We start from the raw sequence: 56949 nt of genomic DNA, 5'->3' as shown, positions 1-56949 counted from the left end.
CTAACCAAATGAGCGGGTGCCCGCTCTATGGGGCCGAAAACAGGAAGTTACCTTCGCAAGTCGGTGAGCGCCCATCAGGCCCCGATCTGCGACGATTTGAAACACGATGCCCTCTTCGGCGCCACCCATTCGGCTCAATACCGACTGTGGGCAGGGTCACTGAATCTGTCACGGGCCATGCCCGACCCCGACGGCCGGGAGAGAGTCGAAGCCATGCACGCGGTCCTGCACGCTCTGTCTCTCACGGGGGCGATGGCCTGGGAGATCACCTGGGCACTGATCCTCGGGTTCGCCCTGTCCGCCGTCGTCCAGGCGGTGGTGCGGCGGGCGACGGTCGCCCGGCTGCTCGGCGACGACCGGCCGCGGACGCTCGCGCTCGCCGCGGGGCTCGGGGCGGCGTCCTCGTCCTGCTCGTACGCGGCCGTCGCCCTCGCCCGCTCACTGTTCCGCAGGGGCGCGAGCTTCACGGCGGCGATGGCGTTCGAGATCGCCTCGACGAATCTCGTGGTCGAACTCGGGGTGATCCTCGCCCTGTTGATGGGCTGGCAGTTCACCCTCGCCGAGTTCACCGGCGGGCCGGTCATGATCGTGCTGCTGGCCGTGCTCTTCCGGCTCTTCCTGCGCGAGCGGCTGCTGCGGCAGGCGCGGGAGCAGGCGGAGCGCGGGATCGCCGGGTCCATGGAGGCGCACGCGGCCATGGACATGTCGGTCCAGGGGGAAGGATCGTTCGTACGGCGGCTGCTGTCGGGCGACGGCTTCACCTCGGTCGCGCACGTCTTCGTCATGGAGTGGGCGGCGATCCTGCGCGACCTGGTGATCGGCCTGCTGATCGCCGGCGCGATCGCGGCCTGGGTGCCCGACGCGTTCTGGAGCTCCCTCTTCCTGGACGGGCATCCGCTCGCCGCGAGGCTGGTCGGGCCGCTCATCGGGCCGCTGGTGGCGATCGCCTCGTTCGTCTGCTCCATCGGGAACGTGCCGCTCGCCGTGGTCCTCTGGAAGGGCGGCATCAGCTTCGGCGGCGTGATCGCGTTCCTCTTCGCCGACCTGCTGATCCTGCCGATCCTGAACATCTACCGGAAGTACTACGGGCCACGGATGACCGCCTTCCTCCTGGTCACCTTCTATACGGCCATGGTGCTCGCCGGATACGTCGTGGAGTTCGTCTTCGGCGGTCTGGGACTCATCCCCGACCAGGCCGACGCGAAGATCCCCACGGAAGGCGTCTCCTGGAACTACACGACCTGGCTGAACATCGCTTTCCTGCTGCTCGCGGCCACCCTGGTGTGGCGCTTCGTGCGCACCGGAGGAGCGGCGATGCTGCGGACGATGGACGGGGCACCGGAACCGGCGGACCGGCACGGCCACCACTGAACACGGGTGTGCAGTTCAGTTCCCGTTGGCCGATTCGCAAGGCGGCCATGATCTGCTGACGCCCGGCAACGGCCTTTCTCGCGGGAGGACTGACGCATGGAGCTGCGCAGTGTCGAGGAGCTGATGGATCTGCTGCACGCCTGCCGGGGCGCGTGGGACACCCCGGACCGCGGTGGCGACCCGGTCGATCTGCACGACCACGCGCTGCAGACCGCCGCGCTGCTGCGCCGCGGTCATCCCAGCGACAAGGAACTCCAGGTGGCGGGCCTGGTGCACGACATCGGGCATCTGCTCAGGCCGGGCGACGACTCCGGGCACGCGGACCACGCGGCCGACGCGGTACGGCCGCTGCTCGGCGAACGCGTCTCCCGCCTCGTACGGCTGCACGTGGCGGCGAAGCGCTATCTGGCGACGACGTCGCCGGGCCGCGGGCTGTCCCCGCGGAGCGCGCTGACCCTTACCGTGCAGGGCGGCACGATGACACCGCGGGAGGCGGCCGCGTTCGAGCACGATCCACTCGCCGAGGACGCGGTCACGCTGCGACAGGCGGACGACGCGGGCAAGGTCGCCGGCCTGGGCGCCGGGGTGATGGAGGACTGGCGCACGGTCCTGGAACTGGTGGCGGCGCGGCACTCGCGGCCGGGGGCCGTGGACTCACGGTACTCATGGCCAGGCGCTGTCGACCGAAGGTGAGTACGGCCGGGGGCTGTGGACCGACGACGGCACGCATGCCCGCGACGGCCCCCGCACCTGGAGGCTGTCGGCCGACGGACTTACGCCCGAGGCCTGTTGGCTGACGGACCGTCATGAGACCGTACGCGGATGATGTCGCCGTACGGGCTCCAGGGCAGGGCCGCGATCGTCACCGGGGGCACCCGCGGGATCGGCCTTGCCGTGGCCGAGGCGCTCGTCGACGCCGGGGCACGGGTGTGCGTGTCCGCTCGGGATCCGGACGCGGTGGCCCGGACCGCCGAGCGGATCGGCGGCGTGGGGCTCGCGGGTTCCGTCGCCGACCCCGCGCATCCGCGGGAGCTGACCGAGCTGGCACTCAGCGCGTTCGGGCGGCTCGACATCGTGGTGAACAACGCGGCGACCAATCAGCCGTACGGGCCTCTCATGGAGGCCGACCCGGACCGCTGGCGCGAGGCGTTCACGCTCAACGTCGAGGCGCCGTTGCGGCTCGTGCAGTGCGCGTGGCGGGCGTGGATGGGCGAGCACGGCGGCGCGGTCGTGAACGTCTGCACGGAGGGCGCCACCCACGTCGGGCCCCACGTGGGCGCCTACGGCACCAGCAAGGCCGCCCTGCTGCACCTGACCCGGCAGCTCGCGGGCGAACTGGCCCCGCGCGTGCGGGTCAACTCCGTCTCCCCCGGCCTGGTCCGCACCGAGATGGCCCGCTTCGTGTGGGAGGCGGGCGAGGACGAACTGGGCACCGCATTGCCGCTGGGCCGCATCGGGCGCCCCGAGGACATCGCCCGGGCGGTGACGTGGCTCGCCTCGGACGCGGCCGAGTGGATCACCGGTGCCGATCTGCTGGTCGACGGGGGCACCCGGGTCAGGGCCGCGTACCCGGGCTCCCCCGGCCACGCGGTCCACGAGCGGCTGCGGACACGGACTCCCGAGGCGTAGCGGCCCCCGCGGGCTCGGCAGGACAAAGCCCCCGCCCCCGCGTTCAATGGTGGCCATGGGTGTACGGCGACGAGCGAGGCACCGCGGCAGGACGGCGCTGACGGCAGCCGCGGTGGCCTCCCTGCTCACCGCGGGCTGCGCCGCCTCCCTCTCCGCGGGCTACGCCGCCGCCGGAGCGGCCGGGGCCGCGGCCCCACCGCCCCAGCCGCCACCCCAGCTCACGCAGGCGAAGGTGGACGACGCGGTCGGCAAGCTCGACGGCATCGTCCGGGACGCCATGAAGAAGACGGGCGTTCCCGGCGTCGCGGTGGTCGTCGTCCACAAGGACCGTGTCGTGTATCTGAAGGGCTTCGGCGCGCGGCACGTGGGCCAGTCCGCGGCTGTCGACCCGGACACCGTCTTCGAGCTGGCCTCGCTGTCCAAGCCGCTGGCCTCGACGGTGGTCGCGGGCGTGGTCGGCGGCAAGTCCATCGCCTGGGACGACCCCGTCGCGGGCCATCTGCCCGGCTTCGCGCTCAAGGACCCCTGGGTCACCGCGCACGTGACGTACGCCGACCTCTTCTCGCACCGCAGTGGTCTGCCCGACCACGCCGGTGACCTGCTGGAGGACCTCGGCTACGACCGCACCTACGTACTGGACCATCTGCGGTACGAGCCGCTGACGCCGTTCCGGGCCAGTTACGCGTACACGAACTTCGGGGTCACCGCCGCGGGCCAGGCGGCCGCGAACGTCAAGGACACGACCTGGGAGAAACTCGCCGAGGACACGCTGTACGGCCCGGCCGGCATGAACTCCACCAGCTCCCGCTTCGCCGACTACGACCACGCCAAGGACAAGGCGGCCACCCATGTGAAGGCCGCCGACGGCAGCTGGCAGGCGACGTACGTCCGTGACGCCGACGCCCAGTCACCCGCGGGCGGCGCGAGCTCCACGGCCCGCGACATGGGCACCTGGCTGCGTCTGCAGCTGGCGGACGGAAGGCTCGACGGCAGGCAGCTCATCCCCGCCGCTGCGCTGGAGCGCACCCACCTGCCCGAGATCGTCGCCCAGCCCCCGCGCGCCCCGGCGGGCCGCGCCGGCTTCTACGGCCTGGGCTGGAACGTCGGCTACGACGATCAGGGCCGCCTGCGCCTCAGCCACTCCGGCGCCTTCGAGCTCGGCGCCAACACCAACGTGACGATGCTGCCCGGCGAGCAGCTCGGCATCGCCGTCCTCACCAACGGAGCACCGGTGGGTCTCGCCGACTCGGTGGCGCTGGACTTCTTCGACACCGCTCAGTACGGCAAGCCCACGGCCGACTGGCTCCCGCTGCTCGATCAGGTGTACCGACAGGAGGACCAGCGGGGCCGCTCCCCCACCGACTACACGAAGATTCCGCGGAACGCGGCGGCCGGCCGCTCCACGGACGCGTACACGGGCACGTACGACAACGCCTTCTACGGGCCGCTCACCGTCACGGCCGGCAAGAGCGGCGAACTCACCATGAGTCTGGGGCCGAAGCACATGGCCTTCCGGCTCACGCACTACGACGGCGACACGTTCAGCTTCCGGACGGTCGGCGAGAACGCGACCGGGCTGTCCGGGGTCAGCTTCAAGGCCGCCCCCGGTTCCGCCGGTCCGGGTGGCGCGAAGGCGGCGCAGGTGACCGTCGAGGCCTGGAACCAGGACGGTCTGGGCACCTTCACCCGGCCATGACCGCTGAACCCACGTTCAGAAGATGTCCCCCTCGTCGATCCCCGCCTCCCTCAACTGCGCGCGGAACCGCCGGAATCGCTCGTCGCGGGCCGTGCGCAGCTCCTCCAGCGGCGTCCGGCAGCCCAGTTCCGCCAGCAGATCGAGGAACCGCTCGTCCGAGTCGACTCCGAGCGCCGAGTCCGAGCCGAACCGGATCTCCTTCGCGGCGAACCGCCGCGTCATGTCGAGACTGGTGTGGTAGGCGCGGTAGGGGCGGGTCCGCGACGAGAACTGCAGGTTCTCGGGGTACTCCGTGGCATCGAGGTTGTAGGTGAGGAACATGCCGCCGTCGAACATCTCGCAGCGGAAGAAGGGCAGATCACGGTGCAGATAGACGTGGGTCGGGAGGGAGGTGCGCAGGTCGTGCAGGGCGGCGAGGGAGACGAAGACGCGCTGCCGCAGGGCCTCGATGCCCTGCTCGATGGTCTGCCGGGGCTCGGTGTTGTTCTCCTCACGCTGCCGCATGCTCACATGGGCCCGCAGACACTCCTCGGCGCGCGGGTCGAGGATGCAGAGTCTGATCTGGTCCAGTCGGCGAAAAGCGCGTTTGCGGCTGCCCAGGGCCAGACGAAAGGTGGCGAACTCCGCGGCAGAGCCCTTGCTGTCATACCGGGTGGACGAGACGAGGAGCGTCTCGAACGCCTCGCGAAATGCCAGTTTCGGTACATCCGCCGACTCGAAGACTCCGCTCGGCAGTGACGCCTCGAAACGCTCCTGGAACTGGGAATGAGCGACACCGATCGCATAACCGGCGAGTTCCTGGGCCTGGAGGCGCTGACGCACGGGGTCGAGGAACAGCGAAACCATCACATAGACGAGAACCGAGGCGATGACGGATTCACCGATCGCCGCCAAGGCGGTCGAGAGATCCTTGTCCAGGTCGAAGAAGACACCCCATAAAGTGAGCAGAACCCCCACCACGGTGGACGCCAGCATCACGACGACGGCCCATAAACGCGCGTATTTGGCGAATATTCGGACGCCGTCCGCGGCACCGGAAGCGGAAGTGGTCATGCGACCAGCCTTTCTGCCACCCATTCGAAGAGACGCGCGATGTCGTCGGTGCCGAGCCGGGTGACCGTGGTCGACTCGGCCCGCTCCGCGGCGGGCACGACCGTGGTCGTGCGCGTCAGGTCCCTGCCTTGCAGAACGGCCGTGATGACGGGGTATCCGGCGCTGGGATCGGCGCGGTGCAGGACGCGATGGTCGAGCGTGTACGACTCACCGGCCGCGCGCCGGGTGCGGGAGGTCTCGCGGATCCGGCCCACTCCGTCGGGGGTGTAGCGATACTGGCCGGACGTGTTCTTCGCCAATTCGAAGAGGGGCGTCGAGCCGGCGTCACGGTCGAGAGCGAATTGCGCTTCCAGCAGTTCTCCGGAGACGATGTACGAGGCGAAGTCCCACCGGTGGTCGTGGACATCCGACTGCGGCACGGGGCGGTCCCAGACATGAACGCGCAGGGCCCAGGAATCGACCCCCGGAGAAAGCAGCTTCATCTTGTAGAAACCATTGGGATGCCGATAGCACAGTGTGTCGGAGAGAAGTGCCCTGTCCTTTGCCGCGGTCATCAGGTGGTCGCGCAGCCAGCCGTTTTCGCATACCGCCACTATGATCTTTTCCGGGTCGTGCGAGCGGGACATGGCGTCGCGGATGAACGCGAACAACTCGGTCATGGGTGCCATGCTACTCGGCGGTCCTGAAGCGTCGTCAGGAACCAGAGGATGGCGGGATGACGCGGCGTGCGCAAGGGCGCACGAGGGGAGCACAGAACGCGGGTGCGCTCCGTGCTCCGCTCGCCGGGCCTACCACTTGCCGGGTGCGTAGTCCTTCATGAAGACGCCGTACAGGTCCTCGCCCTGCTCGCCGCGCACGATCGGGTCGTAGACGCGGGCCGCGCCGTCGATGAGGTCGAGCGGGGCGTGGAAGCCTGCGTCGGCCAGGCGCATCTTGTCGGGGTGCGGCCGCTCGTCGGTGATCCAGCCGGTGTCGACGGCGGTCATCAGGATGCGGTCCTTCTCGAACATCTCCTGGGCGCTGGTGCGCGTGAGCATGTTCAGGGCGGCCTTGGCCATGTTGGTGTGCGGATGGCCCGCGCCCTTGTAGCCGCGGTTGAAGACGCCCTCCATCGCGGAGACGTTCACGATGTAGGTGCGCCGGGCGTCGGCGGCGGCCATCGCCGCCCGCAGACGGCTGATCAGGATGAAGGGGGCCGTCGAGTTGCAGAGCTGGACCTCGAGGAGCTCGACCGGCGTGACCTCCTCGACGGACTGGATCCAGCTGTTGGTGTCGTGCAGGTCGGGCACGAGCCCGCCCGCGTCGATGGCCGTGCCGGCCGCGATCCGCTCCAGGGAGGCCGAGCCGGACACCAGGGCCAGGTCGGTCACGTCCTGGGCGGTGAGCGCGCCGCCTCCGGAGACGGGGAGCGCGGCGACGGCGCCGGAGCCGAAGGTGCCGATGACCTCGGCGGGCGGCAGCTCACCGGCGGGCAGCGGGCCCGACTCGGCGGCGAGCAGTTCGCTGTAGGCCCCCGGGGAGCGGCGTACGGTCTGGGCCGCGTTGTTGATCAGGATGTCCAGTGGGCCCTCGGCCGCGACCGAGTCGGCGAGGGCGACGACCTGGGCGGGGTCGCGCAGGTCGATGCCGACGATCTTCAGCCGGCCGATCCACTCGTCGCTGTCGGGCATGGCCTTGAAGCGGCGGATCGCGTCGTTCGGGAAGCGCGTGGTGATCGTGGTGTGCGCGCCGTCGCGCAGCAGGCGCAGCGCGATGTACATGCCGATCTTGGCGCGGCCGCCGGTGAGCAGTGCGCGCTTGCCGGTGAGGTCGGCGCGGGCGTCGCGGCGGGAACGGTTCTCGGCGGCGCAGTTCTGGCAGAGCTGGTGGTAGAAGTAGTCGACCTCGACGTACCGCGTCTTGCAGGTGTAGCAGGAGCGCGGGCGCTGGAGTATCCCGGCGATCTCGCCGGCCTCGGTCACCGACGACGGCAGGATGCCTTCGGTCTCGTCGTCGATGCGCTGCGCGGAGCCGGTCGCCGTGGCCTCCGTGACCGCCTTGTCGTGCGCGGTCTTGGCGGCCCGGCGCTCCTGGCGGCGGCGCTGCTTGACCGAGCGGTAGATGCCCGCGGTGGCGCGGCGCACGGCGATGGCGTCGGGGTGGTCGACGTCGATCTTCTCCAGCTCGTCGAGCACGCCGAGGCAGACGGCGAGCCGCTCGGGGTCGATGCCGGGCCCGTACGAGACCTCCGCCGCGTCGACGGCAGAAGTCGCCCGGTCGTCCTCTGCCGTGTCCACGGCGAGTGCCGCCTGGCCGTCCTCTGTCACCGTCATCGCCGTTGCCGTTCCTCGGGTTGTGCGCCGCGTTCGAACCGCGCTCGCTTTCGAAGGCGGAATTTTACGGAGCAATGGTGCGCGGCACCAAACCCGAGATGATCAATGGCCTCCGGAACCACCGGCAGCGGCCCTCAGGAACCGCAGGCGGCGATCAGCGTCTCCACCTCCTCGGACAGCGCACGTGCCAGCCGATCGAGGTCCGGCACGGCCTTCGCGTCGGCGACGAGCCCGTAGTGGACCCGCCCGCGGTACGTGGAGACGGCCACCGCCAGCGCCTGCCCGCGGGCCAGCGGGGCGAACGGATAGACCTCGGCGAGCGGGCAGCCGCCGAGCTTCAGACCGAGGCTGGGCAGCGGCACGCTGGTGACGAGGATGTCGAACAGCAGCCGGGCCGCCTGGCCGACGACGGGGCCGCCGAGCCGGTGTCCGAGCGGCAGCACGTGGTCGGCGAGCAGCGCCACGGCGCCCGCTCCTCTGTTGGGCCCCGCGTCCTTGTTGCGGTCCATCGCCGTACGCACCGTCCGCAGCCGCCCGAGCGGGTCCGGGTCGTCGACGGGAAGGTGTATCAGGTAGCCGGAGAGCCGGTTGCCCTGTGGGTGCGCGGTGCGCGGGCGGCGCCTGGAGACGGGGATCAGGGCGCGGGGCGCGACCCCCTCGCTGCCGTCGCCGCGTTCGTCGAGCCAGTTCCGCAGGGCGCCGGCGACGACGGCGATCAGGACGTCGTTGACGGTGCCGCCGACGGTCTTGCGGACGCGGTGCACCTCGTCGAGGTCGAGGACGACGCCCGCGGTGCGCCGGGTGCCGGTGGGCTGGGAGGTGAGGGCGGGCGTGGAGCGTACGCCCAGGGTCGCGCGGGCGACGGAGGTGCCGATGTCGAGGGCGCGGCCCATGTCGGAGAGGGTGCCGCGGACCAGGCCCGGCAGCTTGCGGACGTCCGGGAAGCGCCCCTGGGGCGGCTCCGCGGGCCGCGGGCGGGGTTCCGGCATGTCCATCGGGTCCATGATGGCGGCGGCCAGCATCAGCGCCCGCAGCCCGTCGGCCAGTGCGTGGTGGAACTTGAACAGCACGGCGAACGACACACCGTCCTCGCCGGGCAGCACGTGCGCCTCCCATGGCGGGCGGCCCCGTTCCAGCGGGCGTTCCATCAGCCGGCCGGCGACCGCGTGGAAGTCCGCGGTCGGCGCGTGCAGCCGTACGTGGTCGAGCGGCTCGAAGACGGGGGCGGGCTCCCGGGCCGCGCTTCCGAAGGCGAACGGGTCGAGCGGCTGCCACACGTCGCGGATGCGCATACGCAGCCCGGGAACCCCGGCCGCGCGGGCCGCCAGCAGGTCGGCGGCGTGCGCGCCCGCGGTGGGCGAGTGCGCCACGAAGACGCCGAGGGCCCCCAGGTGCATGGGGTGTTGGGCGGACTCGATGTTCCAGAACGCCAGGTCGAGTGGTGCGAGGTGATCAGAGGTCAAAGGATTGCTCTCGCGACGACGGGTGGTGGGGCAAGCAGTCAATCGCCGACAAGCGATTACGGTCAAGTACGATCAAGCTACACACAGTTAACAGCAGATTAAGTCCCGCCCCTCGTGGGAGGGGCGGGACGCAAGGGACTGAAGCGACAGAAGGGCTGTCCGAACTGCGCCTCAGTCCCCCGGTCACTTCAGGACGGGTGGCGCGGCCTCGGCGGACGTCCCCCAGTCGGACGGCTTCGAGCCGACCGTGAACGCGAGCGAGCGCAGACCTCGCAGCGCCTCGGTGGTCACATACGTACGGCCGTACGGCGATCCGTCCACGTGGACCGACCGGATGTACCGGTCACCGTCCGAGGTGCCCGGGGCCGTCACCGTCAGCTCGCCGCGCGGGTAGTAGTGGCGGTCGAGGGTCAGGTCGACCCGCTCGAAGACGGGCGTCGACAGGCCCCAGGTGTCGTAGCCGGGCTGCACCGGGAAGATCCCGATCGACGACAGGACGTTCCAGGCGGACATCGTGCCCAGGTCGTCGTTGCCGGTCATGCCGGTCGGCGCGTCCGTGAACAGCGTCAACGCGGCATGCACCACGTCGGTCGTCTTCCACGGCTGGCCGGTCGAGAGATAGGTGTACGGGGCGATCAGGTCGGGTTCGTTCTGGGGGTTGTACTTGTCCGCGTTGTAGTAGGCGTACGGGCCGTCTACCCACACCTCGCGGGCCGTCTTCGCGGGGTCCTTGAGCAGCTGGTCGTACGCGAAGAACGAGTCGAGCCGGTCGTTGGCGGCCTGCTTGCCGCCGATGAGGTCGACCATGCCCGGCAGGTCCTGCGGCACGAGCCATTGGTACTGCCAGGACGTGCCCTCGTGGAAGCCCTCGCTCTTGGCCGGGTCCGCCGGTCCGGTGAAGGCGCCGGCGGCGTCCCGCGCACGGAAGAATCCGGTCGAACCGTCGTAGAGCGTGCGGTAGTTCCGGGACCGCGCGATATAGCGCGCGGCGTCCGCGTCATGGCCCAGGTCCCGGGCCATCTCGCCGAGCATGGCGTCCGACAGGGCGTACTCCAGCGTCGTGGAGGCGCCTTGGTCGTAGTCCGAGTCGCCCTTCTTCGTGTGCGGACGGCCCTTGATGTAGGGCGCGAAGCCGTTCGCGATGTACTCCCTGTTGGCCTCGCGGCCCACCGCCGGCGAGGCGGCGGGCGGCACCCCGTCCGCGTTCTTCTTCAGCGCGCGGTAGGCCCGCGCCTCGTATCCCTTGAGCAGGCCCTGCTGGTAGGCGTTGGTGAGGAACGGGGTGACCGGGTCGCCGGTCATGATGTTGGTCTCGACCGTGCCGTAGCCCCATTTGGGCAGCCAGCCACCGTCCTCGTCGATCCTGATGACGGAGATCGCCATGTCCCGCGCCTCACGCGGCGCGAGCAGGGACAACAGCTGCGTCTGGGTGCGGTAGGTGTCCCACAGCGACCAGTTCTGGTAGTACGTGAAGCCCTGCGCGCGGTGGATCTTCAGGTCCCAGCCGGTGTAGCGGCCGTCGGCGTCGCTGCCGATGTTGGGCGCGAGGAAGGACCGGTAGAGCGACGAGTAGAAGGTCCGGCGCAGGCTGTCGCTGCCGCCTCGAGCCCGGACGTCGTCGAGCCGGTCCTCCCAGGCACGCCGGGCGTCGCCCCGGACGGCGTCGAAGGAACGGCCACCCTCGGAGCGCAGGTTGCCGGCGGCGCCGCCGGCGTCCACGTACGACAGGGCGGTGGTCGCCTCGACCGTACGGTCCTTGGTGGTGTCGAAGCGGACGAAGGCGCCGTTCCGGCCGGTGCTCACGGACTCCGTGGAGCCCTCGATGACGGTGTCGCCGTTCCAGGTGCCCGAGGTCGTGAACGGCCGGTCGAAGCGGGTGATCGTGTACACGGTGTACGGCTTCGTGGCGCGGCAGAAGCCGCTGCCCGTGATCGCCGTGCGCACGGTCCGGTTGTCGAGGATCTCGACCTTGGTGGAGAGGGTCTTGTGCAGCGACTGGCCGGCGTTCAGCAGCACATTGGCCTTGTCCGTGGCCGGGAACGTGTAGCGCTGCACGCCGGTGCGCGCGGTGGCCGTCAGTTCGGCGTCGATGCCGGTCTTCAGGCCGGCCTTGTAGTAGCCGGGGCTCGCCTGCTCGGAGTCGTGGCTGAACTCGGCCTGGTACTGGGCGTAGTCCGTCCGGGTGACGTCACCGACCGTGGGCAGCACGGGCAGGTCGCCGCCGATGCCGCAGCCGACGCCCGAGAGATGGACGAGGGAGAAGCCCCGGATGTGGTTCTGGGAGTAGTCGTAGCCCGTGTTGTGGCCGGTGTCCGGCGAGAGCTGCACCATGCCGAAGGGCACGGCGGCGCCGGGATAGGTGTTGCCCTCGTTCTCCGTTCCGATGAACGGGTTGACCAGATCGGTGAGTTGACCGGTGCGCGGCTCGGCGGCCTGGGCGGTGGGCAGGGCGAACAGCGCGGAAGCCGTCACCAGCCCGGCCGTGCACAGGCGCAGGCGCCGGGTCCATCTCATGCGGAAGACCTCCGGTGGGTCGACGTCGTTGTCCTCATGGTCGTGGCGGGACGTCAGGTTCCCCGGCAACCCGCCGGTGTCGGCCGGGACGCGTCGCGGATCAGCGCCTCGTGCGCGGCCCTGAGCCGCGACACGTCCGGCTTGACGACCCTGCGGTCATAGGTCATGAGCCCGTTGAGCTCACCCTCGACGTCCGAGATCTGGGTGTAGACGGCACCGTTGCTCCCCCGGCAGGCGAGGGCGCGCACCTCGTCGAGGCGGGCCAGATAGTCGTCGGTGTACGTCGAGGGGTCCACGTCCACATAGGACTGCTGGACGGACCAGGCGTGCCCGGGGACCGCGAGCCCGAGGCCGCCGTACTCGCCGCTGACGAGCGCGCGTTTCCCGTCGGGGTCGGGTGGCAGGGCGGGGCTCGGATAGCCGTGCTCGTCCATGATGTCGCCGGCGCCGCCGTCCGCCCCGAGGTTGAGGCCCGACATGCCGTTGACGAGCCGCGTCGGGTCCCAAGCCTTGGCCTGTTCGGCGATGCGGGCCTCGTCGTACTGGCCCCAGCCCTCGTTGAAGGTCACCCACATGACCACCGAGGGGCTGCTGACGTGCTCGTCGATCATCTGTCTCATCTCGCGCTCGTACTCGGCGCGGGAGGCGGCGTCGGGGTTCACTCCGGCGGTCGTCGCGGGCATGTCCTGCCAGACCAGCAGTCCGAGCCGGTCCGCCCAGTAGAACCAGCGGTCGGGCTCCACCTTGATGTGCTTGCGCACCGCGTTGAAGCCCATCTCCTTGTGCATCCGCAGGTCGTACGCGAGAGCCTCGTCCGTCGGCGCCGTGTAGAGACCGTCCGGCCAGAATCCCTGGTCGAGCGTGGCCATCATGAAGACCGGCTCGCCGTTGAGGACGGTGCGCGGGGTGCCGTCCACGTTCTCCACGGCGATGGAGCGCATCCCGAAGTAGCTGCCGACGCGGTCGGCGCCGACGGTCACCTCGAGGTCGTACAGGAAGGGGTCGTCGGGGGACCACAGGTGCGGCGCCGCGATCTCCAGCGTCAGGGGCTGTCCGGTGCGTCCGGTCGCGGTGGCGACCCGCCGCTTCCCGTCGTACGCCGTCGCCGTGACCGGCAGTCCGTCACGAACGCCCCGGGCTTCTACGGCCAGTTGGCCCGCCGCGACGTCAGGCGTGAGCTTGAGCGAGTCGACGTGGTCGGTGGCGACGGGCTCCATCCACACCGTCTGCCAGATACCGGAGGACGGGGTGTACCAGATGCCGCTGGGGTCGAGACGCTGTTTGCCGACCGGCGGGTTCTCCCCGTTCGCCGCGTCGGTCGGGTCGTACACGCCGACGATCAGTTCCTGGGTGCGGCCGGGCTTCAGCGCGTCGGTGATGTCGGCGCCGAACTTGTCGTAGCCGCCCTGGTGTCGGGTGACCTCGGTCCCGTTGACGTACACCTCGGCCTGCCAGTCGACCGCCCCGAAGTTGAGTCGCAGCCGCTTGCCGGAGCCGATCCGCCAGTCGGCCGGGACGGTGAAGGTACGTCGGTACCACATGCGCTCCTCGTGCCGCTCCAGGCCGGAGAGCTGCGACTCCACGGGGTACGGGACGAGGACGCGCTCTCCGAGCGTCTTCCCGACGGGGGGCCGCTCCCCCGCGGTGGCGGCGGCGAACTGCCAGCGGCCGTTGAGGTTCCGCCAGGCGTCACGGGTGAGCTGGGGTCGCGGGTACTCCGGGTGCGCGTTGCCGGGAGAGACCTCGTCGGCCCACCGGGTACGGAGTTCGTACGTCGACCGGTTGGGCCCACTGCTCCAGAACGCGCCGATCGTGCGCGATCCGTCGCTCAGGCCGCCGGCGCCGTCGTAGCGCACGTCGACCGTGCCGCGCGCGGTCCCGGCCTTGTCGCCGACGACCGGCTCCTCGAGGGCCACGAGCAGGGACCTGGGGTCGGCCGGGTCCAACCGGGCTTCCCCCAACGGCCACTTGGCGCCGCCGATGACCGCCTCGACGTGGTCCGCGAGCCGGGCGGGCGGCGCCGACAGCGGACGGGCGAAGTCGAGCTGGAGGGTACGGCCGTCCGCGCGCACCGTGGCGGTGAGGGCACCGTCGTAGTCGTAACCGTCGGGCAGCCGGAACGCCGACCGCGGGACGGCCGTCTTGGTGCCGCCGGGCTCGGTCCAGCGCAGGTGGAGGTGGGAGCCGCCGTAGTGCTCGAAGTATTCGAGCTTGACGTCGTATGCGTGACCTGCCGTCAGATCAATGGGTTCGGCGGTCTGTTCCCGGTCCCAGTCGTCCACCCAGTGGTCGATGACGAGCCGGCCGTCGATCCAGAGGCGGAAGCCGTTGTCGCCGATGATCGAGAAGGTGGTGGGACCGGTCTTCTCGGGCACGAGCTTGCCGGTCCAGCGGACGCTGACATCGTTGTCCTGGCCCGTGGCGAACCTCAGTCGGGGTTCCAGGTCGTCGAAGTCGAGGTTCGGGTCGACGCCTGTGGCCTTGAGTTCATGGAAGTCGAAGGCACCGGGGGCGGACTGGGTGTAGTACTCGCCCTTCAGGCCGTGGATCTCGGCGGGGTCGTCGGCGAGAGCGGGCGCCGAGGTGAGCCCGGCGACGCCGAGCGCCGCGGCGAGCAGTAACGCGAGTCGGTCTCTGAGTCGTCTGATGCGCACGGATCCTCCTCGTCGAGGACGGGTGTGGCGGCTCTTGCTCAGGCGGAACAACGTTGTCATCAACGGCAGTTGGCATGACAACACGGGTTCCGCTTTCTGTCCAGGTACATGACAAGCCGCATGGCGCGTGGCGTGCCGAACCGGCGGCATGGCGCGTGGCGTGCCGAACCGGCGGCATGGCGCGTGGCGTGCCGAACCGGCGGCATGGCGACGGCCCCGGTGACAGCAGGGCGCACCGGGGCCGCCGTCGCGCGTCTATGACACGAGCTGGCCCTTGCCCAGGGCGATCACTCCGCCCCGGGAGACCGTGTAGAGGTCCGCGTCCCGATCGGGGTTGACGCCGATCGTCGCGCCCGGCGGCACCTCGACGTTCTTGTCGAGGACGGCGCCGCGCACCACCGCACCCCGGCCTATGTGGACGTTGTCGTGCAGGACGGAGCCCTGGACGACGGCCCCCGGGTCGACGACGACTCCGGGCGACAGGACGGACCTCGTGACCTGCCCGCGGATCAGGCAGCCCGCGCTGATGATGGACTCGCTGGCGATGCCACCGGCGTTGAATCTGGCCGGCGACAGCTGACCGGAGTGCGTGTAGACGGGCCAGCTGCGGTTGAAGAGGTTGAAGGCGGGGCGCTCGGCGATCAGGTCCATGTGGGCGTCGTAGTACGCGTCGAGGGTGCCGACATCGCGCCAGTAGCCCTGGTCGCGGGTGGTCTCCCCCGGGACGTGGTTGTCGCTGAAGTCGTACAGCTGCGCCTCGCCGCGCTCGGTGAGCATGGGCAGGATCGAACCGCCCATGTCGTGCACGGAGTGCTCGTCCTCGGCGTCCCGCTGGAGCGCCTCCACCAGGGCCTTGGTGGTGAAGATGTAGTTGCCCATCGAGGCGAAGACGCACTCGGGGTCGTCCGGCAGGCCGGGCGGATCGGCGGGCTTCTCCAGGAAGCCCTGCACGGTCTGGCCGTCGGAGCCGGGGCTGATGACCCCGAAGGACGAGGACTCGGCGCGCGGCACCCGTATCCCGGCCACCGTCACGCCCGCGCCGCCCTCGATGTGCTGCGCGAGCATCTGCCGCGGGTCCATGCGGTAGACGTGGTCGGCGCCGAACACCGCGATGTAGTCGGGCCGTTCGTCGTACACGAGGTTCAGCGACTGCAGGATCGCGTCGGCGCTGCCCAGGTACCAGCGCGGGCCGAGCCGCTGCTGGGCCGGTACCGGGGTGACGTAGTTGCCGAGCAGGCTCGACATCCGCCAGGTCGTGGTCACATGCCGGTCCAGCGAGTGCGACTTGTACTGCGTCAGGACGCAGATGCGCAGGATGTCGGCGTTGACGAGATTGGAGAGTACGAAGTCGACCAGGCGGTAGGTACCGCCGAAGGTGACCGCGGGTTTCGCGCGGTCCGCGGTGAGGGGCATCAGACGTTTGCCCTCTCCACCCGCAAGTACGATTCCCAGTACCGAAGGTCCTGCCCCAAGGTCTCGGCTCCGCTCGACCAGGGGATACCCCATTCGCCCCATGCCGCCGCCCCTCCATGCCCGGTCGAGCCACGCCCCGTTGCCGGGCAGGCCCGGTTGCTGAACTACACCTGTCCGATGGTTACCCCGGTTTGAGGACTTCCTCGTACAGCTGCACGGTCCGCCGTGCCACCGTGTCCCAGCCGAACTCCCGTACCGCGCGCTCCCGTCCGGCCTCGCCCATGCGCCGGGCGGTGCCGGGGTCGGCGAGCACGGAGTCGAGGGCGGTCGCCAGACTCGCCTCGAAGTCCCCCTCGACCGGCACCAGGACGCCCGTCACACCGTCCTCGACCACTTCGGGGATCCCGCCGACGCGGGACGCGACCACCGCCGTTCCGCAGGCCATCGCCTCCAGGTTGACGATGCCGAGCGGCTCGTACACCGAGGGGCAGACGAACACGGCGGCATGCGTGAGGAGTTGGATGACGTCCGGGCGGGGCAGCATCTGCGGGATCCAGTGCACTGCCTCACGTACGCCGCTCAGCTCCTGGAAGAGCTCGCGGAACTCGCGGTCGATCTCGGGGGTGTCGGGGGCGCCCGCACACAGCACCACCTGCACGACCGGGTCGATCTCCCGCACCGCGCGCAGGAGTTGGGGCACGCCCTTCTGGCGGGTGATACGGCCGACGAACAGGACGTACGGGCGAGAGGTGTCGAGGCCGATGCGGTCGAGGACGTCGGTGCCGTGGTCCGGCCGGTAGAGGGAGGTGTCGATGCCGTTGTGCACGACGCGCACCTTGGCCGGTTCCAGGGCCGGGTAGCAGCCGAGGATGTCCTCGCGCATGGCGCCGGAGACGGCGATCACGGCGTCCGCGGCCTCCATGGCGGTCCGTTCCGCCCAGCTGGAGAGGGCGTAGCCGCCGCCGAGCTGCTCGGCCTTCCAGGGGCGCAGCGGCTCCAGCGAGTGGGCGGTCACGACGTGCGGAATGCCGTGCTGGAGTTTGCCGAGGTGTCCGGCGAGGTTGGCGTACCAGGTGTGCGAGTGGACGAGTTCGCGGCCTTCCAGGGCGGCGGCGATGGAGAGGTCCACGGAGAAGGTGCGCAGGGCGTCGTTGGCGCCGTCGAGCAGGGGCCAGGGCCGGTGGCGTACGACGCCGCCCGCGGCGCCCTCGCCCCAGCAGTGCACGTCCAGGTCCGTGAGGCTGCGCAACTCCCGGGCGAGGAACTCGACATGGACGCCCGCGCCGCCGTACACGTCCGGCGGGTACTCCCGGGTCAGCAGTCCCACGCGCACACAGAACCCCCCGTCATAGCGGCTGGTGCCCCTCATGGTCACTCAGATGGGACGGTTGGGGAAGACCACGCGAGGACGCCGGTGTCAGGAACGGCGGGGCGCGGGCCGCGGCGGCCGGTCGAAGCAGCAGTCGCCGCAGAGTCCGCCGCCGGGCAGACGGTAGTAGAGGCAACAGCTGCGGCGACGGAGCGTACGGGGGTCGAGGGTGCCGGAGAGGTCGGGGTGGGCGAAGAGTCGGGAGGCGAGTGCGTGGGCCCGATCGGCCACGTCCGTACGGCCGTTGGCGCGCGCCCAGCGGTCGAGCTGACCGTGGGCGCCGGCCAGGGCCGACCCCGCGTTGCCCCACAACAGGCCTGGTGAGATGCGGTACCGGGCACGCAGAGCGGCCGCGAGCGGGACGAGGTGGCCGGCTCGTACGACCTCGTCGACGGCCGTGGCGGGCAGCGCGCGCACCTCGGTGAGCCACAGGTCGCCCGGAGCACTGCCGTCCGGATCCCATCGCAACAGCTCCGGACCGAGGTCGGGCACCTGCCCGTACAGCGCGGCGGCACCCAGCGCGATGGACCACAGACGGGCCGCGAGGGCCTGGTGCGCGATCGAGACCGCGATCCGCGATTCCGGCGCCCGCACACTCTGCGTCACTTTATGAACACGGAAAGTTATCGGATCCGGGTAAACCTGTTCGCGGATCTCCCCCCGGTCTGTCGTGTACGCCTGCGCGAGGGTGGGCAGCGGGCCGCGCGGCGGTACGCCGGTGCGCAGCACGAAGAAGCCGCCGAGCGCGTCGAGCGCCACGAGTTCGGGGTCGAGGTCCACGAAGAGCAGTAGTACCAAGCCCCCTAGGGGTTTCCACCAGCGGGTCGGCCGTCGGTGTAACCCACCTTGGGGAGGACAGTGGGCGATTCGTACTCCATCGGCAGTAGGACTCATTGCCTGCTCAGGTACGACGACGTGGACGAAATCCCAGGGCATCGTTGTTCGCATGGAAGCCGACCGTTCGTCGCACCGGGCAGACCGCGCCCCTTGTACGCAGAGGAGGGACTCATGAGTGCCCTCGCTTTGTCCGTGCTGCTCTCGTTCGTCTCCGCCGTCGCGTACGCAGGCGGCGCGATCGTGCAGGAACAGGTCGCCCTGACCTCTCCCGGCCAGACCTACGCGCCGCTGCGCAGGCCGAGCTGGTGGGCCGCCGTGGCGCTGAACGGCCTCGGCGGGCTGCTGCACGTGGTGGCCCTCGCCTACGGCCCGCTGAGCCTCGTACAGCCGCTCGGCGCGCTGACCATAGTCTTCGCCCTCCCCATGGCCGCGCTCTTCGTCGGCCGCAGGGCCGGAGCGACCGCCTGGCGCGGCGCCATCATGGCCACGGTGGGCCTGGCGGGCCTGCTGTCGCTGGTCGGCGCCTCCGACGCGCAGTCGCTCGGCGGCACCCAGCGCGCGGCGCTGGCCGTGGTGGCGGGCGGCTCGGTGGCGGCCCTGATGGTCGCGGGCCGCGCCGCGCACCGGCACCCGGCGGTGCGCAGTGTGCTGCTCGCGGTCGCGGCGGGCATCGCCTTCAGCATGTCCTCGGTGTTCACCAAGACGGTCGCGGTGGACTGGTCACGGCAGGTCTCGGTCTCCGACCTGTCCAGCCTCGTCGTGATCGGCGTCTTCGCGACGGCCGGCATGCTGCTGTCGCAGGCCTCCTACCGGGGCGCCGGGCTGGAGGCGCCGCTGGCCACGCTGACGGTCGTGAACCCGGTCGTGGCGGCGGCCGTCGGCATCACGATGTTCGGCGAAACCTTCCGCTACGGCACGACGGGCACCGCCCTCGCGCTGGCGTGCGGCGTCGTCGCGGCGGGCGGTCTGATTCTGCTCACGACGGAGCGGATCGGCGGCAGCACGCGGCCGACGCCCGCGCCCGGCAGGCCGGCGGTCGCGGCCGAGTCCGACGCCGACGATCCGGTCGGCACCTCGGCTTCCGGCGTTTCCGTCACCGGCGCTCTCGAACCGGCTCGCGAACTGGCTCTCGACCCAGCCCTCGACCTGGCTGCTCCGATCACCTTCGCGCGCGAACCGTCGCCCGACGCCGTCGCGTTCGAACCGGCTCCGGTGGCCTTCGCGGTGGAGCCAGGGGAGGTCGAAGGGCAAGGCCAAGTGCAAGTCCCAGGGCAACGCCGAATCCAAGGGGAAGGTCCGGTGTCCGTCGCGGTGGGATCGGTCGCGGTGGGATCAGAGGTGCCCCTGGCCCCGCTCACCCCCGCCGAGGCAGAGGTCGAGGAGCTGCTCGCGGGGCTCCCGGAGCAGGCCGCCGACAGGCAGCCGCCCGTCGTTGCCGGTGAGCACGTCTTCGTACCGGCGCCGGCCCGGGTGCCCGTGGTGGAGGGCGCGTCGCACGACTCGGGGGCGTCGACGTCCTCGGACGCGCTGCCGTACTGCGCCGCCCTGTACGGCGGGCCCTACGCACCGGTGCCCTTCGTCAGCCACCACCGCACGCGGGTCACATCCTGACCCCACCGGCCCTCAGGTAGGCCACCGGGTCGATGTCCGTACCGAAGCCGGGCCCCGTCCGCACCTCGAAGTGCAGATGCGGGCCCGTGCTGTTGCCCGTGGACCCGGAGCGGCCGATGCGCTGACCGCTCACCACGCTCTGCCCTGCCTTCACGGAGATCGCGGACAGGTGGCCGTACTGCGTGTAGCGGCCGTCGGCGTGCCGGATCACCACCTGGTAGCCGAAGGAGCCGCCCCAGCCCGAGCTGACGACCTGACCGGCCGCGACCGCCTTCACGGAGGTTCCGGTCGGCACGGGGAAGTCGACGCCCGTGTGGTAGCCCTTCGACCAGGACGAACCGGCGGCATGGTACGGCGTGCCGGTCGCCGCGTTCACGGGCGCGACGAAGGAAGGGGCCTTCTTCGCCTTGTCCGCGGTGGTCGTGGTCTTTGTCGACGTGGCGGACGTCCCGGACTTGGTGGGCTCGGTGGCCTTGGTGGGCTTGGTGGTCTTGTCGGTCGTGGGTTTCTCCGTCGACCCCGGCGCGGTCCCGTTGTGCACGGGCGCCTGCGCCTTGCCGCGCAGGTTCAGCCGCTGGCCCGGCAGGATCAGGTCCGGGTCGGAGCCCACGGTCGTGCGGTTCGCCGCGTACAGCCGCTGCCAGCCGCCCTGCACGTGCCGGGTGGCGGCGATGCCGGAGAGCGTGTCGCCGTGCACGACGGTGTACATCTCGGCGGTGCCGGCCTGCGACTGGGGCGTGGTCTGCGGCTTCACGTCCCGGACGGAGCGCTCGGTCGTCCGGGAGGAGGTGCCGGACGGGCTGATCTCGGGGGTGTCGCCGCCTCTGGTCAGCCCGGCGCGGACCGAGCACACCGGCCAGGCGCCGGGCCCCTGGCCCTTGAGCACCTTCTCGGCGACCGCGATCTGCTGGTCCTTGGTGGCCTGATCCGCGCGCTGCGCGTAGACCTTGCCGCCGTACGCCTCCCAGGTGGACTGGGTGAACTGGAGCCCGCCGTAGTAGCCGTTGCCCGTGTTGATGCTCCAATCGCCGCTGGACTCGCAGGCGGCGACCTTGTTCCAGGTGCCGACATCGGCCGCGTGGGCGACGCCGCTGGTGACGAGCGGGAGCGCGATGCCCGCGCCGCCGGCCGTGACGGTGAGTGAGGCGCGGTTGAGCCTGTTCGGCTGATACCGGCGGTGCCGACCGCGTACGGCCATGAGCGAGCCCCCCTAGACATGCGTCAGGAGCGGCAAAAGTAGAGGCCGCGAACAGGCCATGACAAGACGGCAATCGGTCGTTCTGTGCCCTCACGCGAGATGGGGGGCGGCAGCCTCGGTTGGCTCCACGGGGGGCTCCTCGCGCAGCTGCTGCGGATGGCTGCCCCGAGTGCCTCATCACGTGGCTGCACGGGTGCCCCGTCACGTGGCCGCCCGAGTGCCCGTCACGTGGCCGCCCCGGGTGGCTGCCTCTCGTGGTTGCGTCGCACGATGAGGCACCCGGGGCTTCTTCTGCGTACACATCCCCGACGCGTCAGGATGGCCAGGGAATACTGGCGAGCAGGACCGACCGGCAGCACGGCAGTACTGACGAGCACGACTGGCATCACCGATACACCGATACACCGATACCAGGTCCTCTTACCGGACCTCTTAGGAGCCAACCGTATGAGCACTTCAGCCCAGATCGGCGTCACGGGTCTCGCGGTCATGGGGCGCAATCTCGCCCGCAACTTCGCACGCAACGGCTATACGGTCGCCGTGCACAACCGCACCGCGGCCCGGACGCACGCGCTGGTGGAGGAGTTCGGCCACGAGGGCGACTTCGTCGCGACGGAGACCGCGAAGGAGTTCGTCGAGGCGCTGGAGCGGCCGCGGCGCCTGATGATCATGGTGAAGGCCGGTGAGCCGACCGACGCCGTGATCCAGGAGTTCGCCCCGCTGCTGGAGCCCGGCGACATGATCATCGACGGGGGCAACGCGCACTTCGCGGACACCCGGCGCCGGGAGCGGGCGCTTCGGGAGCAGGGCATCCACTTCGTCGGCACGGGCGTCTCCGGCGGCGAGGAGGGCGCGCTCAACGGTCCGAGCATCATGCCGGGTGGCTCGAAGGAGTCGTACGAATCGCTCGGCCCGATGCTGGAGAAGATCTCCGCGAAGGCGCCGGACGGCTCTCCCTGCGTGACCCACTGCGGTCCCGACGGCGCCGGGCACTTCGTGAAGATGGTCCACAACGGCATCGAGTACGCCGACATGCAGCTGATCGGCGAGGCGTACCAGCTGCTGCGCGACGTGGCGGGCTACTCCCCCGCGCAGATCGCGGACATCTTCCGCACCTGGAACACCGGGCGGCTGGACTCCTATCTGATCGAGATCACCGCCGAGGTTTTGTCGCATGTGGACGCGGCGACGGGCGAGCCGTTCGTGGACGTGGTCGAGGACCGGGCGGAGCAGAAGGGCACGGGCCGCTGGACCGTGCAGATCGCCCTCGACCTGGGTGTTCCGGTGTCCGGCATCGCGGAGGCGGTGTTCGCGCGCTCCCTGTCGGGGCACGCCGACCTGCGCGCGGCCTCGCGCGGACTCGCGGGGCCGAAGGCGACGCAGCTCGGCGAGTCCGAGGCGGCGGCCTTCGCCGACCGGGTGGAGCAGGCGCTGTACGCGTCGAAGATCGTGTCGTACACGCAGGGCTTCCACGAGATCGCCGCGGGCAGCGACGAGTACGACTGGAAGATCGACCTCGGCTCCATCTCCGCCATCTGGCGCGGCGGCTGCATCATCCGGGCCGCCTTCCTCGACCGCATCCGGGCCGCGTACGACACGCGGCCCGACCTGCCGAGCCTGCTGTCGGACGAGACGTTCGCGCAGGAGATCGCGGCGGCTCAGGACGACTGGCGTGAGGTCCTCGTCGCCGCCACCCGCCAGGGCGTCCCCACGCCCGGCTTCTCGGCGGCCCTCGCCTATTACGACGCCCTGCGCGCCGAGCGCCTGCCCGCCGCCCTCACTCAGGGGCAGCGGGACTTCTTCGGGGCGCACACCTATCGGCGTACGGACCGGGAGGGGTCGTTCCACACGCTGTGGGGCGGGGACCGGTCGGAGGTCGAGGCGTAGAGCTGGGCGCGGGCGTAGGCCTTCGCGCCGCTGAGGCCGTCAGGCCCCCTGGGATCGGGGGCGTGACGGCCTCGGCGCGTTACAGGAGCCGCTCAGGAGATCGGTCCTGGTTTGGGCTCCGGCTCCGGCTCCGGTACCGGGTCGGGGCCCGGCGGCTTCGGGATCGGGGACGGATTCGGGACGGGCTCGGGCGAGGGGTGGGGGCCCGGGTCCGGGGTCGGATCCGGGAAGGGCTGCGGCCGGTCGGGGCCCGGCCCAGGCCCAGGCCCGGGCCCGGGAGTGGGTCCCGGCTTCACCGGATCGGGAAACGGATGCGTCATGGTGTCCTCCAGCCAGTCGGTACGTCGGCCCTGGACTTGTCCCACGCGTACCCGGCCCCCGCGCACCCACTCACCCCGTCGCGCGGGGGATGCAGACCGGGTGGACCTACCCGGAGTGCGGGATGCGGGGCGCGCGCCGCTTCGGAGCCGACGGTCGGCCAGGGACGGGTGCCCGGCGGCTACGGCGCGCGTCTCGCGTCCTCCTGGCGGCCAGCCCGGCGAGGCCCGGTGACTACAACGCGCGCAGCCCGCCCCCGCCGACGGCCGGCCCCCGGCGGGGTCTGGTGGCGGCTACGCCGCGCGCCGCGTCCATCCCGGCAGCCGGCCCCGGGCGCGGGCGCGATGACTAAGACGCGCTCACCACCCCGCCAGCCAGCCCGGGCGAGGCCCGGCGACTACGACGCGCGCACCGCGTCCTCCCGGCGACCAACCCGGGCAGGGTCTGGTGGCGGCTACGCCGCGCGCCGCGTCCAACCGGCAGCCGGACCCGGGCGAGGGCGCGATGACTGAGACGCGCACATCACCCCCGCCGGCCAGCCCTGGGCGCGGGCCCGGTGACTACGACGCGCGCGCCGGCCGACGCTGACGGCTCGGCCCGCACACGGGCCGAATAACTACGACGCGGACACGACGTCATCGCCGGGAGGCAGCCCCGCGGGCGGGGGCTCGGTGACTACGACGCGCACACCACGTCAGCGCCGGGAGGCAGCCCGGGCAGGGCTCGGTGGCTACGGCGCGCACACCATGTCAGCGGCGACGGCCGGCCCCGCACACGGGCCCAGTACCTACGACGCACACACCACGTCAGCACCGGCGGCCAGCCCCGGGCGGGGGCTCGACAGCACTGGCGTCGGTGTCGTGGTGAGGTGCTGGGCCGGGGCCATGGACGCCTGGGCGAGGACGATCGCGTCGGCGTCCGTGACGGCGTCGGCGGCGACCGCCACCGCGCGGGCGTACCCCTCCGTGTCACCGGCCTCGAAGAGGGACCAGGCCCCGTCGACCAGCACGGTGCGTACGTCGACGCGACGCCCGGCCCGCAGGGCCTCCTCCTCGACGAGGGCGACCGTCGGCTCCAGGGTGCTGTGCACCGCCGCGAGCACGACGACGCGCGGGCCCGCGGCCACCGCGGCGGCTGCCATCGGGCGGTCCACCCGGAGCACGGGCACTCCGGCGGCCGCCCGTTCCGCGACAGCGCCGATGGTCGAGCAGGTGCAGAGCACGGCCCGGGCGCCGTCCGCGACGGCCCGGTCGAGCACCGCCCGCACGTCGTCGGCGACCGCGTCCGGGCCCTCGCTCCGGGCCCGGCCCAGCAGCTCCTCGACCACCAAGTGCCGTAGCTCCAGCCCTTGATGGGCTTCGTCGCGCAGGGCGTCGAAGACGGGGACGTGGAGCGGCGAGGTGTGCAGCAGTGCGAGTGGACCGGGCCCGCTCGCCCGTGAGCCCGGCCCGCTCGCCCGTGATCCGGGGCCGCTCCCCCGTGAACCGGGCCCGCCGGCGCGTGAGCCGGGCGCGCTCATCAGAAGCGCCCGGGATGCGTCTTGAGCCACTCCACCGCCGCCTGCAGGAGCTCGGGGTCGGCCGCCGGAGCCTCCTCGGGGTGGCGTGCCGCCCACTTCACGACGTACGGGCAGAGCGGCGCGACCACGATGCCCTCGCGTTCGGCGATGGCGTACAGCTCCCGCGCGAGGGAGCCCGCGATGCCCTTGCCCTCGTGCTCGGGTTCCACGATGGTGTGCACGGGGACGAGGGCCCGCGCGGGCGCTTCGAGCACGAAGTACTCGATATGGCCCACGACTTCGTCCCCGGCGATGGCCTCCAGGCGGCCGCCCGCCCGGTCGTCGCGGATCTCGATATCGCTCATCGGCACTCCTCGGGGCTTCGGGTCCTCGGGTCCACTGCTTGCTCAGCCGGTGCCCGACCTGGGGTTCAGACGGTGACCGCCTGCGGGCTGCGCTCCTGGTCCGAGCCCGGCACCGGCTCGGACGGGTCGGTGCCGAGGGCCACGATCCGATTCTCGTGGTCGACGTGCACGACCCGCGGCCGCAGCGCCCGCGCCTCGGCGTCGGAGACCTGAGCGTAACTGATGATGATCACCAGATCTCCGGGATGCACGAGATGGGCGGCCGCTCCGTTGATGCCGACTACCCCGGAGCCGCGCTCGCCCTCGATGACGTACGTCTCCAGGCGGGCGCCGTTGGTGACGTCGACGATGTGCACGAGCTCACCGGGCAGCAGATCGGCGGCGTCGAGCAGATCCGCGTCGATGGTGACGGTGGCGCGGTGGATCTTGGACTTGAACAGAGTTCGCAGCACTTTGGACTCCTGAAGGACGGCTCCCTGCCCGCTTTCTGCAGGTCAAGGGCGTTCTTCACCCTACACTGGCACGCCTCGGAGTCGATGATTGTGAGGAACATCGCTCTCTGACGAACAGGCTCTCTGACGAGCAGGCTCCCTGCCTGGGCTTCCGCGCGAAGCGGGCTGTTGTGACGTTGCCGGCCAAGTACCTGATCCAACACCCGTTACGGAATGGGCGAGGACTGATGCTGATCAAATGCCGACTCACCTGACGACACATCAGGAACATGAGGAGGCATAGGGCTAGTCACTTCCCGGGGGCACCTAAAAGCGAGCGAGGGAGCGAACACTGGTACCGACGCCACCATGGCCGTCGTCGCCGACGCCGCGGCAAAAGGGGCAGCAGAAACGGTTCCCGCCTTGCGCCCCTCACCGTGGCAGAAGTTCGGCGGCCCCTGGCAACTGGCTGGCGGGGACGCCCTGCGGGACGGTGTGCGCTTCCGCCGGCCACTGCTGGTTGCGGACCAGGTCCTGGTACTGCGGGCAGCGTGCGAGCAGTTCCGGGTGCGTTCCGGCGTCCAGAGCACGGCCGGACTCCATGACGAGTACGTGGTCGGCGTGCTGGACGGTGGAGAGCCGGTGGGCGACGACCACAACGGCTCGGTCCTGGGCGAGTCGGGTGACCAGATCACGCAGCCGCTGCTCGTTGATGCTGTCCAGTTGCGACGTCGGTTCGTCCAGCAGGACCACGTCGGCGTCGGTGAGGAGGGCGCGGGCCAGGGCGAGGCGCTGGCGCTGGCCGCCGGAGAGGTCGGCGGCGCGGCCGAGGACGGTGTCGAGGCCGTTCGGGAGCCGCAGGATCTCGTCGCGCAGGGCCACGGCATCGAGGGCCTCCAGCAGGGCGTCGTCGCCGAGGAGGGTGTCGCTGCCGAGCAGCAGGTTGTCGCGGACGGTGCCTTCGAGCAGGGTGAAGGTCTGGTCGACGTAGGCGACCCGGCGTCGCAGGTCGTCCAGCGGCCAGCCGTCCACGTCGTGGCCCAGGACGCGGATCGTGCCCCGGTCGGCGTGCATGAAGCGCTCGACCAGGGTCAGGACGGTGGACTTGCCGGCGCCGGAGTGCCCGACGAGGGCGGTGAGACCGCGTCGAGGGGCGGAGAAGGTCAGGTCTTCCAGGATGGGTTCGCCGTCGTAGGCGAAGGCCACGTCGGCGAACTCGACGCCGGGGGCGCCCTGAACGGGGACCGGGCTGGTGGTGGCCGTGCCGGCGGCCTCCTGCGGCAGGGAGAGCAGGTCGTCGAAGCGTGAGCGTGCGGCGAGGCCGGCCTGGAGTTGGCTGATGCTGGAGGCGACGACGGCGACCGGGGCGACGAGTTGGAGCAGGAAGAGGAGGAAGGCGATGAAGTCCGGCATGGTCAGGTCGCCGGAGGCCATGCGGGCACCGCCGCCGAGGATGATGCTGACCAGGGCGATCTGCTGCCCCAGGCCCATCACCGGGCCGATGAGGGACTGCAGGCGGGCACTGTGGAGCGTGGAGTCGGTCAGGTCGGAGGCGTCCTGGGCCAGGCCCTGGGTGGTGCGGGCCTCCGCGCGGTAAGCCTTGATCGTGGGCAGGGACGCGAGCGTGGCGGTGAAACGCTGGGCGAGTTCGCCGAGCGCGGTCTGCTGAGCGTTGATGCTGCGGCGCACCCGGACGATGACCAGGCCGATGACGGCGCCCGCCAGCGCGAAGGACCCCACGGTGATCAGCACGAGGACCCAGTCCAGGATGCTCATGACGATCAGGGTGGCGATCACGGTGATGACGGACAGCGGCAGTTGGATCGCCCCGACGTCGATGACGGAGCGGAGCATCATGGCGTCGGAGGTGACGCGTGCAACGAGGTTGCCGGGGCCCTGCGTACGCACTTCGCGCAGCGGAAGGCGCATGGTGTGCTCCATGACGCGGGAGCGCAGGCGGAGGATCATCTTCTCGCCGACCCGGGCGAGCAGGTAGCCCGAGACGGTGGCGGCGAGGGCGCCGGCGAGAGCGACGGCGGTCATCAACGTGACCGGCCGGACGAGCCCGCCGGTGCCGGAAAGGGCTCCGACGAGGTCTCTGACCATCAGAGGCACGACCAGTGTCGCGGCAGCGGATATCAGCGCCAGCAGTGCTGCGACGGCCAATGGGAGGCGGGCGCCGCTGATGAGGTCGGCGCCCAGTCTCAGGCCGGGGGCGGTTTTGTCGCGGGCGACTGACATGCGCTTGTTCCACCTCGTGTGAAAAGGGATCGTGTTCAGCGGTGCGGTGTCCTGGAGTTCGCCGTCCCGGACATATGACGGAGAACCAGAGTCAGCGGGAGGCGCGCTTTCACTGCCATGGCCGAGATACCGGCAATGGCGGCGACCGCGAGTAGGGCACCGTCCTCCCAGGACGGCGCTGTATGCGACCGGAGGCCGTTCTCGTGATGCACGATTCCTCTGCGGTGCCATGACGAGGACCCGCTTCCACCGTCCGCGCTCGAGCCTGAGTCAGTCCACCACACGCTTGCGCGGCAAAGTAACTCCTATCCTTGGCCCGCCGGGGCCAACTGCCGTGCTGCGTTGGCCCTCCAATACTTTGGCTCAGGTGGCGGCGCCGCAAAGTTGGTGCCGAAGAAGGGATTCTTCTGCGCGGCGGAGGGGGCACCCGGGGCAGCCTGTAGCGTGGCCGGGAGTTCATCCGTCCGGCATTTCTCCGGGCGGCGATCGCGGACGGCCGGCGAGAGAGAAGGAACGGGAATGTTCAACAAGAAGGAAGTGCACCTGATTGCGCTCAGCGATCTCGGTGACGCGCGGGACGCGATGCGCCAGGCCCTGTCGGACGCTCCCGCCGACGAGGCTCCCGGGCTGCGGCGGGCCGCGCGGATCCTGGACGAGCTGGCCGAGCGGGGCGGGGAGCCGCGGGTGCGGTGGGCCCGGGCGATCCTGGAGCGCGACGGCGTGGACCCCGTAGCCCACGAGGTGGCGGCGATACGGGCCCTGCGCCAGGAACTGCCGGGGCTGAGCCTGGTGGCCGCCACCGAGCTGGCGCGGGAAGCGAAGCTCGCCCAGCAGGCGTGACGTCCGCCTGTCGTAGGTGACGCGTGCTCAGGGTCGGCGTTCACCTGCCCACTTGCGCTGACGAGAGCCCCGCCGGGATCCGTTCCCGGCGGGGCTCTCGTACGCCCGGACACGCCGAGACGGAAATTACTTGCCAGATTGGAAAGTAGATGCCAGTCTGGCATGAGTAAGCGCACCCCGTCGTACGGAAGCCGGAGAACCCATGAACACCTCAGGAGCGATGCGGCCCAGCGCCGAGTCCGCCGCCGCGGCGCTGCGCGCCGCGCGGGCCGCCGAGAACGCGGCACGGCAGTCGGCGCGGTCGGTGCCGGCCTGGTATCCCGCCGCCCACGGCCTGCTGCTCGCCGCGGCCATGAGCGGCTTCGGCCTGGCGCGGGTATGGCCCCGGTGGGAGGGCTGGATCCTCGCGGCCGCACTGCTCTGCGCGGGCACCTTCCTCGTGGTGACCTGGAGGGTGCAGCACGCCTCCGGAGTCGCGCCGTGGTTCGCCCGGCGCGAGCGCGGGACCGGGTGGGTCCTGCCCTTGATCCCCTTCGCCGCGGGCCTGGTGGGGGCCCTCCTCTTCGGTACGGCCGGAGCGTTCGCCGGATTCGGCGTGGTGGCCGGCGCGGTGTCCTGGCTGCAGGCCGGCCGCGGGCGCGCCGGTGCCCGGGAGGCGTCGTGACCGACGCGGGCCCGCCCGGCCTGGACAAGGAGATCCACCACCCCACCCGGCTGACGGTGGCCGCGTTCCTCTCCAGTTGCGCCGAGGCCGAGTTCAGCACGGTGCGGGATTACTGCGGGGTCACCGATTCCGTACTGAGCAAGACGGTCGCCGCGCTGGAGAAGGCCGGCTACGTGAGTGTCCGCAAGGGCTACTTCGGCAAGCGGCCCCGCACCTGGGTCGCTCTCACCCTGACCGGCCGCAAGGCGCTCGCCGCGCACCTGGCCGCCCTGGAGGCGCTGGCCGGAGCCGCCCGCCGGGCCGGAGCCGAGGCATCGGGCGCCGGTGGTGCCGACGGGGAGCGGACATAGAAATGCCGCTGGGCGCCTGAAGGGGCACAGGCGCCCAGCGGTGGAACACTGCCTGCGAGCAGGCAGATGGTTCAGCAGCCCCAGTGCGCCGTGGCGGAGACGCCGGCACCGGAGATGGCGCTGACAGCCGCGCCGCAGCCGCCGCTGGAGCCACCGATGAAGCTGAGGATGCTCGGGGTGGTGGCGGGGGCGTCGGCCGAGGCGCTGGCGCCGAACTCCTCGGCGTTGGTGTAAGCGGTGTAGCCGGCGAGGAGCTGGTCTGCGGTGTTCATGAAATTCCTTCACTGAATCCAACGAGATGGGCCGGATCTTTCCTGCCCGAGATCCATTCGACCACATTCCCGGTGGCGCGACCATGGAAATCTTATGCATATTTGGCAATGCCGGCTCCGTGACCTGCGCTTTTCGCAGCGGAACCCAACCTCGTTGCGCACATATCGCGGCGGGAAAGTTGGGGCCGCGCCTCCCCGGTGGCAAGCACCCTGTTCCGCATAACGCAGAAGTGGGTGTCCGCCTGTTACGGCGGACACCCACTTGGTCAATCAGTGATGCTGGGTCAGCAGCCCCACGCCTTGGTGCTGGCGATGCTGCCGGCGGACGCACCGAGGGAGAAGTAGACGCACTCGGGGGAGGAAACGGTGACGGTGGGCGTCGTCGCCGGGGCCTGGGCCTCCGCGCTGGCGCCGAACTCCTGAGCGTTGGTGTAGGCGGTGTAGCCGGTCAGGAGCTGGTCTGCGGTGTTCATGACGTTCCTTCGATGAGTGAGATGTGGAGCGGGGACTTTCCCGCTCTGCACCCATTCGACCGCACATTCCGTCGTCCGCGCTACGAGAAAATTATCGGAGACTTTGCCAGGACCCACGCGACCTGCGAAATTCTCGCCCGATCCACAGGAATTGGCTCACACTTCCGCCCCTTCAAAATTGAGGACGACCCGTCCGGGGAAAAAGCACCCCGGGAACGCGAAAACCCCCACCGCGGAGTGGGGGTTTTCGGAACGGGGTGCGGACGGCGGTCATCCGGGCTCCGGATGGCGCCGCGGGTAGGTCCTGAGGGCCTGCCATACGTTCAGTTCGAGGCAGACCTCGCCCAGTGCGCTCTTCAGCTCGGCCGCCTCGGCCTCGAGCAGCCTTTCGCGCGGCGGCGGCCGGTGGGCCGCGCTCCCCTGGAGTTCGCGCAGCCCGCCTTCGATGAACGCCTCACGCCAGTCCAGCAGGGACCGTTCGGAGAGGTGGGCGTGCCGCCCGGCGGCTTCCGCGACGGTCTCGCGGCCGGACAGCACGCTCAGGACGATGCCGGCCTTGTCCTCGGCCGTCAGTGCCGGCGGGACAGGGTGCGGGGTGTGGTTCATCGGCTCACCGACCCGTGGTCATGCCAGGCCGATTCCCGGCAGTACGGGAGAGTCCAGATTCCGGGCGGGCATGAGCGGGTCCACGCCGGCGTTGAGGTACGCCTCGGCGATGAGGGCCTCACGGGAACCGCCGTCGGCTCGCACGGCATGTCTCACCAGTGCCTCGGCCAGTACCTGGCAGCGATGTTCCCCGAAGCTGAGTCTGCCCTTGCCCGAACGCGGGTCGTCCGGCTCCCAGGCTGCGCCCACTCCGTCGGCGATCCGGCGGACGAACGGCGAGGTGGCGTCGCCGAGTCCAGGCAGGCCCCGGACGGACGCGGCGATGTCGGCGGCCGCGTGCCAGGCGTCAGAGCCGAGGTACACCACCAGCGCGTCACGGCGCGGGAAGTGCTTCAGCGACGAGGTGACCTTGGCCCGGTAACGCAGCCCCAGCGCCTCCAGTTGAGACAGCACCGTGCCCCAGGCCTTGGGTGCCGCCTCGGCATGGGTCAGGTGGAAGTACAGGCGCAGCATCGGGGAGCCGCCGACGCGTCCGCGGGAGCCGTCGGTCAGGAAGAACCCGGTCGACAGGGAGGGGCGTTGTGCGGGGATGCGCAGGGTGACCTGCGCGGAAGCGGCGTCCGGCCGGTGGTCGGTGATGCTGTCGCGCGCGACCTGGACGCGCAGGCCGTCGAGTTGGACGATCACGGTGTCCGGCCGGGAGCCGTCGCCGACCACGGTGGCCGGGACGAGGCTCGTGCGGTGCGGCATCGCGGCGAAGAGCTGCTGGTCGAACGCGTCGTCGCGCAGGCTGCGCTGCCGGGCGGTGTCGTCCTGATCCTCCATCCCGGCGTGCAGGTCCTGGTAGAAGAGGTCACCGAGCTGCTTGGCGAGGGCGCCGGGGGTCTTGGCGTCCAGTTCCTTCTCGCCGACGGCGGCGGTCAGGCCGCCTGCGGCGACCTCGGTCCTGGCCAGTGCTGTCGAGATCTCAGGGGCGATGAGGCCCAGGGCGGTCATCATGAGGTGCCTTCCAGACCGAGTACGGAGGTGAAGTTCTGCGGGGCCAGCAGGACGGTCCGTCCGATGCCGGCGGCCGCGCGGTCGCCGGCCGACAGCCGGGTGCCGAACTTGGCGCCGGCGAGCATGCGGTCGATCATGTGCCAGCCGGTGAAGGCGGCGACACGGGTGGTGAAGCCGTCGTCCAGGGTGGGGCGCGTCTCGCGGTACCCGGCCCAGAAGGCTTCGATGCGGGGGCGCAGGCGGTCGATCTCGCGCGCGCCGTGGGCGAGGATGTCCTCGTGCGTCGCTTCGCGGCCGAAGGTGTGGCCGGGGTCCTCGCTGATGGACTTCGGGATGCCCTGGATCACCCGGTAGAGCCACTCGCCGGCGAATCCACCGATGTCGCGGGCGGCGTCGCCGGAGCGCAGTTCCTCCCAGTCGCTCAGGTAGAGGTCGTCGGCGGCCAGGAGGTACTGGTCGAGGCGGATGTCGCCGTGCGTGGGCACCTGGGGCGCGGCGGTTTCGCGGCGGCGCAGCTCGTGCAGGGCGGCGGCCAGCTCGGCGTCCGCCTGGAGCAGGGACCACGATTCGATCTCGGCGAAGGCCGAGTGGATGAAGACGGGCAGCGACAGAGCGTCGAAGTGGTCCATCGACGGGGACGGGTGGGGGTCGTCGTCCAAGGTGCCGGGTTCGAGCGGCAGCGTGTGCAGGATGCCGAGGATGCGGCCGGCGCGGCGGCACAGGGCGTCGTCGAAGGCATCGTCGGTCGAGAGCTCGAAACCCGACTGGGCGTCCTCCAGGCGTGTGAAGGCCACCAGACGGTGTTCCTCGTCGGAGCCGAGGAGTTCAGGACCCCGCAGTTCGCTGCCGCTCAGGCGTGACGCGATCGTTTCGAAGGCCAGGATGCGGTGGTAGCGCCGCAGGACGTCCGCCGGGTCGCCGCCGCCGACTCGCTTGACGAAGACCTTGGCGCCCGTGGTGGTGGTGCCGGCCCAGTTGTCGTTGCGGCCGATGTGGGCGACGACGGTGTCCGCGTCGAAGAAACCCAGTCCGAGCCGGCCGAGAAACGCATCCACTTCGGGAGCCTTGTCCAGGTGGACCGGATCGAAGCGGACGCGGGTCGGGAGGGACTTCGATTCTTGATCTGTAATCACGATCACGGAGCGTAGGAAGCGTCCGCGGGCGCCGACAACAGATGGCTCACTATCGCGTCATTCTTGGGTGGGGGCGGACCGGGGCGCCGGGGAGACGCGCCGTCAGCAGCGGTGCGGGCGCGGCTTTCCGGACCAAAGTAACCGGTTATCTGCGGCCTTCTTGGCGTCGCCGCGGTCCCCTAAGGTACCGGGCATGCCCCCTGAGAACCTGCACCGTTTCACGCTGCCCAACGGCCTGCGGGTCGTCCTCTACTCGATATCCGGCGTTCCGGCGGTGGGCGTCAGCGTGCATTACGACGTCGGTTTCCGGTCCGAGCCCCGGGGCCGTTCCGGCTTCGCCCATCTCTTCGAGCATCTGATGTTTCAGGGCAGCGAGAGCGTGGCCAGGACCGAGCACTTCGGTCATGTGCAGGCGGCCGGTGGTACCGCCAATGGATCGACGCACCAGGACTACACGGATTTCTACCAGGTGGTTCCGTCCGCCGCACTGGAGCGCGTTCTCTTCCTGGAAGCCGACCGGATGCGTGCCCCGAAACTGACGGAGGACCATCTGCGGACCCAGGTGAACGTGGTCAAGGAGGAGATCCGCCTCAACGTCATGAACAAACCCTACGGCGGCTTTCCCTGGACCGTGCTGCCCGGACTGCTCTTCAGGACCTATCCCAACGCACACAACGGCTACGGCGATTTCACCGACCTGGAACAGGCGACGGTCGAGGAATGCGCCGCGTTCTTCGACCGCTACTACGCGCCGGGCAACGCGGTGTTGACCGTCGCGGGCGACATCGACCCGGGCCGGGCGGCCGAGCTGGTCCACCGGCACTTCCACGACGTCCCGGTACGGCGCCCGCCGGTTCCGGTCGACCTGAGCGAGCGGGCACCCGAGCGCGAACTGCGGGGCGACCACGCCGACCCGCACGCGCCGATGCCGGCCACCGCGGTCGGCTACCGCATGCCGGATCCGAACAGCGACCTGGACGCCTATCTGGCGCACATGGTGCTGTGCGTGGTGCTCACCGGTGCGGGCGAGTCGTCGAGGCTCCGGCGGCGGATGATCCACGGCCCCTCGCCCCTGGTGACCGATGTGAGCACCGGCTGCGGGCTGTTCGGCGCGCTGGAGGCCCGGGATCCCGAGACGTTCCTGTGCGTGGCGACGCATCCGCGGGAGACCGCGACGGACCACTTGCTGGAGGTGCTGGACCAGGAGCTCGCGGCGCTGGCGACGCAGGGCCCCACCGAGGAGGAGCTGGCGCGGGCCACGGCCCTCAGCAGCGTCGGAATGCACCGCAAGTACGACATGCTGCTGGCTCGTACCCGCGCCCTGGGGGCGCAGGAGGTGCTCTTCGGCAAGGCCGAGCTCGTCGGTGAACTGCCCGGCCGGCTCGCCCGCGTGAGCGCGCGGGACCTGGCGCAGGCCGCCGCCTCCCTGCGGCCGGACGCGCGCGCCGTGCTGAGCCTGCACCCCGCCGCGTCACCGTCCCTCCACCCGATCCCGTCAGGAAGCTGACTCGTGACCGTCACCTCGTTGGTCCCCTCCCCCGCCGGGGAGCCCGCCCGTGCCCATCGCAGCGCCGCGGAGATCGGCCGCACCGCGGTCGGAGCGCGCGCGCTGCCGCCGCTGGAGGCCCGCCGCGGCCACCGCCTGCCAGCGATGGCCGACACCGTGCTGCCCGGCGGCCTGCGGGTGATCGCGGCCCGGCAGCCCTCCACCCCGATGGTCGAACTGCGGATGTCGGTGCCCTTCGCCGGCGCCACCTTCGCGCACGCGGCCACAGCCGAAGTCCTGGCAACCGTCCTGTTCCGGCGCGGGCGCGGCAAGGTGGCGGGCCGGGACGCCGAAATGGCCCGGCACGGCGTCACGCTGGCCGCCCATCGCTCCTCGCAGTGGCTGCAGGTGTCGGGGTCCGCTCCCGGCCACGCGCTCGACACCCTGCTGGGCGCGCTGGCCGACGCGGTCACCGAGGGGAGCGCGGACGAGGCGGAGATCGGGCCGGTCCGCGAGCGGATGGTGCGGCAGATCGCGTTGATCCGCGCGCAGCCGCAGGTGGTCGCGCAGGAGGCCCTGGTGGCGCACTGCTACGGCGAACTGGCCGCGCTGCAGGAAGTGCCCTTTCCCGCACCGGTCGCCGCGGTCACCGGCGCGGCGGTGCGGGCCCTGCACCACGAGCGGCTGCGCCCGCGGGGCACGGTGCTGGTGCTGGTGGGGGATCTCGATCCGGAGGGGGCGGTGGAGTCGGTGGCCTCGGCCACCAGCTCCTGGGGCGCGGGCGGGCCGTCGCCGGCGCCCTTGCCGCTGCCACCGCTGCGCGCCGGGCGCGTCGCCTTGGTGCCACGGGCCGACGCGGTGCAGTCGCAGATCAAGCTCGTGCGACCGGCGGTGGCACGCACCGATGACCGCTTTCCGGCCTTGAGTCTGGCCACGTTGGTGTTCGGGGGGTATTTCTCCTCCCGGCTGGTGACCAACATCCGGGAGGACAAGGGGCTGGCCTACCGTGCGGAGGCGGGGTTCGAGGACCACTTGGACCGCCTCATGCTCACCGCCGACGCCGACACCGCCACGCAGGCGACGGCGACGGCCTACCAGGAGATCCGGGCCGAGCTGGGGCGCCTGGCGACCGTGGCGCCGTCGGCGGCGGAGGTGGACGCGGCGCGCGAGTACACCGTCGGTATGACGATGCTCACCCTGGCGTCCCAGGCCGGTTTCGCCAGCAGTGTGGCCACCGCGGTGTGCCTGGGGCACGAGCCGGAGCGGGTGACGGCCTTCCCCGACCTGCTGCGGGGCGTCACCCGCGACCAGGTCGCCCAGGTGGCCCGGGAGTTCTTCGATCCCGACGCGTTCAGCGGCGTCATCGTCGGAAACGCGGACCGTCTGGCTTCCGGGCTGCGCGCGATCGGCGGGGTCGAGATCGCGGACGCCGAGGTCGCGGACGGTGCGGCAAAGGCGTGACCGGTTGCGGCCGGGCGGCATGCCGGTGAACGCCCGGCTCCGGTGGCCGGCCGTTTCCAGCCACCGGTCCACGACGGAAACGGGGACAGGACATCACATGCGCTACGGTCCAATATGTCCGCATTGCGCAACCTCAAATACGGCCCAAGTTTGTTGCCCTGCGCGATGAGCCAGGGATATGATCTTCATATCGCAAGGCATTCACGGGGCTGCGGACAATCTTTCACAGCCCGGTCGCGACGCCTCACCACTGCCGCAAACCGGCAGAACAGATGCGAGTTCACAAGAAAGACCTGACCCGTCTTTCCTAGGGGGAAACAAATGGAGCAACAAGAAGTCAGATCGGCATGCGCCCGCACGGACACCGTCCGTCGCAGGCATTCGGATTCCCACACATCTTCGTGAACTGCCACAGCCCTGTTTGAGTCGGGTCTTCAGGCCGTCGGCCTGGACCTTGACGCACAGGCGCTGCAGCTCACGCGGGGACAGGCCGACGGAACGGAATGACCGCCGCTCCGCCTGACACCCCGCCAGATCTACCGCGGGACGCGCACTCAACAGCGCCCCGCGCGTTATGAATTGGAGACGAGAGGCGATGTCACGCCCTCCGGTAATGCCAGCTGCGGAAAAACTGAAGATCGTCCTCGAGGTGTTGTCCGGATCCCGGACGATCGCCGAGGCCGCCCGCCGCGCAAGCGTCTCTGAGCAGTCGATCGGAAACTGGAAACGACAGTTTCTCGACGGCGGACGCACCGGCCTCGAAGGAGGAATGTCCCGCAATGCCCAGCGGGAACGCGAACTCCTTTCCGAGATCACGGAACTGAAGACCGCACTCGGGGAAGCCTACGTCCAGCTGCGCGTACGGCGTAAATCGGGTGAGTACCGCACGGTCCCTTTTCAGACCTCGAGGCCATCAGGGAGGACGCCAGGATCAACGTCTCGAGGTACTGCCAGATCCTGGGAATCCCTCGGCGCACCTACACGCGCTGGAAGATGAACCACATCCCCGCCCGGCCGGCCCGCCCCGACACGGGTGAGGCCGGTCCGGCCCGCGGATGACCTGTGCCCCCCGGTGGCGGTCGCCACCGGGGGGCACAATCGTCGTACGGACGCCGGGCCGCGCCGCGGTCAGAGCAGGGCCTGGGCGCCCTCGTCGTCGATCAGCTCGGCGATCTTCACGGTGTATTCGAGCAGTTCGGGATGCCACCCCATGTACGCGGCGAAGTCATGGGCATGGGTGAACACCCGCAGCACCGCGACCCGCCCGGCCACCACCGGATCGGCCGGCGCACCATAGCCGCGGGCCAGGGCGTCCAGAGCGGTGTGGAAGTCGTCCGGGTCCAGGTCCAGACCCGGCGTCCGGCGCTGCAGCGTCATCCGCCATTCGACGAACTCCCCCAGCAGCCAGCCGAAATCGAAGTCGGCGGGACCGCGGGCCACATCCTCACCGGACAGCAGGCAGCCGCCATCCGGCGCGTCCCCCACGACGACCGAGCCCAGGCTGGGCGCACCGTGCAGGAAGACCCCGCCGCTCAGGTCGGTGGCCAGGGCGTGGCACCACTCCCGCACCAGGTTCCACCGGGCGGTGCCGAGTTGGCGGCGGACGATGGTGTGGAAGGCCGACGCGGCTCGCGGCCCGTTGCCCTCGTGCATCCAGGACGCCAGCCGGGCAGGGCCCGGCGGCCCGGAGACGGCCAGGGACGCCGGAACCGTGGTGTGCAGCAGGCGCAGCGCCGCGCCCGTCCCGGACACGGCTCCGGCCACCAGCCCGGGAGGAAGACCCAGGGCGCGGCCCACGCAGAGTTTCGCCACCGGGACCGGGCCTGGCACCCGGTAGTGCAGGGCGTCGCCGACCGCCTCCGGGAGCGCGAGCCGCAGACCGGCCGGGCGCAGCGCGGTGAGCGCGGCGCGCACCGGCGCGCTGGGCGCGCTCAGCGGGACGGGGCGGTCGTCGCCCGGGCGGCGGATCCACACGTATCCCGGGCCGTGGGGGTGGATGGCGGTGCGCAGGAAACCGGTGGCGAACTCCTGCACGGCGGACGCGGTCGGCTGCGTCATCGTCCCTCCTCCTCTCCAGGTGAAGGGGCGGCCGCCAGACGGGCCCTGAGCTGCTCCAGGGCGGGGATGACAGCGGGCAGCGGCGTGGCCACGGTGGCGCCCGGGCGGCCGGTCGTCACGCTGTAGCCCGGCTGCGGGGGCACCACGGTCACGTTGGGGCGCTCCGCCAGTGCCGCGACGTGCCGGCGGTAGCCGTACGACTCCGCGCCGCCCGGAGGCAGCGCGGGAGCGATGGCGATGGGTGCCCGGGTGCACTGCAGGGCCAGCAGCAGGGGGGTGTCGGCGGCGCCCAGGGCCAGCCGGCTGACGAAGTTGTAGGTCGCCGGATGGACGACTATCGCGTCAGGCCACTGCGCGAGCTCGACGTGGGTGGCGCCTTCTTCCGGCTCGTCCGGCCAGACGTCCTGCAGGACCGTTCCGCCCGCGAACGCGGTCAGTGCGTCACGCGTGACGAACCGTTGTGCGGACCGGGTGAGCATGGTGCGTACTTCGATGTCCGGGTACGCGGTCCGCAGCCAGTTGAGCCACATCGGCATGAACATCACCCCGAGGGAGCCGGTGCCCGCGAAGAGCACCCTGCGGGCGCCGAAGTCCGGTGCCGGTCCTTCGGGCGGGGGCGCGTTCTCAGCCATGGAGGCGGTCCAGGGCGGCGAGGATGTCCTGGAGGTCGGTCATGACGGCGCCCAGACCCTCGATGTGCATGACGCCTGCCGGGTTGAGTACCACCTCGTCGACGCCGCTCTCCCGGTAGCGGTGGAGTTCGGCGGCGATCTCGTCGGGCGTTCCGGCGACGAACACCCCTGCGTCGACCAGGGCGTCCGCGCCGGCGTCCGGGTCGTGCGCGTAGGCGGGGACGCCGGCGCGGCGCAGCATGTCGGTGTAGTGGGCGGCACTGAGGTGGGCGCCGGCGCCGCGGCGGGCCGCCAGGCGGATGTCGCGGCCGGGGCGGGCGACGGCGACATGGATCACGGTCGCCACCCGCGGCGCGGCACGGTCCGCCGCCGCGGCGCCCTTGGCCAGGGCTGGCACGAGAGTGTCGGCGATGTAGTGCGCCGGGGTCATCCAGGTGACGGCGACGTCGGCGACCGCCCCGGCCATCGTGGCCATCCGCGGGCGCAGCACGCCCAGGCCGAGTTCGACCGGCGGGGCGTCCAGGGCGATGAGCTGGGCGTCGATGGAGTGGTACGCGCCGTCGCGGCGCGCGAGTCCGCCGTCCAGCAGCTCGCGCATGGACGTCATGTACTCCCGCATCGCGGTGAGCGGCTTGGCGTAGCGCTCGGGAAGCAGGGAGTCCTGGAACTCCGGTGCGGCCGGGCCGATGCCGGCCACGTAGGGGGCGCCGCTGAGCGCGGCCACCGAACGCGCCTGCACGGCGGCGTCGTACGGGTGGCGCAGCGGCGCGAGGGTCACCCCGCTGCCCATCGGGATGCGGTACCCCATGCCGGCCAGGGCCGCGAAGAGCTGGTGGGTGTCAAGCCGCAGGGACTGGCCCAGCCACAGCCGGCCCGCGCCGCGGCGCTGCAACAGCCGGGCGAAGGGCAGGATCTGCCCGGTGCTGGAGGGCTGGATCGGGTACATGATGCTGGTGTTGTGCGTGGAGGTCACGGGATCTCCCCTCTCAGTAGGAACGTTGGCCGACAAGTTCACGGCGCGCCGCCAGGCGGCTGCCGGACTCCCGGCGTGAGGACTTCAGGAGGAGCCGCGGAGCGAGCAGCAGCCCCAGCAGGGTCCACGCTCCGAGCACGCCGAAGGTCTGCCAGTGCTGCCAGCTCTGGCCGGTCTCTGCCACCAGCGCGCTGTCGGGCAGGAGGGCGGAACGGATGCCCTGGGCGATCCACTTCAGGGGGAAGACCTCGCCGGTGATCCGCAGCCACCGCGGCATGCTCGTGACCGGGAAGAAGATCCCCGAGATGAAGAGGAGTCCGAGCATGGGGATCATCACCCAGGCCAGGGCCTGGCGTGGGTTGGGCAGCATCGCGCCGACCGCGGCGCCGAGCAGGGAGAGCGCGACCAGACCCAGCGTGGTCACCCACAGCAGGGTGCCCCACTGGTCCGCGCTCCGGGGGAAACCGGAGTCGGTGGTGAGCGCGCCTCCGGCCAGCAGCAGCGCGGTGCTCAGGCCGGCGATCGCGAGGACCATCACCGTCTTGCCCAAGAGGTAGGCGGCCATGCCGCCGGGCGTGCCGCGCAGGCGCAGCAGCGTGCCGTCCTCGCGCTCGGTGGCCAGTTGCTGCGGCAGCCACACCATCGCGATCATGGCGAGGAGCGCGGCGACGCTTCCGGCGATCACCATGCGCGAGGAAGGCACCGGGCTGCCGGGGATGGTGCCGGTCTGGAACGACGCGGTGAGCAGGAACATCGCCGGATTGGTCAGATGGCCCAGGTACTCGCGCGGGGTGCGCGCGGTCTGCCGCAGTTCTGTCCTCCCCCGGTGCAGCCCAACGGCGAGGGACTGTCGGCTGATCACGCTTCCTCCTGGTGGAGCATGCCCAGATAGGTGTCCTCCAGCGTGGGCCGGCGCACCTCCAGGTCAGGGATGGGGCCGCCGAGCCGGGTGTGGAGGTCCCACACCAGAGCGGAGGGGTCCTTGGTGTGCTGCCGGCACCGCCGACCGTCCTCGGACCAGCGCACGTCGGCGTCGGCCTGGATCTGCGCGGCCAGTTCGTCGATGGACCCCGCGGCGACGAGCCGACCGGCGACGAGCACCGCGATGCGGTCGGCCAGCCGCTCGGCCTCGGCGAGGTCGTGGGTGGTGAGCAGGACCGTCATGCCTTCGACCGCGCTCAGCCGCTCCACCAGTGTGTGGAAGTCGCGCCGCGCCTCCGGGTCGAACCCGGTGGTCGGTTCGTCGAGGAAGAGCAGCTCGGGCCGGCCGATGATGCCCAGCGCGACGTCCAGACGCCGCCGCTGGCCTCCGGAGAGCTTCTGGCACTCCTGGCCGGCCTGCTCCGACAGCCCGACGGTCTCCAGCAGCTCGCCCGCGTCGCGCGGGTCGGGGTAGTACCGCGCGAAGTGCTCGACCAACTCCCCGACCCGCCACCGGGCGTGGTCGCGCCAGGACTGCATGACGATCCCCAGCCGTGCCCGCCAGGCTGCGTCGGCGTGCTCGGGATCGGTGCCCAGCACGCTGACGTCTCCACCGGAGCGCCGCCGGAAACCCTCCAGGATCTCGATGGTGGTGCTCTTACCGGCCCCGTTGGGCCCCAGCAGCGCCAGTACCTCCCCCCGCCGCACCTCCAGATTCACTCCGTGGAGCACATCGCGCGCGCCGTAGCGCATCCGCAGGTCCCGGATGAGGATCGCGGGAGGGACGGGTTCGGAAGCCGCAGCCGTCACCGGCGGCGCTGCTGAGGGAAGGGCCATATCGCTGGACCCTAACGACGGAACGATCTTCGCCGGCACTCCCGAGGCAAGTTGGCCCAGCCCCGAGGTGTCCTCCCCTGGCCACCGCATATAGGCCCTGACCAGCTACAACGCGTCTTCCGGCCGCCGGTTTCCCAAGTAATGGGCCCGCGCGGTTTCTTGGCAGCCAAACCCGGACCCGCTGACCCAAGGGAGGGCACCCAGGGATTTCCCGGAAGTGCCAGAGGGTGCGCCGGCCATAGCCTCGCGTGAGTTCACGGGCCTCCTCGTCGCCGACGGCCAAAGGAACCAGGCCGACCGCGTCCCACAGAAGCCGCGGCAGCACCGCCGCCGCCCGCTCCTCAGCGCGGCAGCCCCGCAGGCGGCGCGCTGGTGTGGCGTACGCGGAGCTGCATCGGAATGTACAGGGGCTCCGTGTCGCCGCCGGCGGTCATCAGGGTCTCCAGTTTCTGGGCGGCCTGCCGCCCCAGTTCGTGCCGGGCCAAGGAAGCCGTGGTGAGTCGGCGCGAACTGGGCAAGTCGTCGAGGGAGATGTCGTCGCAGCCGATCACCGACATGTCTGCGGGACCCGCAGATCCGAATCCTCCAACGCGGTCACCGCACCGATCGCCACCAGGTCGTTGTACGCGCCGGGGTTGCCGAGGTGCCGGCAGGCCTGCCGGGCGAACCGGCCTCGGTATCGGCATCGACGAAGGGATCGTACGAGAGCTCGCCTTCTGGCCCGCAGCGGCGAGCACCCCGACCGGCCAAGTCCCCACCTGGGCCCCGTCGCGGCCCACACATGAAGGAGCCTCACATGAACCAGCATGCACGAGCGCGCAGGACCCCTCGCCGGGCTCTGGTCCTCGTCGCCGCACCCGCACTCGCCGCCGGCCTCCTGGCCTCGGTGCAGAGCGCGTCGGCCGCTCCGGCGAAGGCCGCCACCTGCCCCGCACCGGCCGCGGCCATCGGCCTCAGCAAGGCATGGAAGCTCCAACTCCCCACCCCCGACAGCAACGGCGACCCCCTGGAGATCAAGCAGCCCGCACTGTCGACGTACAGCAAAGCTTCCTGGTTCACGACCGCCGCGAGCTGCAGCGCGATCCTCACGCGGGCCGCCGTCACCGGGGCCGCCACCGCAACACCGGCTACCCGCGGTCGGAACTGGGCGAGATGACCGCGAACGGGTCGTCGACGACGAGCTGGTCGTCCACGTCGGGCACGCACACCATGGTCGTCGACGAGGCCATCACGCACCTCCCCCAGGTCAAACCGCATGTGATGGCGGGACAGATGCACGACGAATCGAGCGACGTGACATCGTTCCGTCTCGAGGGGACCAGCCTGTACATCACGTCCTACAACACCACGCACTACAAGCTGGTGACCGCCGACTACAAGTTGGGAACCCGCTTCCAGGGGAAGTTCGTGGTCCACGACGGAAAGGTCGACGTCTACTACAACGGCACGCTCAAGGCCACCGTCGCCGCCAAGTTCAAGAGCGGCTACTTCAAGGCAGGCGCCTACGCCCAGTCAGGCTTCCGGCAGAGTGACGGGACCGGCGCCGCCGGTCGGTCGCCCCTCACTCGCGAGGCCCGGTGTGGGTCTCCACGGTCGACTGCAGTGCTGTCGACGCCACCGCCGTGCCCGGCGCGAGCGCACCTCGCGACAACGCTGTCCCGGAGTTGCTGCTCACAGCAACGGCCACCCGCGGCAGCGGCGTCTTCGACTCTGTGTCCTACGTTCAGCGGCTGAACACGCGAGGGGGCCTGGCCCCCAGCGGAGCCTGCTCGCAGGGAGCGCAGATCGGTGTGGACGCGACAGTGAGGGGGCTTTCATGAGCGTCGACTCATGAAAGCCCCCTCTCGTGTTCCCTCACAGGTCAGCCGACGCCGATACCGAACAGGTGCATGTTCACGTTCTCCGGCAGGGTGACCGCGGCGATTCGCTTGCCGTCGGGCGCCTCGAACGGCTTGGTGGCGAAGACGTACGCCGGACCGCCGTGCCCGGGATTGCGGTACGCGGCCCTGGCCACCACGGAGTTGCCGAAGACGGGTGTCCCGGAGTCGCTCCCGCCCGGCAGCACCCAGTCGCCGAACGACAGATCCGTCTGCTCCTCGCTGCCGTCGGTGAAGGTCAACGTGGCCGTCGTCCGCACGTCCCCGTAGATGGCCGCACCCACGAACGTCAGCCGTCGGACGTTGTCGGACTGCGTGCTCAGATCGATCGTCTGGCCCGCCGCGTAGAGGTGGTCGGGGCGCCCGGGCGGGGACGCCGGCCAGGTGAAGGTCGTGCCCGAGGCCATCACCTTCGCGCCGGGCACCAGACCGGCCGCGGCCAGGGCCTGCCGGGAGTAACTTCCGCCCGAGCGGTCGAAGTCGCCCTGGGAGGTGTTGGTGTCGCTGGAGATGCCGGTGGCGTTGTACGCGGCCCCGAAGCTCCCCTTGGCGGCGACCTGGACGTGGATGGTCTGCCTGACGGCTGGGCCGGTCCTGCCGCGCACGGTCACCGGGATCTCGTAGAAGCCGTCGGCGGTGTCCGTTCCCGCGGTGACGGCGAGTTCGACACTGCCCGAGCCCGAGCCCTTGGCGAGCGTCAGCGTCTTCTCCTTGGCGCTCAGCGTCAGTCCGGCCGGCGCCTCGGCCGTGACGGTGAGTGTCCGGTCCTTGCCGCCGAGGCGCTGCGCGGCCACGGTGAACGTCGCCGACTTGCCCCGGTCGACGACGACCTGGCTGGGCGAGACGCTCGCGAGGAAGGGATGCTCTCCCTCCTGGTACGACGGCGGGGCGGCCTTCGCGCCGGTGGCCCAGGTGGAGTCCGCGCTGTCTCCCAGCGTGAAGTCCAGCCTTCCTCCCTTGCTCACCACGCTCCGCGGCAGGTAGGTCCGGTTCCAGGGGGCGCTGTCGAGCTTGAGCCCGTGGACGTACTTGGTGTCAGCGGACGCCCCGGGTGCCCGGATGTCCAGGTCGTGGGAGCCGGGCAGGTCGAGGACGGCACGCTCGAACAGCGGGCTGTGCACGGTCAGGTCCGCCGTGCCCGGCGTGGCGGGGTAGACGCCGAGGGCGGCCCACACGTACCAGGCGGACTGTGCGCCCAGGTCGTCGTTACCCGGTTCGCCGTCCGGTGTGGGATTGAAGAGGGTGGTCGCGATCCTGCGGACCGCCTCCTGTGTCTTCCAGGGCTCGCCGAAGTAGTTGTACGCCCACGGCACCGCGAAGTCGGGCTCGTTGCCGGCCCACATGTAGGGCGCGTTGGGCCCCGCGTTGAGCTGGGTCAGGAAGGTGTCGAGCCGTTTGACGGCCACCTCGCGGCCGCCCATCGCCGTGGCCAGACCGGCCATGTTCTGCGGGACGAGCCAGTTGTACTGAGCCGCGTTGCCCTCGTCGAAGCCGCTCTGCCCGATCTGGCCGGAGGACGGGGCCTGGAAGGCGGGGCCGTCCGGGAAGAGTCCGTCCTCGGTGCGCGGCTGGAGGTAGCCGGTCGACGCGTTGAGGATGTTCTGCCAGTTCTGGCCGCGCTGGGTGAACTCGGCGGCAATGCCGCTGTCGCCCGCTGCTTCGGCGAGCTGCGCGATGGCGAAGTCGTCGATCGACCACTCCAGGGTGATGGAGGCGCCCACAAGCTGGTGGTCGCCACGCGCGGAGTCGTTGTTGGGCAGATAGCCGCGCTCGACGTAGCTCTCGATGCCGGGACGCTCACGGTATGCGCCTGGACTGTCGTCCACCGTCGTCGCGCCCTTCACGAGGTACTTCAGCGCCGTTTTGACGTCGAAGTCCCGTGCCCCGTACGCGTACAGCGCGGCGACCAACGGTACCGAGTTGTCGCCGGTCATCTGGCCGGTGGACTGGTTGGCCATGGGCCAGCGGGGCCACCAGCCGCCCTGCACGGCGTCGTTGACGAGCGACTGCGCCATGTCGCTCGCCTCCTTGGGCCAGAGCATGGCCTGCAGTGGTGCGAGCGAGCGGTAGGTGTCCCAGTCGGAGAAGTTCGCGTACTGATTGCGGCCCCTGGGCAGCGTGTGGGTCTTGTCGTCGAATCCGATGTAGCGGCCGTCGACGTCGTTGAAGGTGTTCGGATGCATCAGGGAGTGGTACAGCGCGGTGTAGAAGGTCTTGAGTTCACCTTCGTCACGGCCGGCCACCCGCACCTTCCGCAGCGTGTCGGTCCACTGGTCGCGGGTCTTCTTCGCGACGGCGCCGAGGTCCCAGCCGGGTATCTCCGCGGCCATGTTGGCCTGCGCACCGGCCACGCCGACGTAGCTCATGGACACCTTCGCCCGCACAGTGCGGTCCTGCCCGCCGCTGGTGTCGAAGGTCAGGTAGGTCCCGGCGCGCTTGGCGTCCACCGAGTCGCCGCCCGGACGGACGGTCGAACCGTCCCAGGTGCCGTGTGCGGTGAACGGACGGTCGAACGTGATCGCGTAGTGGACCGTGTAGGTGTTGGACTTGCCGCAGAAGTGGCCCGTCGTGGCGGACCCGGTGACCTGGCGGTCCCCCACGATCTTCATGTCGGCCGCGTCATTGCCGCCGAGGCTGGCGCCGCCCTTGACCAGCACCTGGGCCGCGTCCGTGGCCGGGAAGGTGAAGGCGGCGAGGCCGGTGCGGGTGGTCGCGGTCAGTTCGGCCCGGACGCCGGAGTCCTCCAGCGTGACGGCGTAATAGCCCGGCTGCGCCTTCTCGGTGCCGTGACCGTACTTCTCGGTGCGGTCCCAGGGTGCGGAGCCGATGTCGCCGACCACCGGCAGGATCGGCACGTCGCCGAAGGCGCTGCAGCCGACGGAGGCGTGGTCGAGGCTGAAGCCGCGGATCCGGTCGTTGTGGTACTGGTAGCCGGCGTAGCTGTTCTGCGTGTCGGGCGAGAACTGCATCATCCCGAACGGGGCGGCTGGGCCGGGGAAGTTGTTGATCTCACCGAACGAACTGCCGCTCAGGCCCGTGCCGATCAGCGGATCGACGTAGCGGGACGGATCGTCGACGAGGGAGGCGGACCTCGCGGATTGTGACAACGTTGTCGCCGCTGCTGACATCGTTGTCGGAGCGGCTTCGGCTGTGATGGCAGCGCCCGTGCACAGCGCCGTCGCGGCGACGACGGCGCTCAGACGACTGCGTAACCTTCGATGTCTCACATGGGACTCCTGTGACAGGACGGGCTTTGCGGGGCCAGCGACACCCTCCAGTGCGATGGCCCCGCGGTCAACCCCCCTGCATGCGTTGGCCGTTACCGGCCACCAGCCACCGGCGACCAGCAGCCACTGCGGGTCGCTGTGAGAGATGAGGGAGACGAGGGAGATGAGGTGCAGAGCCGCGCCGCCGCCTGCCGGCGGTTCACGTCGATTCTCGGCGTCAGCCCCGGCAGCAACCCGTACCGCTGATCAGGCCCCGGTCACTTGGCGTCCTGAAGGGATCCGGCGCCCGGGACCTCTTCCGGTGCGGTCTCCGTGAACGACATCTCCGGCGGCGGGACGCGGAACATCCGGGTCAGGTAGGCCAGGTACACCACGCCGAGGCTCAACCAGATCAGGCCCAGGGTGAGCGCCCTGCCGTCGAGGTGGAACAGCAGGTAGAGGTCCACGATCGCGCCGACGGCGGGGGCGACGACGTACGACAGCGGGCTGGGGGTCTCGCCGGCGCGGCGACGCCGTACATAGGTGGCGAGCACGGAGACGTTGACGAAGGTGAAGGCGGTGAACGCGCCGAAGTTGATGAAGGACGTCGAGGTGGCCACGTCCAGGCGCAGGGCGATCAGGCCGACCGCGCCGGTCAGCAGGATGTTCAGCGCGGGGGTGCGGTAGCGCTCGTGGAGGCGGGCGAAGACCTTGCGCGGGAGGGCGCCGTCGCGGCCCATCGCGTACAGCAGGCGTGAGGTGCTCGCCTGCGCGGCGATGCCGGAGGCGAACTGCGCGACCACGAGCCCGGCCAGGAACACCGAGGAGAACAGGTCGCCGCCGATGGTCTTCGCGATCTCGAAGGCGGCGGAGCTGGGGTCGTCGAAGGTGCTGCCCGGATGGGCGAGCTGGGTGGTGTAGGCGACCAGGACGAAGATGCCGCCGCCGATCAGCGCGGTGAGCAGGATCGCGCGCGGCATGGTGCGCTTCGGGTCGATCGTCTCCTCCGTCAGTGTGGTGACCGCGTCGAAGCCGAGAAAGGAGTACGCGGCGATGGCGGCACCCGCCGAGATGCCGGCGGCGGTCGTCGCGCCGTTGGCGAAGGGTGTGGCGCTCACCAGCGCGCCGGCGCCGCCCGCGTGGAAGACGTGGCGCACCGAGAGGATGACGAAGATGCCGATGACCAGCACCTGGAAGACCATGAGCAGGTCGTTGACGCGCTCGGCGGCCTTGATGCCCCGGATGTTCAGCGCTGTGGTGACGGCGACGAAGCCGATGATCCATGTCCAGTGCGGCACGCCCGGGAACTGGGCCTGGAGATAGGCGCCGCCGATCAGCCAGATGACCATCGGCAGGAAGAAGTAGTCGAGCAGGGTCGCCCAGCCGACGAGGAAGCCGAGCCGCCCGTCGATCGCCTTGCGGACGTAGGTGTAGGCGGAGCCGGCCACGGGATACGCGGCGGCCATCTTGCCGTAGCTGTGGGCCGTGAACAGCATCGCGACCAGGGCGAGGAGGTAGGCGGTCGGAACCGCGCCGCCGGTTTCGGCGGCGACCACGCCGAAGGTGCCCAGGACGATCAGCGGGGTCATGTAGGCGAGACCGAACAGCACGACGGCTCTGAGGGTGAGGGTGCGCGCGAGAACGGGCGCGCCGGTGGCGTCGTTGGCCATGGAGGGGCTCCGGGGGACGTACGGGCGGGGACGGAGAGCGGGTGAGAGCCGAGGTGTCAGGCTCGCGGACGCCAGGTGCGCGGGTCGATGCGGCCGCCGTACAGCGGCAGCTCGATGGGGGCGTCGGTGTCCGTGAACTGGTCCCACATGCGGTTCACGCCTGCGGTGCCGTACGTCCGGACGCGGGTCACGTCGTCCAGGTCGATCACGTCGGTGAGGATGGTGCTGCCGTCACCGGGCGCCTCCGCCCGGATTCGGCCCTCGGGGTCGACGACCAGGCTGTGCCCGCTGCCCACGGGGCCCGCGGTGTTCACGCTGACCACGTGCACCTGGTTGACGATGGCGTTGGCGCGGGCCAGGACGACCTCCTGCGCGCGGTCGGCGGTCGTGGTCATCACGGGGTTGACGATGACCTCGGCGCCCTGCCACGCCAGGTGGCGGGCGACCTCCGGGAACCAGGCGTCGTAGCAGATCGCGAAGCCGATCCGCCCCGCCTCGGGGACGTCGAAGACCACGAACCGGTCGCCGGGATCGTAGGGCTCGCTCGGCCGCCAGGGGAACACCTTGCGATACCAGGCCGCCAGACGCCCCTGCGGGGAGAAGGCCAGGGCGGTGTTGAACAGTTCCCCGGCCGGGCCGCGCTCGCACACCGAGCCCGGCAGCAGCCAGATCCCCAGGTCCGCCGCCAGTGCGGCCAGCTCCTTGACCCGAGGGCCGTCGAGGGGCTCGGCGATCTCCTGCAGCTGCTCGTGCGCCTCGGCGCCGAGAGCGTCGACGCCGCACAGGTGCAGTTCGGGGAAGACCGCCATCCGGGTGTACGGGAAGCGGGCCATGATGCTCTCCGCCTCGGCCGCGAAACCAGCGAGCGGGGTATGCGCAGGCCGCGGGGGGAGCTGGGCGAGAGCCAGGGGCAGGGGGCGGGACATGAACGCGAAAGTAGTTCAATATGAGCAGTTAAACAAGAGTGCTCAAGATGAGCTTTTTGCAGCGATGATCGGCGGAGCTGGTTAGGGTGACGCCATGCCCGGCAGCGACAACGCCCCGACCACCGGACTCACTGCCCCCGAACTGAGCGGTGTGCGCAGGCTGTCCGCGCTGGAAGCGGTCCGGGCCCGGATCGCTCTCGCCGTCGACCTGGGCCTGCTGGCCCCCGGCGACCGCCTGCCCGGCACCCCACAGATCGCCCAGGCCCTCGACGTCAGCGAGATCACCGCCCGTCGAGCCCTGGTCTCTCTGTGTGCCGACGGCGTGCTGGAGCGCCGTCGCGGGCGCGGCGGGGGCACGCTGGTCGCGGCGCACCCCACCCCCGGGGCCGTCCTCACCACGGACGCCTACCGCACCGCCGGTGACGCCGTGCACCGGTTGATCGACCACCGGCTCGCCCTGGAATGCGGCATCGCCCACCTGGCGGCGGTCCGTGCCTGCGACGAGGACCTGTCCGAGCTGCGGGAACTCGTCGAGGAGATGGACCGCGTGCCCAGCTGGGCCGAGTTCCACAGCTGCGACGAGCGCTTCCACCTCCGGGTCGCCGAGGCGACCGGCATCGCCTCCGTCACCGGCCCCTACGGCGCGGTCCTGCGCGAGCTCTACCGCTACTACCTGCCCTACCCCATGGACGCGCTGCGCGCTTCCAACCGCGAGCACCGCGACCTCCTCGACGCCCTGCGCCGCCAGGACACCGCCGCGGCGGGGGAGGTCGCCCGGCACCATGTGGAAACGCTGCACCAGACCATGTTCGTAGGCCTGCTCAGTACGTCCACCGACACCAGGACCCCCGTCACGAGCCACTGAACGTGCCATGAGGCGATCTACTGGAGTCGGCCGTGCCACTGAAGCGGCTGCACACCTTCGTAGGGACCTTCGCACCGAGCTTCGTGCACACCTTCGTACGGACCTTCACGCCGACCTTCGTACCCCTTCGTACGGACCATCGTCCGCGGTACGGCGAGTCGGGTGCCCGGGCAGCGGTCCTCGGATCCTTCAGGACTCACGTCGGCCGATGGCCGACCTTCCCGACCGGTCGTCACGTCCGGTGCCGGAGAGCTCTCCGGCTCGACCGGACGGCGCGCCACGACGACCGCGGCCGGCAGCGCACCGGCCTTCGTCGGCTCCGTGACCTGCGCCACAACGCGCCCGCGCGCCCGCTGATTCAGGCGTCCACGCCGTTTCCGGTTCCGGTCTTCCAGGCAGCGGGAATGTTCCTCGACCGCGCGGCTGGGAACCTTGGCCGTGTGATGTTGCGCTGCCTGATCGTCGATGACAGTCGCCACTTCGTGGATGCCGCGCGCGGGCTGCTGGAGCGTGAGGGCGTCACCGTGGTCGGCGTCGCGACGAACGGTGCCGAGGCGCTCGACCGGACGAAGGAGCTGCGGCCCGACGTCACCCTGGTGGACATCGACCTCGGCCGCGAGAGCGGCTTCGATCTCGCCAGGCGCCTGCACCGTGACGGCGGCACGACCTCCCGGGTGATCTTGGTGTCGACGCACTCCGAGGAGGACTACGCGGATCTGATCGCGGCGAGTCCCGCGGTGGGCTTCCTGGCCAAGGCCGAACTGTCGGCCGGGGCGATCAGGGAGCTGCTGGACGCAGGCGACGGCGGGACGGGGCGAGTCGGCGGGGCCTGAGACGGGGCCACGGCACTGCCCGCAGCGGCGGGACCGCCCGCGAGGGCGGCGCCGGTACCAGCGGTGGACGATGCCGACGCTGCCGCCCCGGGTGCGAACGCGGTCGCCCGCGAGCGGGGACTCTCCGGCGCCGACGCGGCCCCAGGCCAAAGCCGACGCAGCCCCAGGCCGAACCGGAGCGCAGCGGCGATCAGCGAGTAGCCCGGCCTGCCCTGGAACGCTTCATACCGGTCATACGGGCCAACGATGACGCCCGCCGAGGCGCCCGGCGCCGGTGGGCTCCAGTCCCCGCTCCTGGCCGACGGGAACCGTCCGGCGCCCGATGGCCGCGAGATGTCCCGATTCGTGAAGGGCGCGGGCATCCGTTAGCGTCGGCTCGGAGGCCATGACATGAGGCGCGGGCTGACTGTTCGGATGGCGGTGGCCGGTGCCCTGCTCGTGGTGCTCGTCGGCACGACCTTCGCATTCCAGCTGTTGGCGATCACTCAGCTGCGCCAGTCCGCACAGCTGAGCCGTCAGGCCAGCGACGAGCTCATCGCCGCTGACGCGATGGAAACGGTCATCGTCGACCTCGAGACCGGCATACGTGGGTACGTCATCACCGGTGAGGACCGCTTTCTCGCACCGTGGGACGGTGCGCGTGCCGATTTCCCCGCGCAGGCGAGGACGCTGGCACGCCTCACCGCAACCGACGGCACCCCGGAGGGCCCGCGCCTGGTCCGGAGCATCGTTCAGGGCGTCTCGTCGTACATCCGGGATTACGCGACGCCGCTCCTGGAGGCTGCGCGGCGACACGATCCCTCCTCGCACAGCGTCGCGACGACGGCCGACGGAAAGCAGCGCGTCGATGCGCTGCGCGCCGAGGTCGACCGCTTGCGGACACTGGAGCACGCGCGCGTCACGATGCGCCAGGAACGTGACGACGCGGCGGCTCGCCGCGCGATCGCCGGCGGCGTCGGCGGTCTGGCCGGGGCGATCCTCCTCGTCCTGGTCTTCACCGGATATCTGACCCGTGTGATCGTCCTACCGGTTCGCAGGGCGGCGGGAATGGCCGGCCGGCTCGCGGGGGGCGAACTCGATACGCGGCTGCCCGAGACCAGCGCGGGCGAGATCGGTGAGCTCGAGCACGCCTTCAACACCATGGGGGGCTCGCTGGAGACGAGCCGCGACGAACTCACCCGCCTCCTGGGGGAGCAGGCCGCACTTCGCCGGGTCGCCACGCTCGTCGCGCGCGGAATCGACCCGGGCGAGATCTTCTCGGCGGTCGCCGAGGAGATCTGCCGGTTGCTCGACGCCGACCACGCCGGCGTGGCGCGCTTCGATCCGGGGGGGACCTCGGCCGAGGTCGTCGGCAGCGTCGGCGATATCGGCGATATCGTCGGTAACAGTGGTACCAGTGGTGACGACGGTGCCCCGATCAGGTCAGCGGTCGGCACGCATGTGCAGCTGCGCGACCACCTCGCTTCGGCGATGGTGTGGCGGACCGGCCGCGCCGCCCAGGTCGACGAGGACCAGTGGAGCGGCATGTCGGACCCGATCACCGACAGGCTGCGCGAGGTGGGAATCCGGTCGATGGTGGCAAGCCCGATCACCATCGAGGGCCACCTGTGGGGCGTGGTGACCGTGCTGACCAAGCGAGGTCCCTTTCCTTCCGGCACCGCCGACCGCATGGCGGACTTCACCGCGCTCGTCGCGACGGCCGTCGGAAACGCCGAGAGCCGGGCCGAGCTCGCCGCCTCGCGGAGACGGATCGTCGCAGCCGCGGACGAGACCCGACGGCGGATCGAGCGGGACCTCCACGACGGGACCCAGCAGCGTCTGGTCTCGCTCGGCCTCCAGCTGCGTCTCGCACAGTCCCTGGTGCCCGCCGGGCAGTCCGAGCTGGAGACGGAGCTCGGCCGGGTGGCGGACGAGCTCAACGCGGTCGTCGACGATCTGCGCGAGATCGCCCGCGGCATCCACCCGGCGATTCTGTCCGAAGGGGGCCTGGGTCCGGCACTGCGGACGCTGGCCCGCCGGGCCGCGATCGCGGTCGACCTCGATGTCGGCACGATCACGCGGCTCCCGGAGCCGATCGAGGTGGTGGCGTATTACGTCGTCTCGGAAGCACTCACGAACGCGACGAGGCACGCCCAGGCGACCGTGGTGCGCGTCGCCGTCGAGGAGCGGGACGACCACCTTCATCTCTCGATGCGCGACGACGGGGTGGGCGGCGCCGATCCCGCCCGCGGCTCGGGTCTGATCGGCCTGCGTGACCGGGCGGAGGCGCTGGGCGGGTCGATCGAGGTCACCAGTCCTCCTGGCGAGGGGACGCTGATTCTCGTCCGGCTCCCGCTGCGGCTCCACTGACAGCGCCCGGCGCGGTCGCCGGACGCGGTGGTCGCCGTACTCGGTGCGTTCGTGGGGAGGCGTGCGCGGCCCGCGCCGACGCCGGACAACCGTCTGCACGGCCGCACCCCGATGTGACACCACCGCGGAACTTCTCCGCAGCGCGGGCGGGTGGCTTCCCGTGCCGGTCCCCGTCCCGCTCGCGCGAGGCGATGTCGCGGGCGCCGCACAACGGTCTTGGCCCGGCATCGCCCCCCACGGTCATCGCCTGCCGCTGACCGGGGTCCACCGGTTCCTGCTGGCAGGTAGTCGGGTCGGGCGCTGGCCACGACGACGTGAGCGGACCTGGCCGCAAAGCTGAGACAAAAGGCGGCGCCCCCCGGTAGGCCGCGAAGACGGAAGGAAGCGAGGCAGGAACAATGACGGAGACTCTGGCTACGAAGACATCGCTCCCCGGATACGGGATGCCGGGCACGGCCGAGGCGGCCCTGGCCGAGGCGCTGTTCGCATCGACCCTGCAGTTCACCGAGTCGCCTTCCCCGGACAAGGTGCGACGTGCCGTCGGGACCACACTGCGGCGGCTGGGAGTCCGCGGGTGTGCCGCGCGGATGGCGCGCGAGTTCGGCGACCACCCGGATACCGCGGTGGCCCGGATGAGGTGGGCGCTGGAGACGATCCACGCCGCCTACCCGGCGCCCTCGATGACACCGACGCCCCCGCTGCGACCACCTGCTCTCACGAGCTGATCGCAGGATCACCGGTCGAACTCCGAACACGGCCCGAACGCGAAGGTCCCCGGACTGACAGTCATCTCGACGACCTGAGATCTACACAGCCGCGCACCGCCCTGCCGAACCAGGCCCGGGCGGCCGCGGCCTGTCGGCTGCCCGCAGCGGGATCCCGGTCCAGGGAGCACCGCGGAAGGCCCGCTTCCGCCTGCCCGGAAAGCCCATGCCACCAGCGTCGTTGCAGCTAGCGGGAATTCGAGGGTTTGGCTCTCCGGGGGGCCGAACGGCCGCTGGCGGCGATGTCCGCGGCACGGTCCCGCGGAATCGTTGAGCACGTCATAGACAACTCGAACCAAGGGCCGAAGAGGGCAGTTCACGCCAGATGAGCAGCGGCGCAGAGCGCCGGCAGGGCACACCGCACCGGGCCCACGAGCAAGGAGGGAAGCATATGGCGAACGTCGTCACGAGAAACCGGGAATCGGTGGTGATCGCTGTCCCGCAACGGCGGGTAGCGCCCCGGAAGTACACGGTGGAGGCCATCGGGACGTTCTTCCTCGTCTTCACGGTGGCAGCCAGCGTCCTCAGCCACAGCACCTTCACCCCGCTGGCCGCCGGCACGGTCCTCATGGTGATGGTCTACGCCGGTGGGCACATCTCCGGCGGCCACTACAACCCCGCGGTGACCATGGCAGCCCTGGTCCGGCGCCGGATCACACCGGCTGATGCCGTCGCGTACTGGATCGTGCAGTTCGCCGCCGGGGTGGTCGCCGCGGTGGTCGCCCGCGCGGTCGTGAACCCGGCGCAGGTCACGGCCCTGGCCCCGTCCGGTCACGCCCTCGCGGCCACCGCCGTGGTGGAGTTCCTGTTCACCTTCGCCCTGTGCTACGTGGTGCTCAACGTCGCCACCAGCAAGGACCAACCGGGCAACTCCTTCTTCGGGCTGGCGATCGGTTTCACCGTGGTGGCGGGCGCGTTCGCCGTCGGCGGTATCTCCGGCGGCGCGTTCAATCCCGCTGTGACGCTCGGCGCCGCCACGGGCGGCCTGTTCGCCTGGTCGACCCTGTGGGTCTACATCGTGGTGCAAGCAGTCGCCGGCGCCGCCGCAGGCCTCGCCTTCCTCACCCTCAACCCCGGCGACAAGTGATCCGGAGGCGGTCCCCACAACCGGGCGGACACCGAATCGGCCCGGTCAGCGACCCCGGACATCCCCAGATCCCGACCCTTCACGTCCATTCAGGTTCCGTTCCCAAAGGAGACAGACGTATGACCAGCACACAGCCCCAGCCGACGACGACGGATGCCGGCATACCGGTCGAAAGCGATGAGCACTCGCTCACCGTCGGCCCGGACGGCCCGATCCTGCTGCAGGACCACTACGCCATCGAGCAGATGGCGCAGTGGAACCGTGAGCGGGTTCCTGAGCGCCAGCCGCACGCCAAGGGCAGCGGCGCGTTCGGCCGGTTCGAGGTCACCGGCGACGTCAGCGCCTACACCAAGGCGGCGGTGTTCCAGCCGGGCACGAGGACGGACCTGGTGGCCAGGTTCTCCACCGTGGCCGGGGAGCGCGGCAGCCCGGACACCTGGCGCGACCCCCGCGGCTTCGCGGTGAAGTTCTACACCACCGAGGGCAACTACGACATGGTCGGCAACAACACCCCGGTGTTCTTCATTCGCGACCCGATGAAATTCCAGCACTTCATCCGCAGCCAGAAGCGCCGCGCCGACAACAACCTGCGCGACCACGACATGCAGTGGGACTTCTGGACCCTGTCCCCGGAATCAGCGCACCAGGTGACCTACCTGATGGGTGACCGCGGCATCCCGCGGACCTGGCGGCACATGAACGGGTACAGCTCGCACACGTACATGTGGGTCAACGCGCAGGGCGAGAGGTTCTGGGTGAAGTACCACTTCATCAGCGAGCAGGGTGTCGAGGGCCTCACCCAGGAAGAGGCCGACGCGCTGGCGTCGTCCGACGGGGACTACCACACCCGCGACCTGTTCGAGGCGATCGGGCGGGGAGACCATCCCAGTTGGGTCCTCAAGGCGCAGATCATGCCGTTCGAGGACGCCAAGAACTACCGGTTCAACGCGTTCGACCTGACCAAGGTGTGGCCGCACGCGGACTACCCGCTGACCGAGGTCGGCCGGATGACGCTGGACCGCAACCCGACCGACCACCACTCGCAGATCGAGCAGCTCGCGGTCGAGCCGAGCAACCTCGTGCCCGGCATAGGTCCGAGCCCGGACAAGATGCTGCTGGGCCGGATGTTCTCCTACCCGGACGCGCATCGCTACCGCATCGGCGCCAACTACAACCAACTGCCGGTGAACGCGCCCAAGTCGCCCGTGCACAGCTACAGCAAGGACGGCGCGATGCGCTACAACCTGGTCTCCGACCCCGTGTACGCGCCGAACTCCAAGGGCGGGCCGCGGGCCGACACGGCCCGCTACGGCGAGCCGGCGGGCTGGCACACGGACGGGGAGATGGTGCGGGGCGCCTACACCCTCCACGCCGAGGACGACGACTGGGGCCAGGCCGGCACGCTGGTCCGCGACGTGCTGAGCGACGCGGAACGCAACCGGCTGGTCGACAACATCGTCGGGCACCTGCTCGCCGGGGTCACCGAACCGGTGCTGCTCCGCGCCTTCGAGTACTGGCACAACGTGGACGCGGACCTCGGGCGGCGGATCGAGAAGGGCGTCCGTGAAGAACAGCCCTGAGCCGTGTGCCGCACCGTGACGGTCTTGATCGGTGTGCCGCACCGTGACGGTCCTGATCGGTGAACCTCACCGTGACAGGTCCCGACCGGTGGGCCGCGTGACGGACGAGGGGGGGGCGGGGGGGGGGGGGCCGGGCCCCCCCGGCAACCCGAGCGGGTAGGCCCAAAGCCACACCCCCCTCCGCCACCACCCAAGGTGCAGTGTGTTATAAAAAAAAAAAAGGCCCC

48 protein-coding genes and 1 pseudogene are annotated in these 56949 nt (G+C 70.7%); 21 read left to right on the top strand and 28 right to left on the bottom strand.

Translation table 11 applies throughout. From position 1 onward, the window contains the following. Positions 1–213 precede the first annotated feature (213 nt). The 4 genes from ACFVXA_RS19695 (at position 214) to ACFVXA_RS19680 (ending at position 4696) form a co-directional block, all read left to right on the top strand. Entirely contained in the window at positions 214–1371 is a 1158-nt protein-coding gene (locus ACFVXA_RS19695; RefSeq protein WP_384399034.1) for a permease, read from the top strand. A gap of 96 nt (positions 1372–1467) precedes the next feature. After that, a complete protein-coding gene (locus ACFVXA_RS19690; RefSeq protein WP_390025806.1) occupies positions 1468–2064 on the top strand; it encodes an HD domain-containing protein in 597 nt (198 codons plus the stop codon). 129 nt (positions 2065–2193) lie between these two features. Then, complete coding sequence (locus ACFVXA_RS19685) at positions 2194–3000, top strand: SDR family oxidoreductase (protein ID WP_390025804.1); 807 nt, start codon at positions 2194–2196, stop codon at positions 2998–3000. 55 nt (positions 3001–3055) lie between these two features. After that, entirely contained in the window at positions 3056–4696 is a 1641-nt protein-coding gene (locus tag ACFVXA_RS19680) for a serine hydrolase (RefSeq protein ID WP_390025802.1), read from the top strand. Positions 4697–4711: 15 nt separating this feature from the next. Here the strand turns inward: ACFVXA_RS19680 and ACFVXA_RS19675 are convergent, their stop codons facing one another. The 9 genes from ACFVXA_RS19675 to ACFVXA_RS19635 all read right to left on the bottom strand — a co-directional run bounded on the left by ACFVXA_RS19675 (position 4712) and on the right by ACFVXA_RS19635 (position 18272). Continuing rightward, positions 4712–5749 (bottom strand): hypothetical protein, encoded by a 1038-nt coding sequence (locus ACFVXA_RS19675; protein ID WP_390025800.1) that lies wholly within the window; start codon positions 5747–5749, stop codon positions 4712–4714. Then, positions 5746–6408 (bottom strand): hypothetical protein, encoded by a 663-nt coding sequence (locus ACFVXA_RS19670; protein WP_390025798.1) that lies wholly within the window; start codon positions 6406–6408, stop codon positions 5746–5748. The genes ACFVXA_RS19675 and ACFVXA_RS19670 overlap by 4 nt, the downstream gene beginning before the upstream one ends. 129 nt (positions 6409–6537) lie before the next feature. Beyond that, entirely contained in the window at positions 6538–8061 is a 1524-nt protein-coding gene (locus tag ACFVXA_RS19665) for an SDR family NAD(P)-dependent oxidoreductase (RefSeq protein WP_390025796.1), read from the bottom strand. A 134-nt stretch (positions 8062–8195) separates the two neighbouring features. Beyond that, positions 8196–9524 (bottom strand): wax ester/triacylglycerol synthase family O-acyltransferase, encoded by a 1329-nt coding sequence (locus ACFVXA_RS19660; RefSeq protein WP_390025794.1) that lies wholly within the window; start codon positions 9522–9524, stop codon positions 8196–8198. A gap of 183 nt (positions 9525–9707) precedes the next feature. Then, positions 9708–12038, bottom strand: coding sequence for a GH92 family glycosyl hydrolase (locus ACFVXA_RS19655; protein WP_390025792.1), 2331 nt, complete (start codon positions 12036–12038; stop codon positions 9708–9710). Positions 12039–12091: 53 nt separating this feature from the next. Then, positions 12092–14692: a PA14 domain-containing protein gene (locus tag ACFVXA_RS19650; RefSeq protein ID WP_390025790.1), complete on the bottom strand. Its 2601-nt coding sequence runs from the start codon at positions 14690–14692 to the stop codon at positions 12092–12094. A gap of 255 nt (positions 14693–14947) precedes the next feature. Further along, positions 14948–16198, bottom strand: a complete 1251-nt coding sequence (gene glgC, locus ACFVXA_RS19645; RefSeq protein ID WP_383740701.1) for a glucose-1-phosphate adenylyltransferase — start codon at positions 16196–16198, stop codon at positions 14948–14950. An 88-nt stretch (positions 16199–16286) separates the two neighbouring features. Beyond that, positions 16287–17438, bottom strand: a complete 1152-nt coding sequence (glgA, locus tag ACFVXA_RS19640) for a glycogen synthase (RefSeq protein ID WP_384399071.1) — start codon at positions 17436–17438, stop codon at positions 16287–16289. An 84-nt stretch (positions 17439–17522) separates the two neighbouring features. Then, positions 17523–18272 (bottom strand): (2Fe-2S)-binding protein, encoded by a 750-nt coding sequence (locus ACFVXA_RS19635; RefSeq protein WP_390025788.1) that lies wholly within the window; start codon positions 18270–18272, stop codon positions 17523–17525. A 210-nt stretch (positions 18273–18482) separates the two neighbouring features. Between ACFVXA_RS19635 and ACFVXA_RS19630 the strand changes: the two genes are divergently transcribed. Next, positions 18483–19922, top strand: coding sequence for a DMT family transporter (locus ACFVXA_RS19630; protein WP_389747715.1), 1440 nt, complete (start codon positions 18483–18485; stop codon positions 19920–19922). Here the strand turns inward: ACFVXA_RS19630 and ACFVXA_RS19625 are convergent. Then, on the bottom strand, positions 19912–21120 hold the full coding sequence (locus tag ACFVXA_RS19625) for a transglycosylase family protein (protein ID WP_389466754.1): 1209 nt from the start codon (positions 21118–21120) through the stop codon (positions 19912–19914). The genes ACFVXA_RS19630 and ACFVXA_RS19625 overlap by 11 nt on opposite strands. A gap of 447 nt (positions 21121–21567) precedes the next feature. Between ACFVXA_RS19625 and gndA the strand changes: the two genes are divergently transcribed. After that, positions 21568–23007, top strand: a complete 1440-nt coding sequence (gene gndA / locus ACFVXA_RS19620) for an NADP-dependent phosphogluconate dehydrogenase (RefSeq protein WP_362023233.1) — start codon at positions 21568–21570, stop codon at positions 23005–23007. Positions 23008–24112: 1105 nt separating this feature from the next. Here the strand turns inward: gndA and ACFVXA_RS19615 are convergent. From ACFVXA_RS19615 to ACFVXA_RS19600, 4 genes are all read right to left on the bottom strand, one after another. Continuing rightward, complete coding sequence (locus tag ACFVXA_RS19615; protein WP_383740618.1) at positions 24113–24844, bottom strand: aspartate/glutamate racemase family protein; 732 nt, start codon at positions 24842–24844, stop codon at positions 24113–24115. Next, a complete protein-coding gene (locus ACFVXA_RS19610) occupies positions 24844–25188 on the bottom strand; it encodes a GNAT family N-acetyltransferase (RefSeq protein WP_362023239.1) in 345 nt (114 codons plus the stop codon). The genes ACFVXA_RS19615 and ACFVXA_RS19610 overlap by 1 nt, the downstream gene beginning before the upstream one ends. 65 nt (positions 25189–25253) lie before the next feature. Then, positions 25254–25640: an aspartate 1-decarboxylase gene (gene panD / locus ACFVXA_RS19605; RefSeq protein ID WP_390025786.1), complete on the bottom strand. Its 387-nt coding sequence runs from the start codon at positions 25638–25640 to the stop codon at positions 25254–25256. A gap of 411 nt (positions 25641–26051) precedes the next feature. Continuing rightward, on the bottom strand, positions 26052–27860 hold the full coding sequence (locus tag ACFVXA_RS19600) for an ABC transporter ATP-binding protein (RefSeq protein ID WP_362023244.1): 1809 nt from the start codon (positions 27858–27860) through the stop codon (positions 26052–26054). A gap of 519 nt (positions 27861–28379) precedes the next feature. On the opposite strand from ACFVXA_RS19600, the gene ACFVXA_RS19595 reads away from it, so the two are divergent. From ACFVXA_RS19595 to ACFVXA_RS19585, 3 genes are all read left to right on the top strand, one after another. Continuing rightward, a complete protein-coding gene (locus tag ACFVXA_RS19595) occupies positions 28380–28700 on the top strand; it encodes a hypothetical protein (RefSeq protein WP_362023246.1) in 321 nt (106 codons plus the stop codon). A 202-nt stretch (positions 28701–28902) separates the two neighbouring features. Next, complete coding sequence (locus ACFVXA_RS19590; protein ID WP_362023249.1) at positions 28903–29364, top strand: hypothetical protein; 462 nt, start codon at positions 28903–28905, stop codon at positions 29362–29364. Continuing rightward, a complete protein-coding gene (locus ACFVXA_RS19585) occupies positions 29361–29714 on the top strand; it encodes a transcriptional regulator (protein ID WP_362023252.1) in 354 nt (117 codons plus the stop codon). Before ACFVXA_RS19590 ends, ACFVXA_RS19585 begins: the two co-directional genes overlap by 4 nt. Before the next feature lie 71 nt (positions 29715–29785). On the opposite strand, the gene ACFVXA_RS19580 is transcribed toward ACFVXA_RS19585, so the two are convergent. The 5 genes from ACFVXA_RS19580 to lxmK all read right to left on the bottom strand — a co-directional run bounded on the left by ACFVXA_RS19580 (position 29786) and on the right by lxmK (position 33197). Further along, positions 29786–29986, bottom strand: a complete 201-nt coding sequence (locus ACFVXA_RS19580; protein ID WP_362023255.1) for an LxmA leader domain family RiPP — start codon at positions 29984–29986, stop codon at positions 29786–29788. A 284-nt stretch (positions 29987–30270) separates the two neighbouring features. Next, positions 30271–30459, bottom strand: coding sequence for an LxmA leader domain family RiPP (locus ACFVXA_RS19575; RefSeq protein WP_362023257.1), 189 nt, complete (start codon positions 30457–30459; stop codon positions 30271–30273). Positions 30460–30729: 270 nt separating this feature from the next. Next, a complete protein-coding gene (locus tag ACFVXA_RS19570; RefSeq protein WP_362023260.1) occupies positions 30730–31065 on the bottom strand; it encodes a transposase in 336 nt (111 codons plus the stop codon). Positions 31066–31083: 18 nt separating this feature from the next. Beyond that, entirely contained in the window at positions 31084–32064 is a 981-nt protein-coding gene (locus ACFVXA_RS19565; protein ID WP_362023262.1) for a T3SS effector HopA1 family protein, read from the bottom strand. Next, on the bottom strand, positions 32061–33197 hold the full coding sequence (gene lxmK / locus ACFVXA_RS19560; RefSeq protein WP_362023265.1) for a class V lanthionine synthetase subunit LxmK: 1137 nt from the start codon (positions 33195–33197) through the stop codon (positions 32061–32063). The genes ACFVXA_RS19565 and lxmK overlap by 4 nt, the downstream gene beginning before the upstream one ends. A gap of 193 nt (positions 33198–33390) precedes the next feature. Between lxmK and ACFVXA_RS19555 the strand changes: the two genes are divergently transcribed. The 3 genes from ACFVXA_RS19555 to ACFVXA_RS19545 all read left to right on the top strand — a co-directional run bounded on the left by ACFVXA_RS19555 (position 33391) and on the right by ACFVXA_RS19545 (position 37141). Further along, the gene (locus ACFVXA_RS19555) at positions 33391–34704 is read left to right on the top strand and encodes a M16 family metallopeptidase (RefSeq protein WP_383904244.1); all 1314 of its coding nucleotides are present in this window, start codon (positions 33391–33393) and stop codon (positions 34702–34704) included. Between the two features lie 3 nt (positions 34705–34707). Then, positions 34708–36144 carry a M16 family metallopeptidase gene (locus tag ACFVXA_RS19550; protein ID WP_390025784.1) on the top strand — a complete coding sequence of 479 codons (1437 nt, stop codon included), beginning with the start codon at positions 34708–34710 and terminating at the stop codon, positions 36142–36144. 574 nt (positions 36145–36718) lie between these two features. Continuing rightward, positions 36719–37141, top strand: a complete 423-nt coding sequence (locus ACFVXA_RS19545) for a transposase (protein WP_383272317.1) — start codon at positions 36719–36721, stop codon at positions 37139–37141. A 131-nt stretch (positions 37142–37272) separates the two neighbouring features. On the opposite strand, the gene ACFVXA_RS19540 is transcribed toward ACFVXA_RS19545, so the two are convergent. The 6 genes from ACFVXA_RS19540 to ACFVXA_RS19515 form a co-directional block, all read right to left on the bottom strand. Next, positions 37273–38202 (bottom strand): hypothetical protein, encoded by a 930-nt coding sequence (locus tag ACFVXA_RS19540; protein WP_383904250.1) that lies wholly within the window; start codon positions 38200–38202, stop codon positions 37273–37275. Then, positions 38199–38834 (bottom strand): flavoprotein, encoded by a 636-nt coding sequence (locus ACFVXA_RS19535; RefSeq protein ID WP_383740645.1) that lies wholly within the window; start codon positions 38832–38834, stop codon positions 38199–38201. The genes ACFVXA_RS19540 and ACFVXA_RS19535 overlap by 4 nt, the downstream gene beginning before the upstream one ends. Beyond that, positions 38827–39807 (bottom strand): LLM class flavin-dependent oxidoreductase, encoded by a 981-nt coding sequence (locus tag ACFVXA_RS19530; RefSeq protein WP_362023283.1) that lies wholly within the window; start codon positions 39805–39807, stop codon positions 38827–38829. The genes ACFVXA_RS19535 and ACFVXA_RS19530 overlap by 8 nt, the downstream gene beginning before the upstream one ends. Before the next feature lie 13 nt (positions 39808–39820). Further along, positions 39821–40669, bottom strand: a complete 849-nt coding sequence (locus ACFVXA_RS19525; RefSeq protein ID WP_390025782.1) for an ABC transporter permease — start codon at positions 40667–40669, stop codon at positions 39821–39823. Beyond that, the gene (locus ACFVXA_RS19520; RefSeq protein WP_383740650.1) at positions 40666–41565 is read right to left on the bottom strand and encodes an ABC transporter ATP-binding protein; all 900 of its coding nucleotides are present in this window, start codon (positions 41563–41565) and stop codon (positions 40666–40668) included. Before ACFVXA_RS19520 ends, ACFVXA_RS19525 begins: the two co-directional genes overlap by 4 nt. Positions 41566–41906: 341 nt before the next feature. After that, complete coding sequence (locus tag ACFVXA_RS19515; RefSeq protein ID WP_383740653.1) at positions 41907–42122, bottom strand: hypothetical protein; 216 nt, start codon at positions 42120–42122, stop codon at positions 41907–41909. Positions 42123–42361: 239 nt separating this feature from the next. Between ACFVXA_RS19515 and ACFVXA_RS19510 the strand changes: the two genes are divergently transcribed. The 3 genes and pseudogenes from ACFVXA_RS19510 to ACFVXA_RS19500 all read left to right on the top strand — a co-directional run bounded on the left by ACFVXA_RS19510 (position 42362) and on the right by ACFVXA_RS19500 (position 43385). Further along, positions 42362–42721: a hypothetical protein gene (locus tag ACFVXA_RS19510; RefSeq protein ID WP_390025780.1), complete on the top strand. Its 360-nt coding sequence runs from the start codon at positions 42362–42364 to the stop codon at positions 42719–42721. After that, positions 42718–43023, top strand: a pseudogene (locus tag ACFVXA_RS19505) (polysaccharide lyase family 7 protein); the annotation flags it as partial. The gene ACFVXA_RS19510 and the pseudogene ACFVXA_RS19505, both read left to right, overlap by 4 nt. Before the next feature lie 119 nt (positions 43024–43142). Further along, on the top strand, positions 43143–43385 hold the full coding sequence (locus ACFVXA_RS19500; protein WP_390025778.1) for a DUF3455 domain-containing protein: 243 nt from the start codon (positions 43143–43145) through the stop codon (positions 43383–43385). A 41-nt stretch (positions 43386–43426) separates the two neighbouring features. Here the strand turns inward: ACFVXA_RS19500 and ACFVXA_RS19495 are convergent, their stop codons facing one another. The 3 genes from ACFVXA_RS19495 to ACFVXA_RS19485 form a co-directional block, all read right to left on the bottom strand. Continuing rightward, a complete protein-coding gene (locus ACFVXA_RS19495; RefSeq protein ID WP_389934828.1) occupies positions 43427–46549 on the bottom strand; it encodes a GH92 family glycosyl hydrolase in 3123 nt (1040 codons plus the stop codon). Positions 46550–46926: 377 nt separating this feature from the next. After that, positions 46927–48318: an APC family permease gene (locus ACFVXA_RS19490; protein WP_389466717.1), complete on the bottom strand. Its 1392-nt coding sequence runs from the start codon at positions 48316–48318 to the stop codon at positions 46927–46929. Positions 48319–48374: 56 nt separating this feature from the next. Then, positions 48375–49244 carry a carbon-nitrogen hydrolase family protein gene (locus ACFVXA_RS19485; protein ID WP_362023298.1) on the bottom strand — a complete coding sequence of 290 codons (870 nt, stop codon included), beginning with the start codon at positions 49242–49244 and terminating at the stop codon, positions 48375–48377. Positions 49245–49338: 94 nt separating this feature from the next. Between ACFVXA_RS19485 and ACFVXA_RS19480 the strand changes: the two genes are divergently transcribed. From ACFVXA_RS19480 to ACFVXA_RS19455, 6 genes are all read left to right on the top strand, one after another. Next, on the top strand, positions 49339–50109 hold the full coding sequence (locus tag ACFVXA_RS19480) for a FadR/GntR family transcriptional regulator (protein ID WP_383740669.1): 771 nt from the start codon (positions 49339–49341) through the stop codon (positions 50107–50109). 443 nt (positions 50110–50552) lie between these two features. Continuing rightward, positions 50553–50942, top strand: a complete 390-nt coding sequence (locus tag ACFVXA_RS19475) for a response regulator (RefSeq protein ID WP_362023335.1) — start codon at positions 50553–50555, stop codon at positions 50940–50942. A gap of 390 nt (positions 50943–51332) precedes the next feature. After that, positions 51333–53291 carry a CHASE3 domain-containing protein gene (locus tag ACFVXA_RS19470; RefSeq protein WP_383904258.1) on the top strand — a complete coding sequence of 653 codons (1959 nt, stop codon included), beginning with the start codon at positions 51333–51335 and terminating at the stop codon, positions 53289–53291. 398 nt (positions 53292–53689) lie between these two features. Further along, positions 53690–54016: a hypothetical protein gene (locus ACFVXA_RS19465; protein ID WP_362023305.1), complete on the top strand. Its 327-nt coding sequence runs from the start codon at positions 53690–53692 to the stop codon at positions 54014–54016. Positions 54017–54446: 430 nt separating this feature from the next. Then, entirely contained in the window at positions 54447–55142 is a 696-nt protein-coding gene (locus ACFVXA_RS19460; RefSeq protein ID WP_362023308.1) for an aquaporin, read from the top strand. A gap of 119 nt (positions 55143–55261) precedes the next feature. Further along, a complete protein-coding gene (locus tag ACFVXA_RS19455) occupies positions 55262–56722 on the top strand; it encodes a catalase (protein WP_362023311.1) in 1461 nt (486 codons plus the stop codon). Positions 56723–56949 lie beyond the last annotated feature (227 nt).

Origin of the sequence: Streptomyces sp. NPDC058246 (genome assembly GCF_042881985.1) — a bacterium.
In the GTDB taxonomy this organism is placed as follows: domain Bacteria; phylum Actinomycetota; class Actinomycetes; order Streptomycetales; family Streptomycetaceae; genus Streptomyces.
This window is presented reverse-complemented; position numbering and strand designations above follow the sequence as displayed.

Coding starts and splice junctions, on each gene's coding strand:
- ACFVXA_RS19695 (WP_384399034.1), top strand. CDS start 214: ATGCACGCGGTCCTGCACGCTCTGTCTCTCACGGGGGCGATGGCCTGG.
- ACFVXA_RS19690 (WP_390025806.1), top strand. CDS start 1,468: ATGGAGCTGCGCAGTGTCGAGGAGCTGATGGATCTGCTGCACGCCTGC.
- ACFVXA_RS19685 (WP_390025804.1), top strand. CDS start 2,194: ATGATGTCGCCGTACGGGCTCCAGGGCAGGGCCGCGATCGTCACCGGG.
- ACFVXA_RS19680 (WP_390025802.1), top strand. CDS start 3,056: ATGGGTGTACGGCGACGAGCGAGGCACCGCGGCAGGACGGCGCTGACG.
- ACFVXA_RS19675 (WP_390025800.1), bottom strand. CDS start 5,749: ATGACCACTTCCGCTTCCGGTGCCGCGGACGGCGTCCGAATATTCGCC.
- ACFVXA_RS19670 (WP_390025798.1), bottom strand. CDS start 6,408: ATGACCGAGTTGTTCGCGTTCATCCGCGACGCCATGTCCCGCTCGCAC.
- ACFVXA_RS19665 (WP_390025796.1), bottom strand. CDS start 8,061: ATGACGGTGACAGAGGACGGCCAGGCGGCACTCGCCGTGGACACGGCA.
- ACFVXA_RS19655 (WP_390025792.1), bottom strand. CDS start 12,038: ATGAGATGGACCCGGCGCCTGCGCCTGTGCACGGCCGGGCTGGTGACG.
- glgC (WP_383740701.1), bottom strand. CDS start 16,198: ATGGGGTATCCCCTGGTCGAGCGGAGCCGAGACCTTGGGGCAGGACCT.
- ACFVXA_RS19630 (WP_389747715.1), top strand. CDS start 18,483: ATGAGTGCCCTCGCTTTGTCCGTGCTGCTCTCGTTCGTCTCCGCCGTC.
- ACFVXA_RS19625 (WP_389466754.1), bottom strand. CDS start 21,120: ATGGCCGTACGCGGTCGGCACCGCCGGTATCAGCCGAACAGGCTCAAC.
- gndA (WP_362023233.1), top strand. CDS start 21,568: ATGAGCACTTCAGCCCAGATCGGCGTCACGGGTCTCGCGGTCATGGGG.
- ACFVXA_RS19615 (WP_383740618.1), bottom strand. CDS start 24,844: ATGAGCGCGCCCGGCTCACGCGCCGGCGGGCCCGGTTCACGGGGGAGC.
- ACFVXA_RS19610 (WP_362023239.1), bottom strand. CDS start 25,188: ATGAGCGATATCGAGATCCGCGACGACCGGGCGGGCGGCCGCCTGGAG.
- ACFVXA_RS19600 (WP_362023244.1), bottom strand. CDS start 27,860: ATGTCAGTCGCCCGCGACAAAACCGCCCCCGGCCTGAGACTGGGCGCC.
- ACFVXA_RS19595 (WP_362023246.1), top strand. CDS start 28,380: ATGTTCAACAAGAAGGAAGTGCACCTGATTGCGCTCAGCGATCTCGGT.
- ACFVXA_RS19590 (WP_362023249.1), top strand. CDS start 28,903: ATGAACACCTCAGGAGCGATGCGGCCCAGCGCCGAGTCCGCCGCCGCG.
- ACFVXA_RS19580 (WP_362023255.1), bottom strand. CDS start 29,986: ATGAACACCGCAGACCAGCTCCTCGCCGGCTACACCGCTTACACCAAC.
- ACFVXA_RS19575 (WP_362023257.1), bottom strand. CDS start 30,459: ATGAACACCGCAGACCAGCTCCTGACCGGCTACACCGCCTACACCAAC.
- ACFVXA_RS19570 (WP_362023260.1), bottom strand. CDS start 31,065: ATGAACCACACCCCGCACCCTGTCCCGCCGGCACTGACGGCCGAGGAC.
- ACFVXA_RS19565 (WP_362023262.1), bottom strand. CDS start 32,064: ATGATGACCGCCCTGGGCCTCATCGCCCCTGAGATCTCGACAGCACTG.
- ACFVXA_RS19555 (WP_383904244.1), top strand. CDS start 33,391: ATGCCCCCTGAGAACCTGCACCGTTTCACGCTGCCCAACGGCCTGCGG.
- ACFVXA_RS19545 (WP_383272317.1), top strand. CDS start 36,719: ATGAATTGGAGACGAGAGGCGATGTCACGCCCTCCGGTAATGCCAGCT.
- ACFVXA_RS19540 (WP_383904250.1), bottom strand. CDS start 38,202: ATGACGCAGCCGACCGCGTCCGCCGTGCAGGAGTTCGCCACCGGTTTC.
- ACFVXA_RS19535 (WP_383740645.1), bottom strand. CDS start 38,834: ATGGCTGAGAACGCGCCCCCGCCCGAAGGACCGGCACCGGACTTCGGC.
- ACFVXA_RS19520 (WP_383740650.1), bottom strand. CDS start 41,565: ATGGCCCTTCCCTCAGCAGCGCCGCCGGTGACGGCTGCGGCTTCCGAA.
- ACFVXA_RS19515 (WP_383740653.1), bottom strand. CDS start 42,122: ATGTCGGTGATCGGCTGCGACGACATCTCCCTCGACGACTTGCCCAGT.
- ACFVXA_RS19510 (WP_390025780.1), top strand. CDS start 42,362: ATGAACCAGCATGCACGAGCGCGCAGGACCCCTCGCCGGGCTCTGGTC.
- ACFVXA_RS19490 (WP_389466717.1), bottom strand. CDS start 48,318: ATGGCCAACGACGCCACCGGCGCGCCCGTTCTCGCGCGCACCCTCACC.
- ACFVXA_RS19485 (WP_362023298.1), bottom strand. CDS start 49,244: ATGTCCCGCCCCCTGCCCCTGGCTCTCGCCCAGCTCCCCCCGCGGCCT.
- ACFVXA_RS19480 (WP_383740669.1), top strand. CDS start 49,339: ATGCCCGGCAGCGACAACGCCCCGACCACCGGACTCACTGCCCCCGAA.
- ACFVXA_RS19475 (WP_362023335.1), top strand. CDS start 50,553: ATGTTGCGCTGCCTGATCGTCGATGACAGTCGCCACTTCGTGGATGCC.
- ACFVXA_RS19470 (WP_383904258.1), top strand. CDS start 51,333: ATGAGGCGCGGGCTGACTGTTCGGATGGCGGTGGCCGGTGCCCTGCTC.
- ACFVXA_RS19465 (WP_362023305.1), top strand. CDS start 53,690: ATGACGGAGACTCTGGCTACGAAGACATCGCTCCCCGGATACGGGATG.
- ACFVXA_RS19460 (WP_362023308.1), top strand. CDS start 54,447: ATGGCGAACGTCGTCACGAGAAACCGGGAATCGGTGGTGATCGCTGTC.
- ACFVXA_RS19455 (WP_362023311.1), top strand. CDS start 55,262: ATGACCAGCACACAGCCCCAGCCGACGACGACGGATGCCGGCATACCG.